50 protein-coding genes and 4 pseudogenes (2 of these 54 running past the window's edge) are annotated in these 55873 nt (G+C 71.3%); 30 read left to right on the top strand and 24 right to left on the bottom strand.

Features of this window, described 5'->3' with window-relative positions; translation table 11 throughout:
• Positions 1–149: the 3' end of a PucR family transcriptional regulator gene (locus ACQEV8_RS41215; RefSeq protein ID WP_432971687.1), read on the top strand. The gene continues 1072 nt to the left of window position 1, outside the view; 149 of the gene's 1221 nt are visible here — the last part of the coding sequence; its start codon lies off the left edge, out of view; the stop codon is at positions 147–149.
• A 149-nt stretch (positions 150–298) separates the two neighbouring features.
• Positions 299–940: a cutinase family protein gene (locus ACQEV8_RS41210; RefSeq protein WP_432971684.1), complete on the top strand. Its 642-nt coding sequence runs from the start codon at positions 299–301 to the stop codon at positions 938–940.
• Positions 941–999: 59 nt separating this feature from the next.
• Here ACQEV8_RS41210 and ACQEV8_RS41205 read toward each other — a convergent pair whose 3' ends face one another.
• Entirely contained in the window at positions 1000–2721 is a 1722-nt protein-coding gene (locus tag ACQEV8_RS41205; RefSeq protein WP_432971681.1) for a hypothetical protein, read from the bottom strand.
• Positions 2722–2914: 193 nt separating this feature from the next.
• Here ACQEV8_RS41205 and ACQEV8_RS41200 point away from each other — a divergent pair, with 193 nt between their 5' ends.
• The gene (locus ACQEV8_RS41200) at positions 2915–3151 is read left to right on the top strand and encodes a hypothetical protein (RefSeq protein WP_432971678.1); all 237 of its coding nucleotides are present in this window, start codon (positions 2915–2917) and stop codon (positions 3149–3151) included.
• Between the two features lie 230 nt (positions 3152–3381).
• Here ACQEV8_RS41200 and ACQEV8_RS41195 read toward each other — a convergent pair whose 3' ends face one another.
• Positions 3382–4242 (bottom strand): aldo/keto reductase, encoded by an 861-nt coding sequence (locus ACQEV8_RS41195; RefSeq protein WP_432971675.1) that lies wholly within the window; start codon positions 4240–4242, stop codon positions 3382–3384.
• A gap of 186 nt (positions 4243–4428) precedes the next feature.
• On the opposite strand from ACQEV8_RS41195, the gene ACQEV8_RS41190 reads away from it, so the two are divergent.
• From ACQEV8_RS41190 to ACQEV8_RS41180, 3 genes are all read left to right on the top strand, one after another.
• On the top strand, positions 4429–4842 hold the full coding sequence (locus tag ACQEV8_RS41190; RefSeq protein WP_432971672.1) for a VOC family protein: 414 nt from the start codon (positions 4429–4431) through the stop codon (positions 4840–4842).
• A 318-nt stretch (positions 4843–5160) separates the two neighbouring features.
• Positions 5161–6165, top strand: a complete 1005-nt coding sequence (locus ACQEV8_RS41185; RefSeq protein ID WP_432971669.1) for a substrate-binding domain-containing protein — start codon at positions 5161–5163, stop codon at positions 6163–6165.
• A 119-nt stretch (positions 6166–6284) separates the two neighbouring features.
• Positions 6285–7247: an IS481 family transposase gene (locus ACQEV8_RS41180; protein WP_432971666.1), complete on the top strand. Its 963-nt coding sequence runs from the start codon at positions 6285–6287 to the stop codon at positions 7245–7247.
• Between the two features lie 49 nt (positions 7248–7296).
• On the opposite strand, the gene ACQEV8_RS41175 is transcribed toward ACQEV8_RS41180, so the two are convergent.
• A complete protein-coding gene (locus tag ACQEV8_RS41175; RefSeq protein WP_432971663.1) occupies positions 7297–8292 on the bottom strand; it encodes a LacI family DNA-binding transcriptional regulator in 996 nt (331 codons plus the stop codon).
• A gap of 294 nt (positions 8293–8586) precedes the next feature.
• Here ACQEV8_RS41175 and ACQEV8_RS41170 point away from each other — a divergent pair.
• The 4 genes and pseudogenes from ACQEV8_RS41170 to ACQEV8_RS41155 all read left to right on the top strand — a co-directional run.
• Positions 8587–8913: pseudogene (locus ACQEV8_RS41170) on the top strand (2-keto-myo-inositol dehydratase); the annotation flags it as partial.
• Positions 8914–8922: 9 nt separating this feature from the next.
• On the top strand, positions 8923–10371 hold the full coding sequence (locus ACQEV8_RS41165) for a sugar porter family MFS transporter (RefSeq protein WP_432971660.1): 1449 nt from the start codon (positions 8923–8925) through the stop codon (positions 10369–10371).
• 20 nt (positions 10372–10391) lie between these two features.
• Positions 10392–11414: a Gfo/Idh/MocA family protein gene (locus ACQEV8_RS41160; protein ID WP_432971657.1), complete on the top strand. Its 1023-nt coding sequence runs from the start codon at positions 10392–10394 to the stop codon at positions 11412–11414.
• Positions 11411–12277 carry a sugar phosphate isomerase/epimerase family protein gene (locus ACQEV8_RS41155; protein WP_432971654.1) on the top strand — a complete coding sequence of 289 codons (867 nt, stop codon included), beginning with the start codon at positions 11411–11413 and terminating at the stop codon, positions 12275–12277. Before ACQEV8_RS41160 ends, ACQEV8_RS41155 begins: the two co-directional genes overlap by 4 nt.
• Here ACQEV8_RS41155 and helR read toward each other — a convergent pair.
• Positions 12240–14453: an RNA polymerase recycling motor ATPase HelR gene (gene helR / locus ACQEV8_RS41150; RefSeq protein WP_432971651.1), complete on the bottom strand. Its 2214-nt coding sequence runs from the start codon at positions 14451–14453 to the stop codon at positions 12240–12242. The genes ACQEV8_RS41155 and helR overlap by 38 nt on opposite strands.
• 204 nt (positions 14454–14657) lie before the next feature.
• Here helR and ACQEV8_RS41145 point away from each other — a divergent pair, with 204 nt between their 5' ends.
• The gene (locus ACQEV8_RS41145; protein WP_432971648.1) at positions 14658–15542 is read left to right on the top strand and encodes a Gfo/Idh/MocA family protein; all 885 of its coding nucleotides are present in this window, start codon (positions 14658–14660) and stop codon (positions 15540–15542) included.
• A 24-nt stretch (positions 15543–15566) separates the two neighbouring features.
• On the opposite strand, the gene ACQEV8_RS41140 is transcribed toward ACQEV8_RS41145, so the two are convergent.
• Positions 15567–16454, bottom strand: a complete 888-nt coding sequence (locus tag ACQEV8_RS41140) for a GNAT family N-acetyltransferase (protein WP_432971645.1) — start codon at positions 16452–16454, stop codon at positions 15567–15569.
• Between the two features lie 296 nt (positions 16455–16750).
• Here ACQEV8_RS41140 and ACQEV8_RS41135 point away from each other — a divergent pair, with 296 nt between their 5' ends.
• Positions 16751–17869, top strand: coding sequence for a PP2C family protein-serine/threonine phosphatase (locus ACQEV8_RS41135; RefSeq protein ID WP_432971642.1), 1119 nt, complete (start codon positions 16751–16753; stop codon positions 17867–17869).
• 64 nt (positions 17870–17933) lie between these two features.
• On the opposite strand, the gene ACQEV8_RS41130 is transcribed toward ACQEV8_RS41135, so the two are convergent.
• Complete coding sequence (locus ACQEV8_RS41130; RefSeq protein WP_399028604.1) at positions 17934–18170, bottom strand: chaplin; 237 nt, start codon at positions 18168–18170, stop codon at positions 17934–17936.
• Between the two features lie 219 nt (positions 18171–18389).
• Here ACQEV8_RS41130 and ACQEV8_RS41125 point away from each other — a divergent pair, with 219 nt between their 5' ends.
• Positions 18390–18596, top strand: a complete 207-nt coding sequence (locus ACQEV8_RS41125; RefSeq protein ID WP_432971638.1) for a hypothetical protein — start codon at positions 18390–18392, stop codon at positions 18594–18596.
• Positions 18597–18649: 53 nt separating this feature from the next.
• On the opposite strand, the gene ACQEV8_RS41120 is transcribed toward ACQEV8_RS41125, so the two are convergent.
• The 4 genes and pseudogenes from ACQEV8_RS41120 to ACQEV8_RS41105 form a co-directional block, all read right to left on the bottom strand.
• Positions 18650–19141, bottom strand: coding sequence for a DUF5709 domain-containing protein (locus tag ACQEV8_RS41120; RefSeq protein WP_432973367.1), 492 nt, complete (start codon positions 19139–19141; stop codon positions 18650–18652).
• Positions 19142–19284: 143 nt separating this feature from the next.
• Positions 19285–20777, bottom strand: a pseudogene (locus ACQEV8_RS41115) (hypothetical protein).
• A 111-nt stretch (positions 20778–20888) separates the two neighbouring features.
• Entirely contained in the window at positions 20889–23252 is a 2364-nt protein-coding gene (locus ACQEV8_RS41110; protein ID WP_432971635.1) for a glycoside hydrolase family 65 protein, read from the bottom strand.
• Positions 23249–23986 (bottom strand): HAD family hydrolase, encoded by a 738-nt coding sequence (locus ACQEV8_RS41105; RefSeq protein WP_432971632.1) that lies wholly within the window; start codon positions 23984–23986, stop codon positions 23249–23251. The genes ACQEV8_RS41110 and ACQEV8_RS41105 overlap by 4 nt, the downstream gene beginning before the upstream one ends.
• A 96-nt stretch (positions 23987–24082) precedes the next feature.
• Between ACQEV8_RS41105 and ACQEV8_RS41100 the strand changes: the two genes are divergently transcribed.
• Positions 24083–24739, top strand: a complete 657-nt coding sequence (locus ACQEV8_RS41100) for a nucleoside/nucleotide kinase family protein (protein ID WP_432973364.1) — start codon at positions 24083–24085, stop codon at positions 24737–24739.
• A gap of 2 nt (positions 24740–24741) precedes the next feature.
• The gene (locus ACQEV8_RS41095; protein WP_432971629.1) at positions 24742–25341 is read left to right on the top strand and encodes a hypothetical protein; all 600 of its coding nucleotides are present in this window, start codon (positions 24742–24744) and stop codon (positions 25339–25341) included.
• Between the two features lie 24 nt (positions 25342–25365).
• Here the strand turns inward: ACQEV8_RS41095 and ACQEV8_RS41090 are convergent, their stop codons facing one another.
• The 5 genes from ACQEV8_RS41090 to ACQEV8_RS41070 form a co-directional block, all read right to left on the bottom strand.
• A complete protein-coding gene (locus ACQEV8_RS41090) occupies positions 25366–27084 on the bottom strand; it encodes a hypothetical protein (RefSeq protein WP_432971626.1) in 1719 nt (572 codons plus the stop codon).
• Between the two features lie 2 nt (positions 27085–27086).
• Positions 27087–27989 (bottom strand): carbohydrate ABC transporter permease, encoded by a 903-nt coding sequence (locus tag ACQEV8_RS41085; protein WP_432971623.1) that lies wholly within the window; start codon positions 27987–27989, stop codon positions 27087–27089.
• Positions 27986–28897 (bottom strand): carbohydrate ABC transporter permease, encoded by a 912-nt coding sequence (locus ACQEV8_RS41080; protein ID WP_432971620.1) that lies wholly within the window; start codon positions 28895–28897, stop codon positions 27986–27988. Before ACQEV8_RS41080 ends, ACQEV8_RS41085 begins: the two co-directional genes overlap by 4 nt.
• 125 nt (positions 28898–29022) lie before the next feature.
• A complete protein-coding gene (locus ACQEV8_RS41075) occupies positions 29023–30345 on the bottom strand; it encodes an extracellular solute-binding protein (RefSeq protein ID WP_432971617.1) in 1323 nt (440 codons plus the stop codon).
• A 274-nt stretch (positions 30346–30619) separates the two neighbouring features.
• The gene (locus ACQEV8_RS41070) at positions 30620–31741 is read right to left on the bottom strand and encodes an ROK family protein (protein WP_432971614.1); all 1122 of its coding nucleotides are present in this window, start codon (positions 31739–31741) and stop codon (positions 30620–30622) included.
• Positions 31742–31979: 238 nt separating this feature from the next.
• Here ACQEV8_RS41070 and ACQEV8_RS41065 point away from each other — a divergent pair, with 238 nt between their 5' ends.
• The 3 genes from ACQEV8_RS41065 to ACQEV8_RS41055 all read left to right on the top strand — a co-directional run bounded on the left by ACQEV8_RS41065 (position 31980) and on the right by ACQEV8_RS41055 (position 36710).
• Positions 31980–32879, top strand: coding sequence for an N-acetylglucosamine kinase (locus tag ACQEV8_RS41065; protein ID WP_432971611.1), 900 nt, complete (start codon positions 31980–31982; stop codon positions 32877–32879).
• 201 nt (positions 32880–33080) lie between these two features.
• Positions 33081–34997 (top strand): phosphatase PAP2 family protein, encoded by a 1917-nt coding sequence (locus ACQEV8_RS41060; RefSeq protein ID WP_432971608.1) that lies wholly within the window; start codon positions 33081–33083, stop codon positions 34995–34997.
• A gap of 36 nt (positions 34998–35033) precedes the next feature.
• Positions 35034–36710, top strand: coding sequence for an ArnT family glycosyltransferase (locus tag ACQEV8_RS41055; protein ID WP_432971605.1), 1677 nt, complete (start codon positions 35034–35036; stop codon positions 36708–36710).
• Positions 36711–36717: 7 nt separating this feature from the next.
• Here ACQEV8_RS41055 and ACQEV8_RS41050 read toward each other — a convergent pair whose 3' ends face one another.
• Entirely contained in the window at positions 36718–37119 is a 402-nt protein-coding gene (locus tag ACQEV8_RS41050; protein ID WP_432971602.1) for a DUF3662 domain-containing protein, read from the bottom strand.
• A 59-nt stretch (positions 37120–37178) separates the two neighbouring features.
• Positions 37179–37340: a hypothetical protein gene (locus ACQEV8_RS41045; protein WP_432971599.1), complete on the bottom strand. Its 162-nt coding sequence runs from the start codon at positions 37338–37340 to the stop codon at positions 37179–37181.
• Between the two features lie 157 nt (positions 37341–37497).
• On the opposite strand from ACQEV8_RS41045, the gene ACQEV8_RS41040 reads away from it, so the two are divergent.
• The 4 genes from ACQEV8_RS41040 to ACQEV8_RS41025 all read left to right on the top strand — a co-directional run bounded on the left by ACQEV8_RS41040 (position 37498) and on the right by ACQEV8_RS41025 (position 42185).
• Positions 37498–38415, top strand: coding sequence for a MurR/RpiR family transcriptional regulator (locus tag ACQEV8_RS41040; protein WP_382484612.1), 918 nt, complete (start codon positions 37498–37500; stop codon positions 38413–38415).
• 272 nt (positions 38416–38687) lie between these two features.
• Positions 38688–39068: a hypothetical protein gene (locus ACQEV8_RS41035; RefSeq protein WP_391106566.1), complete on the top strand. Its 381-nt coding sequence runs from the start codon at positions 38688–38690 to the stop codon at positions 39066–39068.
• A 42-nt stretch (positions 39069–39110) separates the two neighbouring features.
• A complete protein-coding gene (locus ACQEV8_RS41030) occupies positions 39111–39677 on the top strand; it encodes an antibiotic biosynthesis monooxygenase (protein ID WP_432971595.1) in 567 nt (188 codons plus the stop codon).
• 105 nt (positions 39678–39782) lie between these two features.
• Entirely contained in the window at positions 39783–42185 is a 2403-nt protein-coding gene (locus ACQEV8_RS41025; protein ID WP_432971592.1) for a SpoIIE family protein phosphatase, read from the top strand.
• A gap of 123 nt (positions 42186–42308) precedes the next feature.
• Here ACQEV8_RS41025 and ACQEV8_RS41020 read toward each other — a convergent pair whose 3' ends face one another.
• A complete protein-coding gene (locus ACQEV8_RS41020; protein WP_432971589.1) occupies positions 42309–42788 on the bottom strand; it encodes a flavin reductase family protein in 480 nt (159 codons plus the stop codon).
• Between the two features lie 140 nt (positions 42789–42928).
• Complete coding sequence (locus ACQEV8_RS41015; protein ID WP_432971586.1) at positions 42929–43621, bottom strand: peptidoglycan-binding domain-containing protein; 693 nt, start codon at positions 43619–43621, stop codon at positions 42929–42931.
• Positions 43622–43822: 201 nt separating this feature from the next.
• Here ACQEV8_RS41015 and ACQEV8_RS41010 point away from each other — a divergent pair, with 201 nt between their 5' ends.
• Complete coding sequence (locus ACQEV8_RS41010; protein WP_432973361.1) at positions 43823–44491, top strand: TetR family transcriptional regulator; 669 nt, start codon at positions 43823–43825, stop codon at positions 44489–44491.
• Positions 44492–44644: 153 nt separating this feature from the next.
• Positions 44645–45058 (top strand): Zn-ribbon domain-containing OB-fold protein, encoded by a 414-nt coding sequence (locus ACQEV8_RS41005; protein ID WP_432971583.1) that lies wholly within the window; start codon positions 44645–44647, stop codon positions 45056–45058.
• Positions 45059–45580: 522 nt separating this feature from the next.
• Here ACQEV8_RS41005 and ACQEV8_RS41000 read toward each other — a convergent pair.
• Positions 45581–45967: a PPOX class F420-dependent oxidoreductase gene (locus tag ACQEV8_RS41000; protein WP_432971580.1), complete on the bottom strand. Its 387-nt coding sequence runs from the start codon at positions 45965–45967 to the stop codon at positions 45581–45583.
• 44 nt (positions 45968–46011) lie between these two features.
• Positions 46012–47190, bottom strand: a complete 1179-nt coding sequence (locus ACQEV8_RS40995; RefSeq protein WP_432971577.1) for a MalY/PatB family protein — start codon at positions 47188–47190, stop codon at positions 46012–46014.
• A gap of 24 nt (positions 47191–47214) precedes the next feature.
• Here ACQEV8_RS40995 and ACQEV8_RS40990 point away from each other — a divergent pair.
• Together ACQEV8_RS40990 and ACQEV8_RS40985 are read left to right on the top strand one after the other, a co-directional pair.
• Positions 47215–48235, top strand: a pseudogene (locus ACQEV8_RS40990) (hypothetical protein).
• Between the two features lie 117 nt (positions 48236–48352).
• Entirely contained in the window at positions 48353–49690 is a 1338-nt protein-coding gene (locus ACQEV8_RS40985) for a S1 family peptidase (protein WP_432971574.1), read from the top strand.
• A gap of 38 nt (positions 49691–49728) precedes the next feature.
• Here the strand turns inward: ACQEV8_RS40985 and ACQEV8_RS40980 are convergent, their stop codons facing one another.
• The 3 genes from ACQEV8_RS40980 to ACQEV8_RS40970 all read right to left on the bottom strand — a co-directional run bounded on the left by ACQEV8_RS40980 (position 49729) and on the right by ACQEV8_RS40970 (position 52055).
• Positions 49729–50592 carry an EamA family transporter gene (locus ACQEV8_RS40980; RefSeq protein WP_432973358.1) on the bottom strand — a complete coding sequence of 288 codons (864 nt, stop codon included), beginning with the start codon at positions 50590–50592 and terminating at the stop codon, positions 49729–49731.
• 16 nt (positions 50593–50608) lie between these two features.
• Positions 50609–50794, bottom strand: coding sequence for a hypothetical protein (locus ACQEV8_RS40975; RefSeq protein ID WP_432971571.1), 186 nt, complete (start codon positions 50792–50794; stop codon positions 50609–50611).
• A gap of 100 nt (positions 50795–50894) precedes the next feature.
• Positions 50895–52055 carry an ROK family protein gene (locus tag ACQEV8_RS40970; RefSeq protein WP_432971568.1) on the bottom strand — a complete coding sequence of 387 codons (1161 nt, stop codon included), beginning with the start codon at positions 52053–52055 and terminating at the stop codon, positions 50895–50897.
• Positions 52056–52226: 171 nt separating this feature from the next.
• Between ACQEV8_RS40970 and ACQEV8_RS40965 the strand changes: the two genes are divergently transcribed.
• The 4 genes and pseudogenes from ACQEV8_RS40965 to ACQEV8_RS40950 all read left to right on the top strand — a co-directional run.
• On the top strand, positions 52227–53192 hold the full coding sequence (locus ACQEV8_RS40965; RefSeq protein ID WP_432971565.1) for a carbohydrate ABC transporter permease: 966 nt from the start codon (positions 52227–52229) through the stop codon (positions 53190–53192).
• Between the two features lie 18 nt (positions 53193–53210).
• Positions 53211–54140: a carbohydrate ABC transporter permease gene (locus ACQEV8_RS40960; RefSeq protein ID WP_432971562.1), complete on the top strand. Its 930-nt coding sequence runs from the start codon at positions 53211–53213 to the stop codon at positions 54138–54140.
• 10 nt (positions 54141–54150) lie between these two features.
• Complete coding sequence (locus ACQEV8_RS40955; RefSeq protein ID WP_432971559.1) at positions 54151–55500, top strand: ABC transporter substrate-binding protein; 1350 nt, start codon at positions 54151–54153, stop codon at positions 55498–55500.
• 29 nt (positions 55501–55529) lie between these two features.
• Positions 55530–55873: pseudogene (locus tag ACQEV8_RS40950) on the top strand (Gfo/Idh/MocA family protein); it runs 855 nt beyond the window's last position.

Here is a 55873-nt window from a genome sequence, read left to right as displayed (position 1 = left end):
CCGCACGGCTGCACATCCACCCGCAGACGGTCCGCTACCGCCTGCGCCAGCTGGAGAAGCTCTTCGGGGACGCCCTGCACGACCCGGGCACCCGCCTCGATCTCATTCTCGCGTTGCGCGCGGAATCCCTGCACACCCGGCAGGACTGACACCCGCATACAGCGGCGTACTCAATCGGCGACAAAAAACGGCGGGGATTCCATAATCCCGTCCATAACTCCCGGTGAGCGAAAGCGAATACGTTCGGGCCGTCCTTTTTCGCAGGCGCTCCACGCGCCTCACACGCGGAGGATCCCCCATGCGTATCCGTTTGTGTCTCGCCGCGCTCTCGCTGGTCGGCGGGGCCGGGCTCGCCACCCTCTCGGCTCCCCCGGCCTCGGCCGCGGCCTGCTCCGACGTGGAACTCGTCTCGGCACGCGGCACCTTCGAGCCCGGGACTCTCGGCTTCATCGTCGGCGACCCGGTGCTTTCCGCGCTGCAGAAGAAAGCAGCGGGCAAAAGCGTGGCCGGCTACAAGGTGAACTATCCCGCCGACCTCTCCCCGACCTCGGCGGCGCAGGGCAATCTGGACCTGGTGAACCATGTGAAGAGCCAGGCCGCGGCCTGCCCGAACCAGAAGTTCGTTCTCGTCGGCTATTCGCAGGGCGCGAACGTCGTCGACAACTCGATCGGCATCAGCAGCGCGGGCGCGGTGGTCGGCAGTCCCATCGTGGCCACGCTGCCCGCCGCGGTCGAGCCGAAGGTCGCAGCGGTGCTGCTGTTCGGCAACCCGATCCGGGCTCTCGGCAAGAGCGTCACCGGCACCTACCAGAGCCGCACCCTGGACCTCTGTGCCCAGGGCGACCCCGTTTGCGAGAACGGCGGGGGCGACGTCGGGGCGCATCTGAGCTACCGCGACGACGCCGACGCGGCCGCCACGTTCGCCGCGGGCAGGCTCTGAGCTTCGCCGGCACACCAAGGGGCCCGGGAGGATCTCCTCCCGGGCCCCGTTCGCGGTGTCTAGCGGGGTGACCGGGCGAACCCGGCGAGGCTGGTGGAGACGACCTCGGGCCCGCCGTCGTTCTGCGCGGGCGCGGCGGTCAGCACGTCGAGGTGCTGGTAGCCGTCGGCGACCACGGGATGCAGCTCGGGCGGCACCCGGCCGGCCAGCAGCCCCTCACCGGCGAGGACGGTGAGCACCGGGTTGGCGGTGAGCCCGCCCGGATGGACGACGAGCTTCTTCACCTGCGGCGAGGTGCCCAGCTGGATGTCCGTGACCAGCTTGGTCGGGAAGTACTGCTCGGTGAAGTCCAGCGGCTGCTCGGCCAGGCTGCGGGCCAGTTGCCGGATGTCGGTGACCTCCTCGCCCGCACCGGTGAACGGGGTGCCGTCGGCCGACCGGTGGCCGGGGTCGTCGGGGTCGCCGACGCGGTCGTAGTTGCGCCAGGTGTAGAGCGGGCCCTGCGGCCGGTCCGGGATGGCCTTGTACGCGGTGCCGTACAGACCGGCCTGCTGCGCACCGCCGTTGGCCGCTGGGAAGCTCTTGTCGACGATGGGCCCGCCGTCGAAGAAGCCGACGCTGGTCTGCAGGAACGCCAGCGGTACGGAGTTGTCGTCCAGCAGTGCCCCGAGCACCGCCCCGTTGGTGAGCCGGAAGTCCTTCACCGACGGCGAGCCGCTGAGGAAGGCGGCGGTGTCCTTGGCGAACAGGAAGCGGTTGGTGGCCTCGACGTTGAGGTTGGAGGGCAGATAGCGGGGCAGGTCGGCCTCACCCTCCAGATCCTTCAGGGCGCCGAGGCCCGCGATACCGAGCAGGGTCATGGTCTCGGGGTTGAGCAGCACCGGCGCGGACAGCGTGCGCGACAACAGTCCACTGTCCAGCCCGGCCTGGACCACGCCGTAACCGAGTCCGATGTCGGGCAGGTTGGTGTCGTCGGGCAGGTTCCCGCTGAGGTCGGCGAGCGAGGTGGAGACGGTCGTGTCGAGGGCGAAGTAGCCGGCGCACTGGTTGTACCCGGCGTCCCCCGTGGTGGCCCGGTTTCCGTCGAAGTCGGCGGCGGCGAAGTACCCGGTGACGACTCCGCCCAGCGAGTGCCCGCCGCACAGCACCTTCCGCTTGCGCTGCGTCTGGTCGGGCACCTCGGCGGTGAGCAGGTCGTACTGGTCCCGTACGGTCTGCTCGATCCCGAGCTTCGCCATCCAGCCGAGCTGTCCGTTGCCGGCGTAGCCGTCGAAGGTCCGGCCGTCGACCTGCTTGCCGCGGTAGTAGTAGTCGACGGCGCTGTGCTGGTCACCGGAGGCGATGCCGGTGCGGTCCTCCAGGCAGTTGGAGCGCCGGTCCAGCGCCCAGAACTCGATGTGCGCGCCCTGCTCGGCGGCCCTGGTGACGGTGTTGCGGGCGACGCTGTCGAACGCCCCGGCTCCTTCCAGGATGCCGGGCTGGGCGATGAGGATCCGGTCCGCGCCGGCCGACTCGGCGGGCCCGTCGGCCGAGCGGTAGCGCAGATACGACAGCCAGTCGCACGCGGCCGGACGAGGCCCGGCCGACTCCGGCAGCGGTACCTTCACCCGTACGACCGACTCGGTCACCCCGGTGACGGGGGACGTCGACGCGACGGGCGTCTCGGTCCGCGCCCCGTCGGCCCGGGCCCCCGGGGCGGCGGCCGTGAGTGTCCCGGCGGTCAGCAGTACCGCGAGCGCGGCACCGCGCCACTTCCCTCTGCTCCTGCGGTTCATGTCCATGCCACGGACGCTAGGGCGGTGGCGGGAGGGCCCTCAGGGGGTGCTGACGAGAATTCAGTTTCCTGGTCGCGCCTTGTCACCGGCGCACAGCGCATCCGGCGCCGGGGGCCCGGGCCCCGGGACCGTACCGGTTCGTCCCACGAACGGTCCAGGCCGAGCTGCGAAACGGCGTTCTCGGGGGCATGGTGGGGCTATGGACGGTCAACCCCCCGTGGTCGTGCAGCCGCCCGCGTCGGACGGCGGACGGCTGGTGACCATCCACGGCGAGCGCATGGGCGTCGCCTACAGCCTGTTCGACGTGCTGGACCTCCTGCACCGCGAGGGCCTGCCCACTCATGACACGGCCGTCGACGACACCGAGCTGATCGAGTGGCGCGGCGGGGGCCCGTACGACTGGAACAACGGGGAGTCCGGGTCCGACGAGGCGTGAGCTCCGGTGCGGCGCCATAAGGTCTTGCTCCGGTGCGTGGTCTTGCTCCGGTGCGGTGCCTGAAGGTCTTGCTGCGGTCCGCTCCCTGTCCGGCCCCTGCCCCTCAGGCATCCGGCGAGGCCCGCGGTCTCACGTGCGACGCCCCGGGGCCCGGCCCGAGCCCGCCCCCTCCCGGACGCGACTCCTGCCCGCGCGGCGCGCGTCCTTCCCCGCGACGCCCAGGCCTCCGCCTACTCCGGCCCTGATTCCGCACCCGCCCCCTCGGCCAGCCGGTCGAGGCGGCCGCGCTGGGCGGGCGTCAGGGTGAGGTCCGCCGCGGCGAGGTTCTCCTCCAGGTGCTCGATCCGGGCCGTACCGGGGATCGGCAGGACGACCGGCGCACGGTCGAGGAGCCAGGCGAGCGCGACCTGCGTGGGTGTGGCCCCGAGGTCGGCCGCCACCGCGGCGATCGTGGCCTCGGCCCCCGCCCTCCCCCACGCCACGGGCCGCCACGGCAGGAAGGCGATACCGGCCGCCGCACACGCCGCGAGAACGGGCTCGTGCTCCCGGTCGAGGAGGTTGTAGCGGTTCTGCACGCTCACGACGTCGACGATCTCCCGGGCCTCGGCCAGCTCGGCGACGGTGACCTCCGACAGCCCGATCCGCCCGACCAGGCCCTCGGTCTGAAGCTCCCGCAGCGTGCCGAGCTGGTCGGCGAGCGGCGTGTCGGGATCGATGCGGTGCAGCTGGAGCAGTTCGATCCGCTCGACCCGCAGCCGGCGCAGGGCCTGCTCGACCTGGTCGCGCAGGATCCCGGGCCGACCGTCGAACTTCCACTCGCCTCCCGGGCCGGTACGCGCGACACCGATCTTGGTGGTGATCAGCAGCCCCTCCGGGTAGGGGTGCAGCGCCTCGGCGAGCAGTTCCTCGTTGGCTCCCTCGCCGTACAGGTGGGCCGTGTCGATCAGGGTGACGCCCAGCTCCACGGCCCGCCGGGCGACCGCGAGGGCGTTCTCCCGGCCGGGACCGGGCTCGGCCGGCAGATGCATCGCTCCGAAGCCGAGCCGGCGTACGTCCAGATCCCCGCCGATGCGGAAGGTGGTCGATGTCATGAGCCGTCTCCGTCCCCCTCTGCTCAAGGGCCAACGCTAGCAAGCCGGTTGGCGTCCGCTCCGGCCTCCGGGCGCCCGCCTCGCACGCCGCTCCCCGCCCCCTGCGCGACGCGCTCGGCGAGCCATTGTCAGTGCACGGCGCTACGCTGCGCGCAAATGACCCTTTTGCCCCTCCGGGAGGTTCACATGGTCACGCGCCTCAATCCGTACCTCACCTTCAACGGCGAAGCCCGGCAGGCGATGGAGTTCTACAAGGAGGTCTTCGGCGGCAACCTCACCCTCAACAGCTACGGCGACTTCGGCCAGGCGGACGCCCCGAACGCCGACAAGATCATGCACGGCATGCTGCAGACCACCAGCGGCTTCACCCTGATGGGCGCCGACAACCCGCCGGGCATGGAGTCCGCGCCGGGCAACCCCTTCTCCGTGAGCCTGAGCGGTGACGACGACGCCGAGCTGCGCGGCTACTGGGAGAAGCTGTCCGAGGGCGGATCGGTGTCGGTGCCGCTGGAGAAGCAGATGTGGGGCGACGAGTTCGGCATGTGCACGGACCGCTTCGGGACCCCGTGGATGGTCAACATCGGCAGACCGGAGAGCTGAGCCTGGACCGACCGGGACAGCCCAGGACCGCCCGGACCCGAGCCGCCCGTGCGCGCCGCCCCAGACCGGCGCGCACGGGCGGCTCCGCTGTGCACCGGGAGTGCGTTCCGGGAGCCGCACCGGCCTGCGCACACCCGCCACCCCGCTTTGTTGGTACGTCCTGACAAAGCTGTTGACATCCCCAGAAGGCGGCCGCATAGTACCTGCCACTAGAGCGCGCTAGTAACGCGCTCCAGCACCGCCCCGGGCGTCCATCCACCACCCGCCTCCCCGGACCGGGCGCGGCGCCCCCTCCCCGCACAGTGAGGTGCATCCGACATGCGCAGACACCACAGACCCGCAGCCCTGACCGCCGCCGCCCTCGTGGGCGCGCTGCTCGCCGCCGGCTGCTCCAGCGGCTCCGGCGGGAAGCAGTCCGAGACCGGGGGCACCGACGCCGCGGCGGGCAAGGCCACCACCCCGCGGATGACCGTCGCCATGGTCACCCACGCGGCGCCCGGCGACACCTTCTGGGACCTGATCCGCAAGGGCGCGCAAGCCGCTGCCGCGAAGGACAACATCAAGCTCGTCTACTCCAGCGACCCGGTCGCCGGCAACCAGGCCAACCTGGTGCAGAACGCCATCGACCAGAAGGTCGACGGCATCGCGCTCACCGCGGCCAAGCCGGACGCCATGAAGGGCGCGGTGGCCAAGGCAAAGGCGGCCGGCATCCCGGTCGTCGGCTTCAACTCCGGCCTGGACGACTGGAAGGAACTCGGCATGCTCGAGTACTTCGGCCAGGACGAGAACCTCGCCGGCCAGGCCTTCGGTGAGCGCCTCGACCAGCTGGGCGCCAAGCACGCCGTCTGCGTGATCCAGGAGCAGGGCCAGGTCGCGCTGGAGGCACGCTGCGCCGGTCTGAAGCAGGGCTTCAAGGGCACCACGGAGAACCTGTACGTCAACGGCACCGACATGCCCTCCGTGAAGTCGACCCTGACCGCCAAGCTCCAGAAGGACACCACCATCGACCAGGTGGTCACGCTCGGCGCCCCGATCGCCCTGGCCGCCGTGCAGTCGGTACGGGACGCGGGCAGCGAGGCCGAGGTCGCCACCTTCGACCTCAACAAGGACCTCGTGGCCTCCGTCCAGAGGGGCGACATCGAGTTCGCCGTCGACCAGCAGCCCTACCTCCAGGGTTATCTCGCCGTCGACGCTCTGTGGCTGTACAGGACGAACGGCAACTTCAGCGGCGGCGGCACGGCTCCCGTACTCACCGGCCCCGCGTTCATCACGAAGGACAACGCCGACACCATCGCGGAGTTCGCGAAGAAGGGGACGCGCTAGATGTGCTGTCCCGGGACGTTGGTGACAGGCGACACGCCTTGAGTGGTCCTTGAACGGAGCGAGGGCCTCTGGGTTCGGTGTGGATTGCGAAGTCTGCACCGATGCCCAGGAGGCCCTCGTTGTTCCACCGTAATGCCCCGCTGACCGCGACCGGCCGGCTGCGTCTGGCCCGGTGTGTCGTCGACGGCGGATGGCCGCTCCGGCGGGCCGCGGAACGCTTCCAGGTCAGCCACACCACCGCGGCACGTTGGGCAAGCCGCTACCGCAAGCACGGCCCCGCCGGGATGCAGGACCGCTCCAGCCGCCCGCACCACCAGCCCCGCCGCACCCCGGACACTGTCGAGGAACAGGTCGTGCGCCTGCGCCGCGAACATCGCATCGGACCGGTCCGGCTGGCCGCCCGCTGCAACATCGCCGCCTCCACCGCCCACCGCATCCTGCAACGGCACCACCTGCCCGCCCTGGCCGCCTGCGACCGGGCCACCGGCGAACCCGTCCGCCGCTACGAACGCGCCCGGCCCGGCGAACTGGTCCACATCGACGTCAAGAAACTCGGCCGCATCCCTGATGGCGGCGGCCACAAGGTACTGGGCCGGGCAGCAGGCAGCCCGAACAAAGACCGCCGCAACGGCGCCGGATACGCCTACCTGCACACCGCCCTGGACGACCACTCCCGCCTGGCCTACACCGAAGACCTGCCCGACGAGAAGGCCGCCACCTGCGCGGCCTTCCTGGGCCGGGCCACCGCCTGGTTCGCCAGCCAGGGCGTCACCGTCGAACGCGTACTGACCGACAACGCCTGGGCCTACACCAAGAACACCTGGCGCGACACCTGCCAAGACCTGGGCATCGGCCCCCGCTGGACCCGCCCCTGGCGGCCCCAGACGAACGGCAAGGTCGAACGCTTCCACCGCACCCTGCTCGACGAGTGGGCCTACCAGCGTCCCTACACCTCAGATGCCGAGCGCCAGGCCGCGTTTCCCGACTGGCTGGACTGGTACAACTACCACCGACCCCACACCGGCATCAGCGGCCAAACACCAGCCAGCCGCGTCACCAACCTGTCCGATCAGCACAGCTAGAGCGGCCCTGGGCGGACCTGAGCCGCTATGGGCGGCTATGGCGACGAAGCTACTCCGCCGGGGCCGGCCCGCTGGTCCCCCGCACCACCAGCTTCGGGTCCAGTACCGCTTCACGCGGCTGCAGTTCCCCGTTCTCCAGACGCTCGACGGCGAAGCGGACGGCGTGCTCGGCCATCAGGACCGCGTCCTGACGGACCGTGGTCAGGCCGATCGGCATCAGGTGCGAGAGGTGGCTGTCGTCGTAGCCGACGACGGACAGATCGCGCGGGACCTCGATGCCCGCCCGGGTGAGGGACATCAGCAGACCCATCGCGCAGCGGTCGTTGCCGGCGAGCACCGCCGTCGGCAACGGCCGCCCGCTGTCGCGCTCGGCCAGGAGCAGCCAGCCGGTCTCGACACCGGACTCCTCGGTGTGATGGCCGGGAATCACCCGCGCCCGGTCCTCCAGCCCGTGGCGGCGCATCGCGGCACGGTAGGCACGCCGCCGCTCCGCCGAACCGGGACCGCGTCCGCCGTCGATGTGCACGATCCGGCGGTGCCCCAGCTCCACGAGATGGTCCATGGCCTGCCGGACGCCCTTGCCCTCGGCGGAATGTACGAAGTCGACATGGGCCTGGGGCACGCGGCGGCTGACCGAGACCGTGACCGTGCGCTGCCCGAGTTCGCCGAGGTAGCCGGGCTGGGCGTCCGGGCCGAGCAGGATCACCGCCTCGCAGCGGTGGCTGAGCAGCGCCTCGACCGCCTTCGCCTCGCTGCGCCCCTGAGTGGAGCCGGAGAGCAGGACGTCGTACCCGAGCCGCTCGGCCTCGGGATAGATGCCGGTGATGAGATCCGTGTGGAAGGTCTGGTGCACGGCGAACATGACGCCGAGCGTGCGACTCCGGCCGCGGGCCAGCAGCCGGGCCGCGCTGTCGGGCCGGTAGCCGATCTCGTCGGCCACGCGCAGGACCCGCTCCCGGGTCTCCCGGCCGGCTCCCGCCTGGTTGCGGAAGATGATCGAGACGAGCGCGCGGGAGACGCCTGCCTTCTCGGCGACGTCCGCCATCGTGGGCCGCTGCCTGCCCGATGCATCCACCTGTGAACCCACCCTCCGACGGCGCCCACCTTACGGGGTGTCCCCCGCGGGGATCCGGTCTCGGTGCCCCGCAATCATCCAGCGACCACCTATTGACATGACATTTGGACAGGGGTCATCGTACTCGACTAGAGCGCGCTAGTAGCGCGCGTCACATCGCTCAGGCACCCTCTCCCTCTCCCCTCAAGGACACTGACCATGGCAACGGCGCCCGTCCCTCTCCGTACCACCGTCGGCAACCTGCGCCTCGGCTCCGCCCCCGGTTCTCGGCCCGAGGCGTGGGACGAGATGCTCGCCTCCGACAGGCGTTACACCCACCTGTGCCTGGACACGGGGCACGTCGCGGCCGAGGATCTGCCCTTCGGTGAGGCCGTGCGGCGCGGGGTGTGCGTGTCGCCGCTCGCCGGGTTGCCGGATCCGGCCGATGTGGTGGGTGAACTGGCAGAACTCGCAGCCGAGTTGTTCGTGATCGTCGAGCAGGACCTGTACCCGTGCGCTCCCGAGGTGCCGCTGCCGATCGAGGTCGGCACCCGTGAGCACCTGGTCGGCTGCGGTCTTCCGGGTACCCGCCGCCCCGCCATCGACAGGTAAGGAGCGGCCATGGACCTCAGGGACGACACGACACCAGCCTCCGACCCGGCCCCGGCTCCGGCTGCCACCGGCGTCGCGGACCAGACCCCGCCGGCGGTCTCCCGGCGGCTGCGAATGATCACCATCATCGCCACGTTCGGTGGTCTGCTCTTCGGCTACGACACGGGCGTCATCAACGGCGCCCTGCCCTATATGACCGACGACCTCGGCCTGACCCCGGTCACCGAGGGCATGGTCACCAGCTCGCTGCTGCTGGGGGCCGCGCTGGGCGCGGTGACCGGCGGCCGGTTGTCGGACGCGCGCGGACGGCGGCGCAACATCCTGCTGCTGGCCGTGCTGTTCTTCGTCGGCGCGCTCGGCTGCACGCTCGCCCCGACGACCGAGGTGATGATCGTGGCACGGTTCGTGCTCGGTCTCGCGGTCGGCGGCGCGTCGGTGACCGTACCGGTGTATCTCGCGGAGGTGTCGCCCGCCGAGCGGCGCGGTGCCCTGGTCACCCGGAACGAGCTGATGATCGTCTCCGGTCAGCTGCTGGCGTTCACGTCCAACGCGATCATCGCGCAGGTCGGCGGCGAGTCCGGCGGCGTGTGGCGCTGGATGCTGGTCATCGCGACGCTGCCGGCGGTGGCGCTCTGGTTCGGCATGCTGGTGATGCCGGAGAGCCCGCGCTGGCTGGCCTCCCAGAGCCGTTTCGGCGAGGCCCTCGAAGTCCTCAGGCAGGTGCGGTCGCGGGCCCGGGCCGAGGCCGAGTTGAAGGAGGTCTCCGCGCTCGCCGTCAAGGACGAGCGGGAGAAGCTCGGCGGCTGGCAGGACATCAAGAGCACGCCGTGGGTGCGCAAGCTGATGTTCGTCGGGTTCGGCATCGCGATCGTGCAGCAGATCACCGGCGTCAACACGATCATGTATTACGGCACGCAGATCCTCACCGACGCCGGTTTCGCCGCCGACAGCGCGCTGACGGCGAACATCGCCAACGGTGTGATCTCGGTGCTGGCCACCTTCGTCGGCATCTGGCTGCTCGGCCGGGTCAACCGCCGGCCGATGCTGATGACCGGCCAGCTCGGCACGACGGTGGCCCTGTTGCTGATCGGCGTGTTCTCTCTGGTGCTGCCGTCCGGTGATCCGCGGGCGTTCGCGGTACTCGCGATGACGGTCACCTTCCTCGCCTTCCAGCAGGGCGCGATCTCGCCGGTGACCTGGCTGATGCTGTCGGAGATCTTCCCTATGCGGATGCGCGGCTTCGGCATGGGTGTCGCGGCCGTGGTGCTGTGGCTGACCAACTTCGTGATCGGTCTTGTCTTCCCGTCCCTGGTCTCCGGGATCGGGATCTCCAACACCTTCTTCCTGTTCGTGGTGGCGGGCCTGCTGTCCCTCACCTTCGTGAAGCTGTACGTCCCCGAGACCAAGGGCCGCACCCTCGAGACGCTCGAGGCGGAGCTCCGGGCGCGCTTTTCCTGACCCCTTCCAAGGAGTTCACCATGACCGTACGTGTAGGCGTCATCGGCGCCGGAATGATCGGCCAGGACCACATCCGGCGGCTCACCGAGGTCGTCACCGGGGCCACTGTCACGGCGGTGGCCGATGTCGACACCGAGCGTGCCGCCGAGGTGGCGGCCCGGGTCGGTGCCACCGCGCTGCCCACCGGCGCGGATCTGGTCGCCTCCCCCGATGTGGACGCCGTCCTCGTCACCTCGTGGGGGCCGACCCATGCCGAGCACGTCCTGAACGCGATCGCGGCCGGCAAGCCGGTGTTCTGCGAGAAGCCGCTGGCCACGACCGCGCAGGACTGTCTGCGGATCGTCGAGGCCGAGCGGGCGCACGGCCGCCGACTGGTGCAGGTCGGCTTCATGCGCCGCTTCGACGCCGGCTACCGCCAGATGAAGGAGGTCCTGTCGACCGGCTCGCTCGGAGCCCCGCTGATCGTGCACTGCGCCCACCGCAACCCGACCGTCCCGGAGTCGTACCACTCCGCGATGGCCGCGCAGGACACGGCCGTGCACGAGATCGACGTGCTGCGCTGGCTGCTCGACGACGAGATCGTCTCCGCCCAGGTGGTCACCCCGCGCGCCACGAGCAAGCGGTTCGGTCACCTCAAGGACCCGCAGATCATGATCTTCGAGACCCGCGAGGGTGTCCGTATCGACCTGGAGGTCTTCGTCAACTGCCAGTACGGCTACGACATCCAGTGCGAGGTCGTGGGCGAGGACGGCCTGGTCCGGCTGCCCGACCCGGCGGCCGTCGGGATCCGCACCGCGGCCCGGCACGGCACAGGTGTGCCGCAGGACTGGAGGGACCGGTTCGCGGAGGCCTTCGACACGGAGTTCCGCGAGTGGGTCGCCGGCGTGGCGGCCGGCACCGAGCCCAGCGGGCCGTCCGCCTGGGACGGTTACGCAGCCACCGTCATCTCCGACGCCGCCGTCCGGTCCCAGGAGGCCGGCGGCGGAGAGACCGTCACCGTCGACATCAAGCCCCGCCCCGCGTTCTACGGAGGCACCGCGTGAAGATCGCCCTCGACCCGTACATGTTCCGTGCCCTGCCGATCGACGAGATGGTGCGCACGGTCGCCGAACTCGGCTACGAACACATCGAGTTGTCGCCCCGCGAGGACTTCATGCCGTTCTTCCTGCACCCGCGGGCCGACGACGCGCGGGTGGCGGAGCTGAAGGAGTCACTGCGCCGCCACGGTGTGCGGCTGTCCTCGGTGCTGCCGCTGTACAGGTGGTCCTCACCGGACGAGACCGAGCGGCAGACGGCCGTCCGCTACTGGAAGCGGATGATCGAGATCACCGTGGATCTCGAATGTCCCCTGATGAACTCGGAGTTCAACGGCCGGCCCGAGCGCGCCGCCGAGAGCGAGTCCGCCTTCTGGCGTTCGCTGGAGGAGTTGCTGCCGGTCTTCGAGCGGGAGGGCCTCGCCCTGAACCTGGAGGCCCACCCGGACGACTTCTGCGAGGAGAACACCCCGGCCGTCGATCTCGTCCGCGCGATCAACAAGCCGTGGGTGAACTACCTGTACTGCGCCCCGCACACCTTCCATCTCTCGGGCTCCGACCCGACGGCTGACATCGCGGCGATGATGCGCTACGCCGGTGACAAGCTCCAGCACGTGCATGTCGCGGACTCCTTCAACCACAAGGGGTCCAGCGGTCTGCGGTACATCCTCAACCCGCCGGGCACACCGGCCCGGATCCATCAGCACCTCGACATCGGTCAGGGCGAGGTCGACTGGGACATCTTCTTCGGCACGCTGCGCGAACTGGGCTTCGACGGTGTCGCCACGGCCTGTGTCTTCGCCTGGGAGGAGCGGGCCCGGGAGTCGTCGGCGTTCATGCTGGACCGTCTCCGGAAGGAGTTCGCCGCGTAGGGACCGGGCTCGTGAGGACGACGAGCTGCCGGGTCGCCCGGGTCATCGCGACATAGCGGTCGACCGCTCCCTCGATGCCGGTGCCGAAGTCCTCCGGGTCGACGAGGACGACCAGGTCGAATTCCAGCCCCTTAGACAGCTCCGGGGTCAGCGACCGGACGCGGGGGGAGGAGGGCCGGAAGGTGGGATCGCCGATGACACAGGCGATCCCCTCGGCATGGTCGGCCAGCCAGCTGTCGAGGATCGAACTCAGCTCCGCGACGGCCCCGTGGACGACCGGGACGCCGCCGCTGCGGATGGAGACCGGCACGTTGGCGTCCGGGAGCACCGTCCGGATGACCGGTTCGGCCTCCGTCATGATCTCTTCCGGCGTGCGGTAGTTGATGCTCAGCGAGGCGAGGTCGATCCGGCCGAACCCGACCCGTTCGAGCCGTTCCCGCCACGACTCCGTGAAGCCGTGCCGGGCCTGGGCGCGGTCCCCGACGATGGTGAAGCTCCGGGACGGGCAGCGCAGCAGCAGCATCTGCCATTCCGCGTCGGTCAGTTCCTGGGCCTCGTCCACGACGATGTGGGCGAAGGGACCGGCGAGCACGTCCGGCTCGGCGGTGGCCAGTTCGGCCTCGTTGACCAAGCTGACCTGGGCGTCCTCGCCGCGCAGCATGGACACCAGGCCTTCGCCTTCGTCACCGTCGGCGCCCGAGTTGGCCGTGGCCTCGATCAGGGTGTCGACGACCCGCGCCATGTGCTCGCGCTGGCCGGCGAGGACGGCCTTGTTCCGGCGTTTGCGCCGGGCCGCTTCCGGGTCGCCGAGCCGCTGCCGTGCGGCGTCCAGGATCGGCAGATCGGACACGGTCCAGGCCCGGGCGTCCGCGCGCTGCAGTGTCCGGACCTCGTCCCGGCTGAGCCAGGGCGCGCACATCCGCAGATAGGCAGGCACCGACCACAGGTCCGACACGAGATCGGTCGCTTCGAGCAGCGGCCACGCACGATTGAAGACCGTGAGCAGCTCCCTGTTCTGCCGCAGCGATCTGCGCAGGAGGGCCGCCGGCACGTCGCCGTCGTGCTTGTCCTCGATGATCGTGAGCAGTTCCTCCCAGACCTGGTCGCGCGCCTCATTGTGCGGAGTGCCGGGCTCCGCCGCTGCGAAGGCCACGGCCCAGTCACGGGCGCCGAGGTGGACGTCGGACCAGTGGGTCGTGACCGTCAGCGCCTCGGTGGGCGGCTCCTCGTAGAACCCGACGGCCTTCTCGATGGCCCTGACCATGTCCGCGGACGACTTCAGGCGTGCCACGTCCGGGTCGGCCTCGGTCCCCGCCGCGGCTCCCTCGTCGACGAGGTCCCGCAGGACGCAGGTCTGCACGCCCTGCTCACCGAGGCCGGGCAGGACGTCGGAGACGTAGGACAGGTAGGGCCGGTGCGGGCCGACGAAGAGCACGCCGCTCCGGCGGTGCTGCCCGAGGCGGGGGTCGGAGTAGAGGAGGTAGGCGGAGCGGTGCAGGGCGACGACGGTCTTGCCGGTGCCGGGGCCGCCGTCGACAACGAGGGCGCCTCGGGAGCCCGCGCGGATGATGGCGTCCTGGTCGGCCTGGATGGTGCCGAGCACGTCCCGCATCCGGGGCGAGCGGTCGGTGCCCAGGCTGGCGATGAAGGCGGACTGGTCGTCGAGCGCGGCGTGCCCGGAGATGCCGTCCGCGGTGAACACCTCGTCCCAGTAGTCGCTGATCCGGCCGCCGGTCCAGCGGTACCTGCGGCGGCTCGCCAAACCCATCGGGTCGGCGTGGGTCGCTCCGAAGAACGGCTCGGCCGCGGGGGAACGCCAGTCGACCAGGAGCCGGCGCCCCTCGCTGTCCGTGAGGCCGAGCCGTCCCACGTACACGGGCTCGGAGCCGTCGGCACCGGCCATGTGCCCGAGGCACAGGTCCAGTCCGAAGCGGCGCAGTGCGCGCAGGCGGCCGGTCAGCCGGTGGATCTCCGCGTCCCGGTCCATCGCCTGGCGGCCCATGCCGCCGGGCGCCCTGCGCTCGGCCTCCAGCCGGTCGGACAGTTCGGCGATCGACTGCTCCAGGCACTCGGCGATGGCGGCGAACTGCCGCTCGTCCCCGGCGATCAGTGCGGGGTCGGTCTTGTGGGAGAGGCGGTCGGGAAGATCGAACGCGCTCGTGGTCAAGGGGGTCACGTCATGCTCCCGTTTCCGCAGGTCCTGGGCTCAGGCCGGACAGTTTGCGGCACGATGGGGGCCTTGCCGCAAGACCCCCTGTGCGCTATAAGTTGAGAGTGGCAAGGAGACAGCTCCTTGCCTTTCTTGTTGTGCGGCCCTCCCGGTCGCCGGTCCCTTTCGTGTGGCACTCTCTTCGTTCAGGCACCGTGGAGAGGCGGCGGCATGCGGATAGGACTGCTGGGCACCGGACCGTGGGCGCAGATGGCACACGCACCCGCACTGAGCCGGCACGAGAAGCTGGACTTCGCCGGGGTGTGGGGCCGCCGCCCCGAGGCGGCGAAGGAGTTGGCCGAGCGGCACGGCGTGCCAGTGTACGACGATGTCGACGAACTGTTCGCCGACGTGGACGCGGTCGCCGTGGCCCTGCCTCCCCAGGTGCAGGCGGAGCTGGCCGCTCGTGCCGCCCGGGCCGGGTGCCATCTGCTGCTCGACAAGCCTCTCGCGCCGACGGTGGAGCAGGGGCGGGCCGTGGTCGAGGCCGTCGAGGAGGCGGGGGTCGCCTCGGTCGTGTTCTTCACGACCCGCTTCCAGCCGGAGCCTCAGGCGTGGATCGCCGAGCAGGCGGGAGTGCCGGGCTGGTTCACGGGGCGGGCGCAGTGGCTCGGGGCGGTGTTCACCAGCGAGAGTCCCTTCGCGACGCCGTGGCGGCGGGAGAAGGGCGCCCTGTGGGACGTCGGGCCGCACGCCCTGTCCGTGCTGCTGCCGGTGCTCGGCGACGCGCGGCGCGTGACGGCGGCGGCGTACGGTCCCGGGGACACGGTGCATGTCGTGCTCGACCACGCCGGCGGCGCGTCGAGCACGCTCACTCTGAGCCTGACGGCACCGCCCGCGGCGGCCGGTGCCGCTCTGGAGTTGAGGGGAGAGGCCGGGGTCGCGGTCCTGCCGGAGAGCACCGACGGAGCCGTCCCCGCCCTGATGCGCGCCGCGGACGCTCTGCTCACCGCGGCCCGCACCGGCCGTCCGCACGCGTGCGACGCGGCGTTCGGCCTCCGTGTCACGGAGATCCTCACGGCGGCCGACGATCTGCTGAACGGCGGCGCACGCTAGTCCGCGTCGCCGCCGGGCAGCCGCCTACACCGGGTGGAAGTTGAGCCGTTCCCTGACCACCGGGAATCCGGCCCTGGCGAAGTTCGTGGCCATGGGGAAGTTGCCCTGGTCGGTGGCGGCGGCGACGAACTCCGCGCCCTGTTCGACCAGGAAGCGGGTGCACTCGACCAGGAGGTCGTAGGCGTAGCCGTGGCCCCGCTGGTCCGGCAGGACCCCGATGAACCCGATGCACGGGCCCGACGGGTTGTGGGCCGGGATGTGGATGCCGGCCGGCTCGCCCTCCGGTGTGCAGGCGACCTGCCACCACTCGCGTGGCGAGGGGCACCAGTGGAAGAAGTCGAGTTCCTCCTGGGCCGCCCGGTCGAGTCCGCCTTCCTCGATCGCCTTCAGCGCGTGGGCGTCCAGGGTGACGGAGTGGATGCGGCGCAGCGCGTCGAAGAACACGGCGTCGTCCGGTTCGGCCCGGAAGACGAGGCGCCCGGGTCGCTCGGGCAGGCCGTTCTCGGGGGTCCACCGGTACACCAGGCGTTCGACCAGGAGGTCGTAGCCGGCCTTCCGGGCGGCGGTGAAGCAGGTCTCGGCGGCCGTGCGCAGGGCCGGGGTGTCGCGCCAGCCGGCGGGCAGGTTCAGTTCGAGTTCCACCTGCCAGGGCGCGGAGCGCAGGAGTGCGGCGCCTGCCTCCTCTTCGCCCTCCGCGACGTCGAACCAGTTGAGGGTGACGGGCTCGGTGTCGTCGGGGCCGCCCCACCAGGCGCCGCGTGCGACGACCTTGCCGTCGCGCAGGGCCACCCGTTTCCATTCGGGGCGGTGCAGGGTCCGCTTGTGGCCCTCACGGGCGCCCAGCGGGTCGGGCAGGGTGTCGAAGAGATCGGCGGCGCTCGCGTCGAGCGCGCGGATGACCACGTCGGTCATGGACTTCCTCCGGGAAGCGTGCTGCGAGGGAGCGCTCCCGGTCAGGTCGGTCGAGACACGCCGGGGACGAGGAGCAGGGAGCGCTGGAACGGTGTGAACTGCACGGCTCTGCCCTCCTTCCACGGGTCTCGGGGCGTGGCGCGACACAGGCTACGGGACCGCCGAGGGGCGGTCCATCGAATTCCCGGCCCGGCTCAAGTGGCCATCCGGCCCGACCGGCCACTGCGCCCGGCCGGCCCGGGGCACTCACGCGGGCCCGGCGTGCGGCGCCCGGTCGGGCGTAGCAGCGTGGTGGTGTGAGCAGTGTGCGCGGCCGGCTGCCGCGCCGGGACCGGGACAGGGACCGGCGCGGCTGGCTGCGCGGCGCGCCCCCGCCTGGCTGGGCGCGGGTGCTGCCGTCCGCGCTGCTGGCTGGGGTGTGCGCGGCGGAGCTGATCAGCCCGGAGCCGCTCGACATCGGCTTCCTGCTGGGTGCCATCCCTCCCCTGGCCGTGCTCGCGCACGGGCCGTTGGCGACGGCGGTGCTGGGCGGGCTGGTGGTGGTCGTGCTGACCATTCCGGTCTTCAGCCTGGACGACCCCGGCAGCACCGATCTGCTGACCGTGTGCTTCGTGGCGGCGCTGAGCGTGCTGCTGTCGTTCGTCCGCAGCCGGCGTGACGCCCAGCTGGTCACCGAGCGGGCTGTCGCCGAGGCCGCGCAGCGGGCCGTCGTGCCGCCGCTGCGGGAGCGGGTCGGGCTGGTGCGGTGCGCGGGGCTGTACCGGGCGGCGCAGCGCGGGACGCTGGTCGGGGGCGACTTCTTCGACGTACGGGCGGGTCCCTACGGGGTACGGGCGGTCATGGGCGATGTCCAGGGACACGGTCTCTCCGCCGTCGCCACGGTCGCGTCGCTGCTGGGGGCCTTCCGGGAGGCGGTCCTGGATCAGCCGGATCCGGCGGCGGTGGCGGCCCGGCTCGACCGGAGGCTGGTGGTGGACTCGGCGGGAGTGCCGCACGCCGAGCTGTTCGCGACGGCGGTGCTGCTCGGTTTCTCCGCCGACGCCCGTGTGGTGCGGATCGTCGCGTGCGGGCAGTCCGGGCCGTTGCTGCTGCGCGACGGGCGGGCCGTCGAGCTGGACATCGAGCCGTGCACACCGCTCGGTCTGGGCCTCGCCGACGCGGCTGCGCCCCGGGTCGTCTCGGTGCGGCTGCGCGCCGGTGACCTGCTCTTCCTCGCGTCCGACGGGGTCACCGAGGCCAGGGACACCGAAGGGGTCTTCTACCCGCTGGCCGAGCGGCTGCCGGGCTTCGCCGGGGAGGAGCCGGCCGGCCTGGCCGAGCGGGTGTGGGCCGACCTCGTCCGGCACTGCCCGGACGTACGGGACGACGTCACGATGCTCGTGCTCGCGCCCCGTCCGCAGGGGAGCGAGCCCTGACAGCGGTCGGCGGCGGCCCGCGATGTTTCGCGGGCCGCCGCCGGCGGGCCGTACGACCGGTGGTTCAGTCCTTGATCGAGCACTTGTTGCCGATGGCGGGGTTGAACGCGCCGATGAAGTTGACCGAGTTGCCGCAGATATTGGCATCGATGTCGATGGGGATCTGTACGACGTTGCCGGAAAGGACGCCGGGGTTGCCGATGGAGATGGCTTCGGCCTCCGCGTCGGCGCTGGCCGTGCCGGCACAGGCCAGCAGGGCGGCGCAGGCCAGGCCGAACGCGGCGGTCACACGTGTGCGCATGGAAGGGCTCCTGTCAGTCGGAGGGGGACACGTGTCTCCACCGTGGCCCGGGGTGCGGCGAGGCGATATCCGTGAGCGTCCGAACGGGGGGACGGGGTCTCCCCGGGCCGGATCCGCGCCCTCCGGATGCACGCCGCGCTCCCGCGGGGAATGGTGATAGCGGACCCGTTTTTCAGCACCGGGGCCGCCCCAGCGATCCGGACCCTAGGAGCAGAGAACATGTCGACGTCACAGCCCCACGCGTCCCTGCCGCCCGAGGACCGCGCCACCCCGGACCACCTGCTCCACGCCCGCACCGGCACCGACGTGTCGCCGGAGGACCTTGTCCTTGCCTCGGGCAAGGACCTCACCCCGCACAATCTCGAATGGGCCAGGCGCAAGCTGGCCGCCGAGGGGCCCGCCGCGCTCGAGAAGCTGCTGCCGTAGCCGACGGCCCCTCGGCGTCCGCCGAGGGGGCCGGCCTTCCGGCCGCGGCCGGTTCACTCCCTGTCGTCGTCCCCGGGCAGGGTGCCGTCGTCGTCCACCACGTGTACGGCGGCCTCCTCCGCTCCGGCCGCTCCGCCGTCGATGCCGATGTCGGTCGCGACGGTCTCCTTCGTGGTGTTCGCGTGGGCGCCCTCGTCCGGGGCGACCAGGCGGCCGGCGCGGGCGGTTCCCGCCTCCGGGTCCACCGGTTCGCCGTCGCTGTCGGGGCTGTCGCCCACGCCGTCCCCGGCCGGTTCGGCCGACACGTCGGGGACCTCCTGGGACAGCCGCTCGTCGAGGGTCTCGCCCTCGTGCTGCTCGGCGGCGGTGGTGCCGCTCTTGGTGACGCCGAGCGGCTTCTCCGGCGGGGAGTAGCCCTCGTCGAGGGTGTCGTCGTAGGTCCGTTCGTCGACGGCGTCCTGCAGATCCAGCGGTGCGGCGTCCGCCTGCTCCTCGTTGGTCCCGGTGGGCTGGTACGCGTCGTCCGCCATCGGTTTGGGGCGCATCGGTTCCGTGCCCATCACTTCTGCCTCCCTGTCGCGCTCTGCGGCGACTCGTCGGTCTCAGGTGCCCGTTCCGCGTTTCCCGTTACGCGGGCTCTAACCTCGGCGGAGGTCTCCGGGCGGGCTCACGGGAAACGCGAGTCGCGTCAGGGGCGGTCCCGCCGCGGCTGCGGTGCGACACGGACGTCCAGGTCCGAGATCCGGTGGACGGGCCAGCCGCGGGCGTAGCGGGGCGGGGTGCCGCCGGCCGGTGCGAGGTGGGCGACCGGGAGGCGGTGCGCGGTGCGCAGGACGGCACCCGGGGTGGTGTTCTCGTTGTTGCCGGATGTCGCGCCCGAGGAGCAGCCGGTGTAGTAGCCGATCGGGATGGCCTCGTGGCCGGTGAGCAGACAGGGCGGGCCGACTCCTAGACGGTGCAGGGTGTCGGCGGTGCGGGCCCAGTCGCGGCGGTTCTCGGTGTTGCGGGACACCGCGCCGTCCAGGACGGCGAGCTGCGCCACCAGGTGTCCGGCCAGCCCGAGCGCGACCAGCGGGGCGGCCACCGGCCGCCATGTCTTGCGCGGGGTCCTGGCCAGGTGCCACAGGGCGTCGGCGACCGGGATCGCGAGCAGCGCGTAGGTGGGGGTGAGGAAGCGGGGCGCCGCGTACCCGATCATGAAAAGGTACGGCAGGGCGGCCGTGGCGGCGCAGGCCAGTGGGACGAGGGTCCGTCCCATGCGCCGGGCCCGTGCCGCGACGAGCAGTCCGAGGCCGGCCAGTACGGGCAGGACGAACCACCAGATGACGACCAGGGGGTTGGGCATCGCCCCGGTGCACGGCCGGCACAGGGCCCGGCCGCCCAGGCTGCGCAGCTGGTCGTCGACGGCGATGTGCCAGCCGAGACCTCCCTGGATGCGGGAGGCTTCCGCCAGGCGCTCCCCCAGGCCGCCGTGGCCGACGTAGGCCTCGATCACCCACGGGACGGCGCCCGCGGCGAGGCCCGCCGCGAGCACGAAGAGCAGGCGCCAGTGGCGGCGCACCAGCGCGAGGACGAGCAGCGGCACGGTCACGTAGACCGCGTCGGTGGGCCGCATCCACGCCATGAGCGCGGCGCCGGCGGCGACGCCCCACAGCGCGGCACGGGCGGAACGTTCCTGCCGGGCTCGCAGGAAGCAGCCCGCGCAGATCAGGGCGCCGATCGCGACCCAGTAGTTGGGCATGGCCTGCGGACCGTAGAAGAGGGTGACCCACAAGGAGGCGAAGAGGGCGCCGCCGACGACCAGGACACGGGTCGGGAACAGGCCCCGCCAGGCGCGCAGGGCCAGGTAGAGGGCGAGGCCGGACAGCACGGCGAGATAGACGCGCAGCAGCGGGACGGATGTCGACCAGGACGCCACGGGCGCCACGAGCAGCGAGACACCCCGGGAGCGCGGGGCGCTGAAGAAGGCCGCGGGAGTGTGGGGGGTAACCTGGCTGACGTAGACGATCTCGTCCCAGCCGAGGCCCAGGACGGGCCGGACCAGGGCGAGTTGGGCCAGCGCGAAGACGGCCGCCAGCGCGGCGAGCGCCCGGTCCCCCCGGGCTCCGGGGGCACGCCCGGCCCGGCCGTCTGTTCGCGTCTTCGCCTGCGAACCAGGATGGCGTTCGAGCCGTCGGTCATGTTCCGCCCCTTGTCCCCGTGTTTCAAAAATTGACAAACACGGACAAACTAACCCGCGGGGTGGAGGAGCGCAGGGCGGAATACGGCCAAGTGCCTGACGCGAAATGAGCGTCAGCGGGCGTTCGGGGCGCGATGCGGGGGCTGGCCCGGGGCCGGGCGCGGTGTCAGCGGAGGGACGGTCCTGGTCACCGGGGCGTCTTCACTCACCGTCAGCTCGGTGCCGTGGTGATGGAGCGTCAAGGGCGGGCCGGAGCTCAGGGTGTAGGTGGTGCGGTCGGCGGCCAGCTCCACGCGCAGGCACCGGCCGAGGAACCCCACCGTGAAGGCCAGCCGGCTGAACCTCTCCGGCAGACGCGGCGCGAACCGCAGGGTGCCGTCGGCGCACCGCATGCCGCCGAACCCGGCGACCAGCGCCGTCCAGGTACCGGCCAGCGAGGCGACGTGCAGTCCGTCGCGGGTGTTGTGCTCCAGGTCCCCCAGGTCCATCAGCGCGGCCTCGGCCGTGTAGTCGTAGGCCAGGTCCAGATGGCCCGCCCGGGCGGCCATGACGGCCTGGGCACACGCCGACAGGGAGGAGTCCCGCACGGTCAGCGGCTCGTAGTAGGCGAAGTCGCGGGCGATCTGCTCCTCGGCGTGGCTGTCGAAGGACTCCTCGAAGTAACTGCCGCAGGTGTACATCGCCAGCACCAGGTCCGCCTGCTTGATCACCTGCTTGCGGTACAGGTCGAAGTAGGGGAAGTGGAGCATCAGCGGGTACTGGTCCGGGCCCGTACGCGAGAAGTCCCAGCGCTGGTATCGGGTGAAGCCGGCGTGCTGCTCGTGCACGCCGAGTTCGTCGTTGTAGGGGACGTGCATGGCCTCGGCGGCGTCCCTCCAGGCGGCGCTCTCCTCCTCGTCCACGCCGAGCCGGGCCGCCTCGTCGGGGTGGCGTTTGCAGGCGTCCGCGGCGGCCAGCAGGTTCGCCCGGGCCATGAGGTTGGTGTACGTGTTGTCGTCGGCGATCGCGCTGTACTCGTCCGGTCCGGTGACGCCGTCGATGTGGAAGGCGCCCCGGTCGTCGTGGTGGCCGAGGGAGCGCCACAGCCGGGCTGTCTCCACCAGCAGCTCCACCCCGACCTCGCGTTCGAACCTCTCGTCCCCGGTGACCGCCACGTACCGGACGACGGCGTCCGCGATGTCGGCGCCCACATGGAAGGCGGCCGTGCCGGCCGGCCAGTAGGCGGAGCCTTCTGACCCTTCGATGGTGCGCCAGGGGAACGCGGCGCCGCTCAGGCCGAGTTGGGCCGCGCGTTCGCGGGCGGCCGGCAGGGTGTCGAGGCGCCAGCGCAGTTCCTCGGCGGCGGCCCTCGGCGCGGTGTGGGTCAGCAGGGGCAGGACGAACGCCTCGGTGTCCCAGAAGGCGTGGCCGTCGTAGCCGGAGCCGGTGAGCCCCTTGGCGGGGATGGCGCGCTGTTCGGCGCGGGCGCCCGCCTGGAGGACGTGGAACAGGGCGAAGCGGACGGCCTGCTGGATCTCCTCGTCGCCGTCGATCTCGACGTCGGCGCGGCCCCAGAAGTCGTCGAGGTACGACCGCTGGTCCTTCAGCAGCCCCCACCAGCCGCTCTGCGCGGCAGCCGCCAGCGCCGCCTCGACCTGGTCGCTCATCGCGGGCCGGGAGCGGACGCCGGACCAGCCGTGCGCGACCAGCTTCTCCACGCGCAGCCGCTCCCCCGGCTCCAGCACGGAGGTGACGGTCAGCCGGGCCACATCCACGTTGCTCTCACTGCTCGTCGTGGTGCGTTCGGGGCCGGTGACGACATGGTCGGCGGCCACGGCGACCCTGAGGCCGCTGCGCCGGGTGCGGTGGACCAGGCGCAGCCGGCTGCCCGAGGCGAGGTCCTCCTCGGGTTGGAGCGGCGACTTCAGCGCCTTGGCGGCGCGCGGGTCGCCGTCGGGCTCGGGCAGGCTCTCGTTGGTGACCAGCTCCGACTGGACGACGACACGGGTACGGCTGTCGACGGGCTCCACCTCGTACGCCACGGCGGCGATCGCCCGCTGGGTGAGGGACACCAGCCGCGTGGAGCGCACACGGACGGTCGAGCCGGCCGGGGAGGTCCACTCGCAGACCCGTTCCAGCACGCCCCGCCTGAGGTCCAGGGTCCGTTCATGGGTGACGAGCCGTCCGTAACGCAGATCGAACGGCTCGTCGTCGACCAGCAGGCGCAGCACCTTGCCGTTGGTGACGTTGATCGACGTCTGGCCGGACTCGGGATAGCCGTAGCCGGCCTCGGCGTAGGGCAGCGGGTGCAGTTCGTGGACGCCGTTGAGATAGGAGCCGGGCAGACCGTGCGGTTCGCCCTCGTCCAGGTTGCCGCGCCAGCCGATGTGGCCGTTGGACAGGGCGAACACGGACTCGCTCTGGGCCAGTACGTCGAGGTTGAGTTCCGTCTCGCGCACGGTCCACGGCTCAACGGCGTACGCCCGCTGCTCGATCACTTCCGGCCTCCCAGCTCGTCGAGGTCCTTCACGACGACGTCGGCGCCGTGCTCGTACAGCGCGTCGGTCTGTCCGACGCGGTCGACGCCGACGACGTACCCGAAGCGGCCCGCGCGGCCCGCGTCCATGCCGGCCAGGGCGTCCTCGAAGACGGCGGCCGCGGCCGGTTCGATGCCCAGGTCCCCGGCGGCGGCCAGGAACGTGTCGGGGCGTGGCTTGCCCGGCAGTTCGCGCTCTGCCGCGACCACACCGTCGATCCGTACGTCGAAGAAGTGCTCGGCACCGATCGACCGCAGCACGTCCCGGCAGTTGGCGCTGGAGGAGACGAGGGCGGTGCTCAACCCATGGGCACGGACGGCCTCCAGATAGCGCAGGGTGCCGTCGTAGGCCTCGACTCCGTCGGTGCGGATCTTCGCCAGGACCAGTTCGTTCTTGCGGTTGCCCAGCCCGTGCACGGTCCGCGCGCCCGGTGGGTCGTCCGGGTCTCCGTCGGGCAGGTCGATGTCCCGGGAGGCGAGGAACGTGCGTACGCCGTCGGCGCGTGGCAGGCCGTCGACGTACTCGTCGTAGTCGGACGCGTCGAACGGCCGGTAGTCCTCACCGTCGCGCTCGCGCAGAAAGGCGTCGAACATCTCCTTCCAGGCGGCCGCGTGCACGACGGCCGTCTTGGTGACGACACCGTCGAGGTCGAAGAGGCAGGCGTGGATGTCGTCGGGAAGTCCGAGCTGCGTCATACAGGGACCGGTTCCCCTCAGGGAGATGTCCACTGAGTGGCGCACGCCACATTCGCGCCCCGGACGGCCCGGGCGCCGGGTGACACACTCTGCGGTGTGCCGCTCACCTTCGACGACCTCGTCCACCGCGCCCGCGCCCTCTCCCGGGGCGGCCGGCGCGCGATCCTCGGCATCGCCGGCAGCCCCGGCGCGGGCAAGTCGACCCTCTCCGAGCACCTGGTGCGGGAACTGAACGGATCCGGTCGACCCTGGGTCGCGCACGTCCCCATGGACGGCTTCCACCTCGCCGACGCGGAACTGGAGCGGCTCGGCCGCAGGGACCGCAAGGGCGCCCCCGACACGTTCGACGCGGCCGGGTACGCGGCCCTTCTGGGGCGGCTGCGGGAGGAGACGGACGACGAGGTGGTGTACGCACCCGGCTTCGAGCGCGTCCTGGAGCAGCCGCTCGCGGGGGCGGTCCCGGTGCCGCCGACGGCCCGGCTCGTCGTCACCGAGGGCAATTACCTGCTCCTGGACACCGGCGCCTGGGCCCGGGTCCGCCACCGGCTCGACGAGGTGTGGTTCTGCGAACTCCCCGAGCGGGAGCGCGTCCACCGGCTCGTGGCCCGTCACGAGCAGTTCGGCAAGACCTACGAGGAGGCGATCGCGTGGGTGTCGCGCTCGGACCAGCCCAACGCCGAGCTGGTCGCCACGACCCGGGGACGGGCCGACCTCGTCGTGCCGGCGTCGGCGCTGCCGCGTGTGGAGACCTGACCATGGGCTTGGACATCACGGTGCTGGCGGTCGACTGGGAGCGGCTCCAGCGGGCGCCGTCCGGGGAGCGGTACACCCTCCTCGAGGATGCCGCGCTGCCGGAGGACGAGCTCGACTGGGGCGCGGAGCCGCAGCGGGGATGGGTGTGGCCCGCCGCGTCGCATGTCCCGTGGTGCGGCCGGTACGAATTCCACAGCACCCCCGGCTCCTACAAGCCCCACTTCTGGGCGGGGCAGGCCTGGGACGACGTACGGGAGTATGCCGCCCCGGGAACGCGCGAGCACCTGGACGCGTTCCTGCGGGACCTGATCTGGGACACCGAGGACATCTCCGTCCCGGGGCTGTTCCCCACGGACACCGACCCCTGGCACTCCCGGCTGCTCCTCGCCTGCCCGCCCGCGACCGTGTCCGCACTGGCCGGGCACTGGGCACGCGCCGAGCCCCTGCTGGAGGGCCTGCGCGTGCCCTACGGCACGCATGCCGCGTGCCCGGGGCGGTGGATCGAGGACTTCGACGAGTTCTCGGTGCTGCTGCGGGAGTGGGGCGTGGTGGTGACCGAGACCGGACGACGCGGGTGGGGCCTGGTCGGCCTGCCCTTGTGATGCCCGGGCCGGCTCACGCAGGAGTCACCCGCCAGGTGCGGGCCGGCGGGCGCGCAGTGTGAGGGTCAGGGTGTGCGGGCCGAGTCCACCGATGTAGACGCGGTTCCCGGTCGTCGCGTCGGTGCCGCCCACCACGGTGTAGTCCTGCCCCGGGTCGTACCGCAGTACGTCGCTCCGGTCCGGCCCGGCCAGCGGTTCGCCCGCCTCGACGTCGGCCTCGACCCGGATCTCGTCGTCACCGGCCCGGTAGGTCATCGGCCCGGTCGTCAGGCACCAGCGTCCGTCGCCGACCGGTACGGCGCCCTCCGGCACTCCACCCGGCCGGAAGGTCAGTTCGAGAGCCCAGGGCACCCGCGGTCCGCTGATGTCGATCCGCAGGTCGGCACCGTCGTCCCTCAGGTCCACCTCGACGCGGGTCGTGTGGGAGACCTCGTCCCGGGGCCGGTCAGGGAAGGCCATCGAGGCCGAGAAGCGTCCGTCGTCCACCAGCCGGTAGACGCCGTCGTCCCGCCTCTCGCCCTTCTGGAGCGGCTGGTAGTAGGCGGCGGTGAGGGTTTCGGTGAGCCGGTACCGGTTGTCGGCGAGCTGCTCCACGCCGGCGGCGCGGAACGGGCCCAGGTCGAAGAACCCCCGGGAGAGACGGACCGCGTCGAGGACCGCGTCACCGGCGAACAGGCGCAGGAAGGTGGGATCGCAGGCGAGGCCCGAGCGGATGCGCCGGTGCTCGGGCACGTCGGAGCCGCCGTACACCACCGTGTGCGCGGTGGCCGAGGCGCGTGCGGCGAGGCGCGCGGTGGCGATGTACCGAGCACGCGGGAGTGTCTCCGCCACCGGTGCCGGCAGGGCGCGGCACAGATCCGGGGTGAGGAGGGTCTCGGCCAGGAGGTCGGGGTCGTCGATGCCTCCGGCGGCCGCCAGCCGCGCCGCCCGGCTGAAGTCGCCCCGGCCGGTGCGGATCGCGAGCAGCCGGTAGTGCGGCAGGTAGGGCGCCAGCGGGAACGGGTGCTTCTGGTCCTGCCGTCGCGACAGGACGGTCTCCACCGTGCCGTCCGGCCTGATGAGGTCCAGGGTGGTGGCGAGATTGTGTTCGACGGCGTCCCGCAGGTCGGTGCGGCCGAGTACGTCGGCCAGCAGCAGCAGCGACGGGTTGGACACGTGGGCCGCGTAGTTGGCGCTCCGCTCCGAGTACAGGCCCTCCACGTCGATGTCGACGCCTTCTGAGAGCCACTGCTCGATGCGGGCGAGCAGCCGGTCGTCGGGGAACGAACGGTGCAGCCGGGCCAGCGCCGCGGACAGCTCCCAGCGGTGGTTCGGGGTGTGCACCCCACCGGTCAGGAGACTGTCGGAGGCGGCGCCGGCGATCTCGGCGAGCGCCGCCGTCACCTCGCGCAGTTCCGGCCCCGCGCCCGCGGCGAGGACGTGCGCGTCGCACACGTCGTTGACGGTGAAGGCGGAGTCCGGCGGTGACTGCACGTTGTCACCGCCGGCGAAGAGGCCGGTGGGTGTCTGCGTGGCCCGGAGGGCGCGGAGGTGGGTCATCGCCGCGGCGACGGCCTGTCCGCTGCGGTGCAGTGCCGAGTCCGGGGACCGGTACGCCGCGACGAGGGTCTTCACCCGGCGCGCCAGAGCGCGGTGGGGCAGGCCGGCGGGTTCCTCGTCGGGGTCGGCCGCCAGCGGGACGGCCAGCCGGTCGGCGGCGCCGGCCGCCGACCGGACGAACTCGTGGTCGAGCGGGACGGTCAAGGTCAGTCCTTCAGTCCGGCGTTGATGTCGGCGCCCATGACGTAGCGCTGGAAGACCAGGAAGACGGCGATCAGCGGGATCATGGAGATGACCGATGCGCCGAGCAGGACCGACCAGTTGATGTTCTGCGCGCCGACGATGCTCTGGATACCGATCTGCACGGTGAACTTGTTGGGGTCGTTGAGCATCAGCAGCGGCCAGATGTAGTCGTTCCACCGCCACTGGAAGGACAGGATGGCCAGGGTCAGCATGATGGGCCGGGAGAGCGGCACCATGATCCGCAGGAAGATCGACAGTTCCTTGGCACCGTCGATGCGCGCTGCTTCCACGAGTTCGTCGGGAACCGTCAGGAAGAACTGACGGAACATGAAGCATCCGGTCGCGGTGAGCACGGCCGGGAGGATGATGCCGGCGAACGAGTTGTAGAGGCCGAGGTCGCGGACCACCAGGAACTCCGGGGCGAGCATGACCTCGGACGGCAGCATCGTGGTGGCCAGGATGCAGAGGAAGAAGACCTTGAGCCACTTGTTGTCGTACTTGGCCAGCGCGTACCCGGTACAGCAGCTGACGCCCACCGTGAGGATCGTCGTGATCACGCACACGATGGTCGTGTTGATGAAGTACTGGGAGAAGTTGGCGCTGCTCCACGCTGCCTTGAAACCCGACAGGGTGGGGTTGTGCGGAACCAGCGTCAGCGGATAGGAGAACAGGTCGCTGGCCGGCTTGAGGGAGCTGAGGATGAACCACAGCACCGGCAACCCGTACAGGCACGCCAGGATCCACAGCAGTGTCGTCGCGGACACCGCCTGCCGGAGCCCACCGGTGGCCGCTCCGCGGGGCCGCTTCTTGGAGACGGCCCGTCCGGAACCGGCGTCGGCCGGGCGTGGGATGTCTGTGGTTGTCATCGGTTCTCCACCCGCCGGTTGACGATCAGCTGGATGATCGCGACGGCCATCAGGATGAGCATGAGCACGAACGACGCGGCGCTCGCGTAGCCGATCTGGCCCCGTTTGAAGCCGGTCTCATAGATGTACTGGACCATCAGGTTGTTCGACGTTCCGGGTCCGCCGTTGTTGAGGGCGACGAACACCGGGTATTCCTTCATCGCGTTGATCGTGTTGAGCAGGATGACGATGAACGAGGTGGGCGCGATGCTCGGCAGCGTGATGTGGAAGAACTGACGCCAAGGGCCGGCACCGTCGAGCGAGGCGGCCTCGTAGTACGACACCGGTACGTTCTTGATCGCCGCGATGAACAGCAGCATCGAGAAGCCCGTCCAGGCCCAGGACGCCGCCATCACCACCACCAGCAGCGACAGGTCGGCGTTCGACTGCCAGGGAACGGCGTGCCCGCCGAGCTCGTGGATGAGGTAGTTGACCAGTCCGAAGTTCTCACCGAACAGCCACCGCCACAGGACACCCACGACGATGGGCGACAGCAGCCACGGGATGAAGAAGATGACGCGGGCGACCGAGGCGCCCTTGGCGTGCTTGCTCACCACGACATTGGCGATGAGCAGCGAGAACACGAAGTTCAGCGGGACGAAGAGCACGGCGTACAGCAGCGTCCGGGTCAGCGCGTCGTAGAAGGTGGAGTCCCCGAACAGGTTGCTGTAGTTGTCCAGTCCGACGAACTGGAACACACCTACGCCCGTGTAGTTCGTGAAGGAGTAGACGAGCCCGATCACCGCCGGCCAGACGAAGAACAGCGCGAAGAGCACGACATTGGCCGCGATGAGGACGAGCGGCGCAAGGGTGTACTTACTACGTCTCCTGGGCGGGCTCGCGGACACGTCCGGGGCGCGTTTGGTCATCTTCCTGACTCCGTGCTGGTGGAAATGGGTTCCGGTGGGCTCAGGGCTGTGAGCCCGGCATCACGTGAGGCCCGAGGCCGGGCGGCGGTGTCTCGACCCCGCCGCCCGGGCCTGCCGGCCTGCGCTCAGCCGCCGACCTGCTGGTTGTAGACGTCCACGATGTTCTGCAGGGCCTTGTCGGACGACTGCTGGCCGTTGATCGCCTTGCCGAGCTCCGTCTTGGTCGGGTCCTCGGGGAGGCTCTTGCCCTTCAGCACCCACTTCGTCTGCGCGGTGTTGAAGTAGCCGGAGATCGGGGCGTAGAGCGGGATCGACTCGTTGTAGAGCTTGAACGCCGCCTGCGCCGCCTCGGACTTGAAGGGGTACTTCGGGTTCAGACCGCTCTCGACCGGCAGGAACCCGGACGTCTCGCACAGCGCCTGGTAGTGGGCCGGCTCGTACAGCCAGGACAGGAACTTCTTCGCGGCGTCGGCCGCGGCGGCGTTGTTGTTGAAGCCCACCGTCATGCCGCCGCTGTTGACGTCGCTGGCCTGCACCGGCTGGGCGGGGGTCGGGACGCTCGCCCAGTCGAACTTCTTGATGCTCTCCGCGAAGGCGGGCACCTGCCACACGCCGGACCAGTAGGCGACCACGTCACCGCTCTGGAACATGGCCGACGGGTCGGCGCCGCTGGTCCACACCGACTTCGGCATGGTCTTGTCGTCGTTCCATCCGACGAAGGTCTTCACGGCCTTCTTGGTCGCCGCGTCCACCGAGAACTTGCCGGAGGAGTCCGCGTGGACGTACTTCCCGCCCTTCTCGTACACCATGGCGCGGAGCCGGGAGGGCGACTGGTCGAATGTGAGGGAGTACTTGGCGCCGGTCTTCTCGCGGACCTCGTCCGCCGCCTTGATGAAGTCGGTCCAGGTCCAGGTCTTCTGGGGCGAGGTCGGGAAGGAGACGCCGGCCTTCTTGAAGAGCGTCTTGTTGATGAACATGCCGGACGCGGTGACGTCCGAGGGGATGGACAGCACCTTCCCGGACGAGTCCTTGGCGAGGAAGTTGGCGTTGATCTTGTTGCTCTTCTTGTTGGCGATGGAGCCGAGGTCGATCAGCTTGTTCGCCCAGATCGGGTCCAGCGCCGGCACGGCCGCCACGTCGGGCAGGGAGTTAGCCTGCGCGGCGTTGTGCAGCTTCGTCGGATAGCCGTCGTAGGGGATGTTGACGAGGTTGACCTTGACGCCGGTTTCCTTCTTGTACTGCGCCACCATCTTCTTCCAGCCCGCGTCCTGCCCCGGAACCGTGGAGATCCAGAACGTCAGCGACTTGGAGGTCCCGCCCGAGTCGGACCCCGACCCGCAGGCGGAGAGCAGAAGGGCACCCGCCGTGGCCACGGCAGCGAGGGGAACAACGCGACGTATGCCGCCGCGGCCGAGCCGGCGCGAGCGCCGCACACCCAGACTGGTCATCTTCAATCCCTTTTCGTCGTAGCGGAAGAAGCACGGCGCCAGCCGAGGCGGCACGGGTGCATTTTGCAGGAAATTTCGCTTTCCGGGGGCACGGCCTCGCCCGGCCGCGTCGCCTTGACGGGTGGGGTCCCCGGCCATGACGGCCGACGTCGCACAAGCACGCCCTCGTGCGACTGCCGTACTTCGCGTACGGACGGGAGGCTCACCCGGAGTCGGCGTCCCGGCCGACTCAGAAAGCGCTTGTCCGGACATTGGCAGACCGATGGCGCAGCCGTCAATGCTTCGCCAGCACCGCTCCGGTCACGGTTTGAATTCCATGGGCGACCGCCAGCTTCCCGGCGCCCGCCACCGTGCCGGTGTCCCCCACCACGCTGCTGACCACCTCGGTGGGCCAGCTCAGCCGGGCCAGCTCGGCCCGCACACCGGGCAGGAGCTGCGGATCCGCGCCGGTGGCGCCGCCCAGCACGATCAGTCCGGGGTCCATGACGGCGACGACAGCGGCGGCGAGCCGGCCCACGTCGGCGGCGTGCGCGTCGAGGACGGCGCGGGCCCTGGCATGCCCCTGCCCGGAGAGGGCGAGGAGCCGCTCGGCGGTGCGCGGGCGGGGGCCGTCGGTGTCCTGCCAGGTCTCGGCCGCCCGGCGGAGCAGGGTACGCGAACCCATGCGCTGCTCCAGGCCTTCGTGGTGCGGGGCACGGCTGTCGTCCCAGGGGTAGGGCAGCCGGGCCACCTCGCCGGCTGCGCCGTTCGCACCGCGCAGGACCCGGCCGCCGATGACGACGGCGAGACCGATGCCGACGCCGATGCGCAGATAGCCGAAGGTGTCGCGGCCCACGGCGGCGCCCTCGTGCAGTTCGGCGAGGGCGGCGCAGTTGACGTTGTTCTCCAGGTGGACGGGCACGCCCTCGGGCAGGGCGACGGCCATGGCGTCGAAGACGGGTCCGGCCTTGGCGGTCGCTGGGCGTTCCCCGGCGCCCTCCCCGTCGCGCGTGGTGACGTCACCGACGGCGACGACGACGGCCCGCAGCGGGGCGCCGGCGGGCAGTGCGTCGAGGACCTCGCGGACGGTGCCGGCGGCCTCCGGGCGGGAGCCCGTGCCCTCGGCGAGCAGGGTGCCGTCCAGGGCGCAGCCGCGTACCCGGGTCCTGGCCGGGCCCAGGTCGACGGCCAGCACGGCACCGGCGGCGGGGCCGAGCCGGTAGACGGCGGCGCTGCGGCCGGTGCCGCCGGAGGCCCGCCCGGAGTGGGCGGCGAGCTCGAGGGCCTCGAGCTCGGCCACGGCGGAGGAGACGGTCGGCTTGGAAAGGCCCGCACCTGCCGCCAGCTGGGGGCGGGTGGCCGTGCCCGCCTCGGCCAGTACGTCGAACACCACACGGGCACTCTCACTCAGGTGCATGGTCTCCCCAGGTCGTGCTGCGGCCTTGCCGGCCGTCCGCAGGGTCGCGCGGCATCGGGAAATCCGTGCCTCTTGACGCACCCTACTTCGTTAGTTAACTTCCTAACGAAGTTCACGGTACTCGCCTGCCGTGCTCCGCAGAAGCCCGTCCCGGGGCTTCCGTACCTCTTCAACTGCCGTGGTCCGACGGGTAGTTCGCCTGCGTCCGCCGTGACCGCGCAACGACGAAAGAGGACCCGTGCAGGACTCCACGCCTTACGCGGTCGGTATCGACGTGGGCGGCACCAAGACGCAGCTGCGTGCCCTCTCGGGCGGCGACCGCGTCGTCGACCTCGTCCGCAGCAGTACGGGCTGGCGACCGCACGACCCCGGGGCCGCCGCCGGCCGGCTGGCCGCTCTGATCCACGACGCCCTGCCGGCCGGCGCATCCCCGTCCGCCGTCGCCGTGGGCGGTCACGCCTGCGAGACACCACGCCAGTGCGAAGCGATCCGGGCCGCGCTCCATGAGCGGCTGGGGGTGCCCGTCCTGGTCGTGGGCGATGCCGAGCTGCTCGTCCCCGCCGCGGGACTGGACAAGGGCGTCGGCCTGGTCGCCGGTACCGGTTCGGTCGCGGTGGGGCGGTTGCCCGACGGCGGTCCGGTCCAGGTCGGCGGCTGGGGTGCCGTACTGGGCGACGAGGGCGGCGCGGCCGGGCTCGTCCGCGAGGCCGCACGGGCCGTCTGGGCGGCGCACGACCGCGGTGAGGCACCCGACGCACTGGCCGCCGGGCTGATCACCGCCTTCGAGGTGGCCGAGGTGCCCGCGCTCGGCGCGGCGCTGGAGGCCGCCTCGGACGTCTCCGCCGAGTGGGGCCGGCACTCCCCCGTGGTGTTCGCCGCGGCCGAGGCGGGCTCGCCGCTGGCCCGGGCCGTGATCGCCGAGGGCGGCCGGGCGCTCGCCTCGCTCGTCGTACGGCTCGCCCGGCGCGGGGTCACGGTGGACGACGTGGTGGTGGCGGGCGGCATGGTGCTCGCCCAGCCCGCGCTGTACACGGCGTTCGTCTCCGCGCTCACCGAAGTCCTGCCCGGGGCCCGGCCGCACCCCCTGCGTGTGCCACCGGTCGAGGGCGCCGTGGCGCTGGCCCGTTCACTCCTGTGAGCCGGACGGCCGCCGTTCACGTACCGGACACCGGCCCGTGGCCGTTCCCTCTCCGAAGGGTCACAACACGGCCGTAGATCTTCGCTCGTACGCAACAGGTGCCACAGAAATCGCCAGAGGCACCCCGAGTCGCACAGCCTGCATCCCCTCCCGGCCGCACGGCCGAAGCACCCGTCGCAAAACTCCAGAGAGGCGCACCCCATGCCGTCATCAGCCGGGCACCGCAGCACCGCAACCGTCGACAGACGGGGCTTCCTCAAGACCTCCCTCGGGGCCTCGGCGGGCCTGCTCGCCGCCCCGGCCTTCGCCACGTGGCTCACCGCCGCCGACGCGAAGGCCGCCACCGGCCCCGCCGCGTTCGTCGACGACTACAAGTCGAACGTCACGACGAACCTGACCCCCGAGACCAACGCGGTCGTCCGGATCCTGGGCGGCATGTCGAAGGTGTGGAAGACCGGCGGCGCCTGGGACACCGGCCGGGTTCTGGACCGCGAGGTGCTGCGCGCCAACATGCGCTACTGCGCCCGGATCACGACGGCCCGCACCGAGGCCCAGGCCAAGGAGGCCTTCCTCTACGACCGCCAGCACCAGAGCTACGCCATGATCGCCGGTCTTGGTCCGCTCGCCGAGCTGTACAAGGCGGGCGCCAGGGCCGTCACGTCGATCACCGGCGCCCCGGACGGCACTCCCGCCGGCAAGATCAACGATGCCGTGCCCGCCGACGCCCCGGCCGGATCCGCGCTCGGCGCGGGCTCCTACGACTCGGAGCTCGGCAAGGTGGCAAAGCTGGTCGACACGGTGCGCGGGCCGTTCGCCTCGGGCAACCCGGGCAAGTTCGCCTTCCAGTACCCGCGTCCGTGGCGGATGAACGAGGACAGCGAGGTCGTCGACACCGGGAAGAAGGACGCCCTCGGCTACCCGGTGTACGACTCGGAGGTCGTCGTCGCCACGCAGCTGCTGCGCCAGCGCTCCGAGGACCCCAAAGAGGACGGCGGTTTCCCGAGCGGCCACACCAACGCCTTCCACCTGGCCGGACTGGCCTACGCGTACGCGGTGCCCGAGCGGTTCCAGGAGCTCGTGACGCGTGCCTTCGAGCTGAGCCACACCAGGATCATGTCGGGCATGCACTCCACCGTCGACGTCCTCGGCGGCCGGATCATGGCCACCGCCCTGACCGCCGCGACGCTGGCCGACCCGGCGAACGCGGAGCTCAAGGCGGCGGCCCGCGCCCAGGCCCTCGCCTACTTCACGCAGCAGACGGGCACGACGCCGGACACGCTGTACACCCACGCGCACGCGGACGCCGGTGACGCGTACGCCGACCGCGAGGCCAACGCCCGTGCGGTCGAGCCCCGGTTGACGTACGTCCTGCCGCGCCGCGGCCGCAAGGACCCGCTCACCGTGCCGAAGGGCGCGGAGGTCCTGCTGGAGACGCGGCTGCCCTACCTGGACGCGGCCCAGCGGCGCGAGGTGCTGCGGACGACGGCGCTGCCCTCCGGGTACGTCCTGCTGGACGGCTTCGAGCAGTGGGGGCGGCTGAACCTGTTCGCCGCGGCGGACGGGTACGGCTCCTTCGACCGCGACGTCACCGTGACGCTGGACGCCGCCGCCGGCGGTTTCCACGCGGCCGACAGCTGGCGCAACGACATCGAGGGCGACGGCGGGCTGACCAAGCGCGGCACCGGCACGCTCACCCTCACGGGCCACAACCGCTACCACGGCGGGACGGTCGTCGAGAACGGCGTGCTGGTCGCCGCGTCCCCCAACGCCCTCGGCGAGGGCGATGTCCGGGTCACCGGCGGCACGCTCCGCGCTGACAAGGTGCTGCGGGTGCGCGGCTCCTACGTCCAGGAGGGCGAGTCGACGCTGGAGCTGCTGCTCCGCAAGAACCACGGCCCGGCGCTCACGGTGAGCCGGCGGGTCCTGCTGGGCCGGGGCAGCGTGCTGTCGCTGCGGCTCGACACCGAGCGCCCGCCGGCCGCGGGGACGACCGTCCCGGTGCTGTCCGCTCCAGGACTGCGCGGCGGGTTCGCCCGCGTCGAGCTGGTCTCCGACACGCTGCGGGCCGTACCCGTGCACACGTCGGAGGGCCTGTCGGTACGACTCGTGCGGCGGTGACACCGTGCGCGGCGGGGGCTGATGCAGAGTGGGTCCATGAGGGACCTCCGGATCGCTCCCGCCGTTCCCCGGCCGGTGTCGCTCTCTCCCCCGGCACCGGCGGGGGCCGCGCGGCGGCCCGGCCGCCGGTGGTGGGTGCCGCTCCTGGTGGTCGTGCTGCTCGCGCAGATGGCCTTCGCGATGGTCACGACCGCCGTGCGGCAGACCCCGGCCATCGACGAACCGGTGTACGTGGGCACGGCCGCCGAGTACACGCACGAGCACCGGCTGCGCCACAACCCCGAGCATCCGCCACTCGGCAAGCTGGTCATCGGCGTCGGGGTGGCCCTCGCGGATCCGCACATCGACCCCTCCTTCACCGAAGACCAGGGCAGGCTGGGACGGCACCTGCTCTACGAGTCGGGCAACGACCCGTGGCGGCTGATGCTGTGGGCCCGTCTCCCCGTGATCGCGCTGACGCTGCTGTTCGGCCTGGTCGTGTTCGCCTTCGCCCGTGAAGTGGCCGGGACGGCAGGGGCGTCGACCGCCCTCGCGTTGTACTGCTTCTCCCCCGACGTCATCGCCCACGGCTCACTCGCCACGCTCGACGTGCCGGCCGCGGGGTTCGTGCTGACGTCGGCGTGGCTGCTGTGGCGGGCCCGCCGCGGACCCCGGCTGTACGTACCGCTCGCCGGGATGGCGCTGGGGGCGGCCCTGGCGACGAAGATAAGCACGCTCCCTGCCGTGCCGGTACTGATGGCGCTGGGCGCCGTATCGGTGTGGCACGCGTCGGCGGGCGGCCGGGCCCGGCTTCTGCCGCGGGCGGTGGCGGGCGCGGCTGTGGTGGCCCTGGCCGCGGTCGCGGTCGTGTGGGCCACGTATCTGATGGTCGATCCGCGACTGCGGTGGGCTCCCGAGCAGCATGTGCCGCACGTGCGGGGGCTGCGGGGGCTGCTGGTCGATCTGCTGCCGTTCCCGGAGGCGTACCGGGACGGGATGCGGATCCAGTTCGGCCTGGAGAACCGGCCGTGGCAGGGCTTTCTGTTCGGCCGGCTGTACTCGGGCTCGCTCTGGTACTACCTGCCGGCCGCGCTGCTGGTGAAGACGCCGCTGGGGATGCTCGCGCTGTGGCTCGCCGGGTCCGTCGTCGTGGTCGCGGTACGCCGGCTGCGGCCGGCCGCGCCGTATGTACTGGCCGCGCCTGTGGTGCTGCTGGCTGCGGCCACCCAGGGGGCACGGGATCTCGGTACGCGGTACGCCGTGTTCCTGCCGCTGTTTCTCGCCGTGGCCGCCGGGGGCCTTCTGCTGGTGCGGCGGCGGTGGGTTGCCGGTGTCGTGGGGGTGCTGGTGGTGTTCGTCGCCGTCAGTTCGCTGCGTACGTACCCCTATTACCTGCCGTACTCCAACGAGGCGTTCGGGGGGCCGGGCCGGACCCGGGAGCGGTTGCACGACTCCAACGTGGACTGGGGGCAGGACCTCGGGCGGCTCGCCGAGCGGTTGCGGGAGCGGTATCCGGATGAGCGGGTGTGGCTGGTGTACAAGGGCAGCGGGGTGCCGGCTGCGTACGGCATCGAGGCCGAGGATCCGCGTGGGGTGCGCGGCGGTGATGTGCGGGGGCTGCTGGTGGTGTCGGACTCGGCAGCCGCGAAGGCGACGGGGCGGCTGGCCGGGTTGATCGGCAGCAGCCGCCCCGTTGACGACGTCGGGCACTCGATCACGATCTATCGCCGTTGAGCGCTGCTCAATGGGTCGCGTGGAAGAAACCGTCCACGCTCACGTGCTCCATGACTCGACTCGCCACGCGGTAGCGGCCGTTGGGGACTTCGGGGCACCTGGCGACGTGGACCGCGAGGGGGCCCGCGAACTCGTAGCCCCTGCGTTCCGCGTGGCGGGCCAGGGCGTCGGTGAGGGCCTGGCACACATGGGTGCTGTGGCTCGCCAGGCGGTCGTGTATGTCGTCGACGAGTTCCACGTCGTAGGCGTTGGGGACCATGACACGGCCCTCCCGGCACACCACGGCCTTGTCGTCGCACTCGCGTCGCAGGGCGTCGACGACCTCGACCGGGTCCTTGTCGCGGACCCGGGCCCACAGGGCGTCAAATCGGTTCTCCAGGGTTTCTTCCAGCGCACTCAGCGCGCCCATACGGTGTCACCTGCCGGAACGTCGTCGGTTCGGTCGGGGTGGAGGGGACGGGGTGCCCGCTACCGCTCGTCGAAGTCGTCGGGCCGCACCTCGGCCTCCTCCAGGGCCTCGCGGAGCGTACGGCCGGTGGCGCCCGGCGGTCGGGACCGGGGATCGTCCTGGTGCTCCAGGACCTCGGCCGTGGTCTCCGTCTTCGGCCGGTTCTCCTCGGGGACGGTCATGACGGTGGCTCCTTTCGGGATCATCTGCGGCGGCGGGTTCCCGCCCGGCGTCCGGGTATCCCCGCGCCGGGCACCTCATGTGCTGTCCGAGGAAGCCCTGGTCACCTCGGTGCGTGAGCTATGTTGAACGTTCGTGGGAGACGAAGGAGGCGCACCGGTGCCATCGCCGCAGCAGGCACGCGCACAGGCATCCGCGATCACCTCGGGGAAGGCCGCACCCGAAGCGGAGGTCTCCCCGTCCTCCCAGCTGCGAACACTCTTCGACCGGCCTCGGCTGTCCCCGGGCCAGCGGCGCATCGCCCAGTACCTGATCGAGCACATCACCGAGGCGGCGTTCCTGTCGATCACGGATCTCGCCGACCGGGTGGGCGTGAGCCAGCCGTCGGTGACGCGGTTCGCCTCGGCGGTGGGCTTCAGCGGGTACCCGGCGCTGCGGGAGAAGCTCCAGTCGATCGCGCTCGGCACCCTCGCGGGCGGCCCGGCCGAGGAGATCCGGGGCAACGAACTGCAGGCGGCGGTCGACGCCGAGATCGAGAACCTGGAGAACCTGCGGCGGGACCTCGCCGATCCGAACCTGGTGATCGACATCGGCCGCAAACTGTCGTCGTCGACCCCGCTGACCGTCCTCGGCCTGCGCATCTCCGTCTCGCTCGCCGAGTACTTCGCCTACGCCGCCCGGCGGATCCACCCGGACGTCAGGCTCGTGACCCGGGGTGGCAGCGTCGCGTACGACGCGCTGCTGCAGTCGCGTGAGGCGGGCGGCACCTGGGTGCTGGCGTTCTCCATGCCCCGGCACGCGCAGGAGACCCTGACGGCCGTGCGCGTGGCACGCGGTGCCGGGCTCAAGGTCGCCCTGATCACCGACCTGGCGCTCGGGCCGCTCGCGGACGAGGCCGACGTCGCCTTCGCCACCGGCACCGGATCGCGCCTCGTGTTCGACTCCTACGCGGCCCCGGGCGTGATGTGCTCGGCGCTGCTGCAGGCCATGACGGACGCGGACCCGGAGCGGACGCAGGCCCGGCTCGAGGAGTACGAACAGGTCGCCGACCAGCACCATTTCTTCCTCAGGGACTGAGGCACGGCCGGCCGGACCGGTCACCGGAGCAGACAAAGGGATCATCCACAACAAAGCGCGCATGAATGTTTTCATGCTCCTTGCAAACCGGATGGCATATATAAATACTGCTCACGGATCGCGACCCGGCCCTACCGGATCCGTTCCCACCCGAGAAGGCCGGGTCCTACCCACTCCGGCGTCCCGGGTGTCCGTGGCGGCCCCGGCCATCCCCTAGGCCGGGGCCGCCCCGACCCGTCGTCCACCCTCACGACGCCGCACACCCGGAAGCGATGATCATGCCCCTGACGACCACGCGCATCAGCCCGGACTGGCCCTGCCAGGTCAAGACCCCCGGGAGCTACGACTGGGAGCGCTCGGCGGCCAAGTGGCTGCGCGAGCTGGTGCCCACGCGCTACGGCGGCTACCCCGTGTTCATCCGCCACCCCGTCCTCCTCGCCCGGCACGCCCAGATCCAGGTCCAGCAGGAGATCCGGGTCGCCCGCACCGCCCTGCAGACCGCCCGCGCCGACCTGCCCGGTCTCGGCCTGCACGAAGGCGTCATCGAGCACACGATCAAGCTGTACGCCGCCGAGGTCATGCAGTTGCAGCACATCGCGCGCAGCGTCCGGGCGGTCACCCAGGCGCTGGTGGAGGCGAACCGCCAGCCGTGACCCGGGGGCATGACCGGCGCCGTGCGTGGCACACGTGAGGGAATGAGCACCACCGAAGTCCGGCGCGCAGAGCCGGTGACCACGGTCCTGACCTGGCAGGTGCGCCCCGGTCATGAGCAGGAGTTCGAGGAATGGACACGCGGCATCGCCCGCTGCGCCAGTGAGTTCCCGGGCAACGAGGGCGTCTCCTGGCTGACGCCGGAGGACGGCAACCGCTTCCACGCGGTGCTGCGCTGGTCCGACCAGCACCGGCTCGCGGCCTGGCTGGAGTCCGAGGAGCGGGCGCACTGGCACCGGAAGATCGAGGACATCGCCACCGAGGTCAGCAGCGAGCGCCAGTCGACCACCGGCATGGAGACGTGGTTCAGCCTGCCGGGCACGACGGTGCAGGCCCCGCCCCGGTGGAAGATGGTCCTCACGACGTTCCTCGGCGCCTATCCGTTCACCCTGCTCATCCAGTGGCTGGTGACGCCGCAGACGGCCGGCTGGCCGCTGCCGCTGAGGGCCGCCGTGTTTCCCCTGGTGCTGCTGCCGGTGCTGACCTATCTGGTGATGCCGCGGCTCAGCCGGCTGCTGCGGCTGTGGTTGTATCCGCGCGACGGCCACTGACCAGCGCGGGAAGCCGGACCTGACGGGCAGGGCGTGGCGAATCCCGGGGCGATCAGTGCGCACAAGGCAGTCTTCGAACGGGCCCGGGTGTGCCATGCTCGACGCGTGACAAGCGAGCCTGTGACGCCGGCGCAGCCCGGTGCCGCACCGGACCTGGTCGAACTGGCCAAGATCGTCGCCCGGCAGCGCGCCGAGCTGGACCGGCTGCGCGACCAGGCGGCGATGTCAGCTGTCGTGGAGCGGGCCACGGGCGCGGAGATGGCGTTGACCGGGTGTTCCGCGGACGCGGCCGGCGAACAGTTGCTCCAGCGGGCCAAGGCGGCCCGTCACACCCTGCTGGAGGAGTGCTGGATCACGCTCGGGCGTCTGGCGCCGGCCCCGCCCGACCCGGGCGAGGCGACCGAGCGCGCCGGCGCCGGCACCGGCACCTCAGGTCCCGGGCCCGGCTCCCTGGAGGAGACGGTCACGCCGGACGACGTCGCCGCCGCCCTGGCCCGTATCGGCCAGGCCCTCGTCCGGGTGGCGACACCGCAGGACCTCGCGCGGTGTCTGCTGGAGCATCTCGCTCCGGACATGGCCGCGGACGCGATCATGCTCTACGCCCGCAGGCCCGACGGCGGCCTCGAACTGATCGGGCACGCCGGCATCGAGGACGAGCTGGCCACCCAGTGGAGCCAGGTGCCGCCGCTGAGCGGGATCGCGGCGCTGGACGCGCTGCGGGCGGGTGAGCCGCGCTGGCTGGAGGACTTCCCCTCGGACGCCCGGCGGTACCTGCTGATCGGGGAGCCTCCCGAGCGGTGGCGGTCGCGTGCCTGGCTGCCGGTGCTCACGGCCGGCTCGGCCGAGGTCTGCATCGGCGTGCTGCGCGGCCGGGACAAGCCGTTCACGCCCCGCGACCGCGCTCACCTGCGGGGCGTCACCGGGCTGTGCGCCGGCCGGCTGCGTGCCTTCGACGCACCGCCGGAGCGGTCCGCCGACGCCGCCACGGACGCGGTGCAGGAACTGTTCGACGCGTTGCCGCTCGCGGCGATGCTGCTCACCCCGCTGAGCGCCGCCTCGGGTGAGACCGAGGACTTCCGGGTGGAGGCGGCGACCGCCCAGGCGGGCGATCTGCTGGGCCGTCCCGGTGAGGAGCTGGCCGGCCGGCGGCTGCTGGAGTTCCGGCCCGCCCTGGCGGGCGAGCCGCTGTGGTGGGGGTGCGCTCACACCCTGGCCACCGGGGAGCCGTACGAGAGCGAGCCGTTCGCGCACGAGGAGGTCCTGGCGGGCATCGCCGCGCTGTCCACATACACGGCGCGGGTGGCGCCGCTGCGCGACGCGCTGGTCGTCAGCTGGGTCCGGCACGGCTCCTCCGACCGGCAGGAGCAGCGGCTGGCGGATCTGCAGCGGCTGGGCAACCTCGGCTGGGCGAACTGGAACCTGGCCACGCTGGAGGCCTCCTGGTCGACCCAGGTGTTCGCCATCTTCGGCCGGGACCCCGCGGACGGCCCGGTGGGTCTCGCCGGCCTTGCGGAGCTCGCGCTGCCCGAGGACACGCCCGCGCTGACCCGAGCCGTCCGCGCACTCGTCGATGACGGCCGGGCTTTCGACCTGCCGTTCCGCATCAGGACGTCCGGGCTCATCCGGCATCTGCGCCTGGTGGCCGAGACCGTGGCCGACATGCACGGCACGCCCGTCGAAGTGCACGGTGTCGTCCAGGACATGACCGCCCGCAGGCAGGCGGAACTGGCTCTGGTCGAGAGCGAGCAGGCGATCCTCACGCAGAACGACGTGCTGCGGGCCGAGCGGACCCTGGCCTCCCGGCTGCAGCACGCGCTGCTGCCGATGGCGAACCGGCCGGTGCAACTGGCGGGACTGCGCGTCGAGGTCGCCTATCTGCCCGCCCAGTCGGGTGTGCACGTCGGCGGCGACTGGTTCAGCGCCGTGGAACTGCCCGACGACGGGGCGCTGCTGGTGGTCGGCGATGTCGCCGGGCACGGCGTCGGCGCCGTCGCCACCATGGCCCAGCTCCGCTTCACCGCGAAGGGCATGGTCATCACCGGCTCGTCGCTGACCGGCGCGCTCGCCCGGCTGAACACGCTGCTGCTGCACTCCCGCGACTCCCATGCGACGGCCACGATGGTGCTGGCCCGCTACAACCCCCGGCAGCGGCGCCTGGTCTGGGCCCAGGCCGGGCATCCCCCGCCCCTGCTGCTGCGGGACGGCGAGGCGCGGTACCTGCACCGGCCCCGCGGCATGGTGCTCGGGGCGACCTCCACGCCGGTCTACGAAGAGGCGGAGTGCCGCCTCGAACCGGGCGACCGGCTCATCCTCTTCACCGACGGCCTGGTCGAGCACCCTCCGGAGAGCATCGACCGAGGGCTGGAGCGGCTCGCCGAGGCGGTGGCGGCTCCGCACACCGACGGGCCCGGGTCGCTCGGGCCGTTGCTCGCGCGGATGCTGCCGGACGAGCGGCGGGACGACGTGTGTGTTGTGGACGTCCGGGTTCCGAGGGTGCGGGTGCGGTAGGGCAGACCGCGCCCCGGGGCAGGAATCACCACGGTGCCGCCGGTACCACCACAGGCCCACGAGCAGGGCCGGCAGGAACAGGGTGGGCAGCACCGGTACCGGTGAGACAGACGGGACGCGAGATCAGTCGACCGGGTGACCGGGCGCGATGGCGTGGGCGTCGGACAGGCGCAGCAGGGGACCCTCGTACTCCTCCCGTCCGCCCCATTCGACCGGGTCGAGAACGAAGCCGATGTGGTCTCCGCCGCCGGCACGCGTCACGATCCGGCCGACGAACCAGGCCGGCACGTCCTCCAGGACGACGGCCCCGCCGTACGCCTCCCGTAGCGGCAGCCCCTGGAACTTGTCCGTCCGGTCGCCGGTCCGCCCGCCGAACAGCTCGGCGAGGCCGCGCTGTTCACGGTCGAGCAGGTGCACGGCCAGCACGTCGGCGTTCCGGGCCACCCGGAAGGTGTGGTTGAGCTCGGACAGCCACACCACGAACCGCACGGGCCGGATCGAGCACTGCGAGGCGAACCCGACCAGACAGCCCGCCCGTTCACCCCCCGCGACCGCCGTGACCACGCACATGTCGGGATCCAGCAGACCGGCGAACGCGTCCATGCCCACACCACTACTCCTCCACCACGGTGGCTGACGCCCCTCGGTATCACCTCACCATGCCGGGGTGGGCATGCCATCCCGGGGAACACGTGCCGCCGTGGGGGCCGAAGCCACCCGACGGCAGGGAGAGGCGATGCCCGTCAGCTCGCGTTCGGTGCTGTGCGGGACTCCAGGGCCGTGCGGGTGTCGTTGCCGTAGACGCCTGTTTCGTCGCCGCGGATGCCGTACCAGAGCTGGAAGCGGGCGACCGCCGCGGTCAGGGTGGGGTCGTAGCTGCCCCTGGTGGAGCCGTCGCGGTAGACGTCCGGGATGCGCAGGAGGCGTTCCTGGAGTTCCGTCACCTCGGGGCCCGTGGCTCCCTCGCGGAGGGTGCCGGGGCCGTCGGGGTCGGCCGGAGCCGCGGCGGGTGGGGTGGGTGTCGGTGTGGAGGCGGGGGCGGACGCGGTCGGGCGGGGGGCGGGAGCCGCGGTGTCCTCGGTCTTCTCGCCGCGGAGCAGCAGCGCACCGCCGAAGCCGATCACCGCCGCCGCGACGACCGCCACCGCGACGGCGGCGCGGCGCAGTCCCGATCCGGGGCGTACGGCATGGCCGTCACCGCGGGCACGGGCCACCGGCGGGATTTCCTGCGTCATGGCCTCGGAGCCGGGCGGCGGTCCCGGCAGAGCGACGGATTCGTAGCCGCCGGACTCAGGTCCACCGGATGCGGAGGCGTTCTGTTCCCGGTACTCCCGCATCAGTTCGGCCAGCCCGTCGGTGCGGCGGGGCCGCAGGACGCGGATGGGTTCGAGGGCCGGGCCGTCGTGCGGCTGCCGGGACTCGGACGGTGTCGACACGTTGCTCTCCTTCCGTCCGGGCTCGGAGGCGCCCGTCTTCGAGGATCGTTCCGCCGCTAGATACGCGGCTTCCGGGCCAGGAGTTCAGAGAGCACTCAGTTCCTCCCTGTGACTGCACTGAGTGCCATCAGCGGCCTTCCGGGTGCTACGTTCCAGCCCATGAGCTCCGAGAAATCCGACCTCGGGAACGGAAAGCCGCCCATGCGGGACGCCCTGGTGGCGGCGGCCTTCCAGCTGTTCCTCGAGCGGGGTTACGAGCAGACCACCGTCGACGACATCGTGGCGCTCGCCGGCGTCGGACGGCGCTCGTTCTTCCGCTACTTCCCCTCCAAGGAGGACGTGGTCTTCCCGGACCACGAGCGGTGCCTGGCCGATATGACGGCCTTCCTGGCGGAGGGCTCGGACGACGACGAGCCGGTGCGGCGGGTCTGCGACGCGGCCCGGCTCGTGCTGCGGATGTACGCCGAGAACCCGACGTTCTCCGTGCAGCGCTACCGCCTGACCAAGCAGGTCCCCGGGCTGCGCGCCTACGAACTGTCGGTGGTGTGGCGCTACGAGCGCGCCCTCGCCGAGTATCTGCGCCGGCGTTTCGCGGCCCGCCGGGACGGGACCCTGCAGGCCGACGTGATCGCGGCGGCCGTGGTCGCGGCACACAACAACGCGCTGCGCTCCTGGCTGCGTTCGGACGGACAGGACGAGGCCGGCGCCACCGTGGACCACGCGCTGGCGTACGTGCAGTCGGCCTTCAGCAGCACGCCGGCACCCGTGGCGGACCCGCAGGCGGAGGACGTGGTGGTCGTCGTCTCGCGGCGCGGAGCGCCTCTGTGGCGGGTCGTGCAGGAGATCGAGTCGACGCTGGGGCGGAGCTGAAGGTCCGCGCATTCGAGGGTACGGAGTGCCTTTACGAGTGGCACTGAGTGCCATACGCTGTGCTGCGTGCACGGTGGCACGGCGAACCGGGCACGCGTGTGCGCGGGGGACCGCGCACCCGGGATTCCGCCCGAGTGCAGGGAGTTGACCAGCGTGTACCACCACTCAGGAAGCGTCACCCAGCAGGCAGCCGGGTCGTCGACGGGTCTCCTCGACCCGAGGGCCCAGAACACGGATGCCATCCTCTTCCAGCGCTGCACCTGGTGCGGCACCGCCATGTTCCACCGCCTGCTGTGTCCGGTCTGCCGGGGCAGCGACCTGCGGACGGAGCGCAGCGAGGGCACGGGCACGGTGCGCCACTCCACGGTGGTGCACCGCAACACGCCCGCGGCGCGCAATGTGTCCATGGTCGAGATGGCCGAGGGATTCGTCGTGCGCGGCCGGGTGATGGGCCCGCCGATCGGCATCCACAGCGGCGACCGGGTGCGGCTCTCCACGGCCAAGGACCCGGTACGGAGCGAGCCGGTCTTCCAGCTGCTGGACGAGCCGTACCGGGCTTGGAGCTGACCGCCCTTCAGCCTGAGAGGAGTGCGTCGGTGGGCACGGCCCGCCCCGTCTCGAATCTCCGGTTGGCCGCCGGCCCGACCGCCGGCGCCTGTCCTCGTGCAGGGCAGTGCACCGTTCCTGTGGACTGAGTAGAAGTGGGTCCTGCTCAGCCGCACGCCCCGAACGGTCTTGGGCGCACTGGTTACCGGCGTACTCAACCCCGGGGCAGCGACACGCATCCGGTGCGTGGTCCGATCCCGGGAGGCCGGCTCCCTCACGACCTGGCCATATGGGTACAGCCAAAGGTGACGGGGAGGCCCCGAGCCATCTCGCTGGTGGAGCGGGGGCCCCGCACACCGGCGCCGTACCCGGCGTCCCAGATCGCACGGTCACCGTAGCCCGAACGGCCCATCACGCCGCAAAGCACAGAAGCCGACCTTCACACGATCGAGCTAAAGCGACGATATGCACGCTCCAGAGCGAGCAGCTGACAACCCCTCGCCGGAGAAAGGCGCTGCCGAATCCCGGGGGCTCAGGGAGACCTCAGGGAGCCGGCACGATCCGCAGACCCACGGTGCCGTCCGATCCCCGGCGCAGCCGGCTGCCGAGCAGGGTGAGCCGGCCCGTGAGGCCGTACTTGCGGGCGATCAGCTTCCGGTAGCGCGCGGTGGTGGCGGGGTCGCTGATCTCCGCCGTCGCGGGCACCGGCTCGCCGGTGGGGTTTCCGCGCAGGTCACAGGGGCCGACCAGGATGTCGGCGCGGTTGCGGATCCGCTTCACCTTCCAGGAGTCGGCCACCGTCCAGACGCCGAGCGCGTCCCCGTCGCGTACCACCCAGACGGGGGTGGCGACCGGCGTACCGTTCCTGCGGTAGCTGGTGATCAGCAGGTACTTGCCCGCGCCCAGATCGGCCAGCGCTCTGTCGTCCATGGCGGGCAGTGTACGAGCGTGACCCGCGCGGCGCGCCCCGGGGCTCAGCGCAGCGCGGCGGCCATTCTGCGCACCGCTTCCGTGATCACCTCGGGCGAGGCCGCCAGGTTGAGGCGGACGTGCCCGGCGCCGCCGGTGCCGAACGGCAGGCCGGAGTTGAGGGCCACGCGGCCGCGGTGCAGGAAGACGTCCGCCGGGTCGTCGCCGAGGCCGAGCGCGCGGCAGTCAAGCCAGGCGAGGTAGGTGGCGTCGCCCGGGCGGTAGCGGATGGTGGGCAGGTGCTCGGCCAGCAGGTCCGCCAGCAGCTGCCGGTTGGCGTCGAGGCCGGTCAGCAGGGCGTCCAGCCAGGGGCCGCCGTCGCGCAGGGCGGCGGTGTGGGCGATGACGCCGACGTGGCTCGGGCCGTGCCCGACCTCCTCGGGCATCCGCGCCAGGTCGGCGCCGGCCCCGGGACCGGCGATCGCGAGAGCTGCCTTGAGCCCGGCGAGGTTCCATCCCTTCGAGGCCGACATCAGCGACAGGCCGCGCTCGGCGCCCGGCAGGCTCAGGTACGGCACGAAGTCCGTGCCGCCGACCACCAGCGGCGCGTGGATCTCGTCGGCGACCACACGCACGCCGTACCGCTCGGCGAGCACGGCGACGGCGGACAGTTCCTGCGCCGTGTGGACGACGCCGGTCGGGTTGTGCGGGCTGCACAGCAGATAGGCGGCCCGGCCCCCGTCCGCGACCGCCGCCCGGAAGGTTTCCTCCAGGACACCGAGGTCGATGCGCCCGTCCGCCCCGAGCGGGGCCTCCTCCACACGCCGGTCCATGTGCGCGATGAACTGGTAGAACGGCGGATACACCGGCGGGTTCACGACCACCGCGTCTCCGTTCCCGGTGACCAGTTTGAGCATCTCGACGACGCCCAGCATGACGTCGGGCACGATCGCGGTGCGGTCCACGGCGAGCCCGTCCCAGTTCCACCGCTTCTCGGCGAAGGCGGCCAGCGTCTCCGCATAGGCCGTACCGGCGGGGTAGCCGGTGTCGCCCAGGTCGAGCGCGTCGGTGACGGCCCGCACGACGGGCTCGGCCGGCGGCACGTCCATCTCAGCCACCCACAGAGGCAGCACGTCCTCGGGGTAGGTGCGCCACTTCATGCTCGTGCGGCGGCGGAGGCGGTCGAGTGTGAGGGCTCGCAGAGGATTCGGTTCACCGGACGTCTCGTGCGGAATCCTGGTCATGGGCACACGATAGGGGGCTGTGCGGTGAGCGGGAATCTCGCGGACGGGGTCCGGGGCGGGGCGGGCGGCCCGTTCCTGGAGATCACCTGCGGACGAATCGGGGTCGGACGGCGAGAACCTCACCGGCGGGAACACGGACGTGTTTCGCGCACGCCAGTGTCTCGCTGTCCGTGGCGTCGGCCGCGGCGGTCGTACGGGAGATCCGGGCCCGGATCCGGTCGCCCGCGGAGGAGTACAAGGCGAACCACCTGCTGCGGGAGAAGCACCGCGCGGTGCTGGAGTGGCTGCTGGTGCCGGAGGGGCCGGTGCACGGGCAGGCTCGGGTGCATCTCATGGAGAAGTCGTTCTTCGTGGTGGACCGCACGGTCGGCCTGCTGCTGGGCGACCCGGCCGCGGCCGTCGTCCTGTTCCGCGAGGGACGCCGGACCTTCGGGGAGGAGAGCCGGCGGATGTTCCTGGAGGCGGCCGACCAGCTGCTGCGGGTCCGCGACAACAGAGAGCCGGGCGCCCCCGTCGAGGGGTTCTGCGACACGGTCGACGCCCTGCGGAGGCGCACCCGTGTACCGGCGCGGGAAGGGTCCTGGCCCGGCTCGGGACGACCCGGTCCCGCGCGGTGTCCTGTCGGGCGGACTTCCTGGACGGACCGCCCCTGATCCCGGTGCTCAACCCGCTGCTCCCGGCGATCGTGCGGACGGCCGCCCTCTGGAGCGGGGACGGGCGGGTGGTCCGTCTGGTGCACGACCGGCAGAACATGCTGACGCCCGACCGCATCGCGTGGATCGAGGAGGCGGCCCGCCGCGCGGGGGTCGGACCGGCCGGGCTGCGGCTCATCGTCGCGCGCGAGGACGCGCGGGTGCGGGTGCGGGTGGCGGGCATCCTGGCCGGGATCGCCCGCAAGATCGCCTCCGCCGAGCTGAACGGACGCGGGGACCCCGCGCTCACCGCCCTGCTGCGGCCCTGCTTCGATCCGGCCTCGGTGTGGGGCGGCCCCCGGAGCCTGGTCCTGCTCGTGGCCCGGCCGCTCCGGTCACCGGCCCGGCGGTGAAGAGATCACGCGCGCGCTGAACACCGCGCGGCTCCGCTCCGTATGGAGAACAGGGCGCTCAACTCAATGAGGGCCCCGCGGTGTTCGCACCGCGATGTTCGGGTTCGGGAGCCATGCATGAGGCACGCACGACGACGGGTCGTCCGGCGAGTGACACAGCTGGCGGCCGTCGGCGGACTCCTCCTCGGAGGAACGATGGTCACCAGCGCTGTGGCGAGCGAGCCCCCCGGCTCAACCGTCGGCGTGCCCTATTCGGCGAAGCCGGGCACGGGCATGGGCACCGATCTCGTATCCCGGCTCGGGACCTCCCGCACGGCGGGCAGCTGGGTCGACTCGTCCGGGCGGCCGGTCGTCGCGGTGACCGACGAGAAGGCGGCCGCCGATGTCGAGCGCGCCGGAGCCAAGGCGAAGATGGTGCGCCACAGCATGAGCGCCCTCAAGTCCGCCACGTCGACGCTGCGTTCGGCACCGCGGGTGGCCGGGACCTCCTGGGCCCTGGACTACCAGAACAACCAGGTCGTGGTCCGGGGCGACAGCACGGTCTCCTCGTCCGACTGGTCCCGGCTGACCGAGGTCGCGGACGGCATCGGCGGCTTTGTGCGCATGGAGCGCACCGAAGGCACGTTCACGACGCGGATCAACGGCGCGGAGCCGATCCTGTCGACCGCCGGACGCTGTTCGGCGGGCTTCAACGTGACCGACGGGACGACCGACTACATCCTCACGGCGGGGCACTGCGGACCCGACGGTTCCGTCTGGTTCTCCGACGATCGCGGCCGCGACCAGGTCGGCACGTCGCTGAAGGGGAGCTTTCCCGGCGACGACTACTCCCTGGTGAAGTACGACAGCGGCAAGGCGGGCAAGGGCGCGGAGGTCGTGGCGGTCGGCGAGGGCGAGGGTGTGCGGATCACGGGTGTGGCCGATGCCGAGGTCGGGGAGAAGATCTTCCGCAGCGGCAGCACCAGCGGGCTGCGCGAGGGCGAGGTGACCGCGCTGAACGCGACGGTCAACTACCCCGAGGGCACGGTCACCGGGCTGATCGAGACGAACGTGTGCGCCGAACCGGGCGACAGCGGTGGCCCGATGTTCGCCGACGGGATCGCGCTCGGCGTGACCTCGGGCGGCAGCGGGGACTGCAAGGCGGGCGGTACGACGTTCTTCCAGCCGGTGACGAAGGCGCTGACCGAGCTGGGAGTCAAGCTGATCGTGGCCAAGCAGGCCGGGGGTGCCGCGCCCGCGCCGTCGGCCTCGGGTGCCGCTTCGCCCGGCTCGTCGGCACCGGTGACGGGCGAGGACGTGGCGGGCCTGCTGACCCGCCTCACCGACCCGCGCAACGTCGGCCCCGGCCTGCTGGTCATCGCGGGCAGCCTCCTCGCCCTGGTGGCGACCCGCTGGATCCGCACGGAGCAGGACCGCAAGGCGTATCGGCAGTACTACTCGGCCACTTGGGGGTGACCCCGGTCCGCGGGGGTGGGCGTCGGCGGGTGTCGCCCTCAGCCCAGGGTGAGCAGCACGGTCGCGACTCCCGCCCCCAGCAGCCCCATCACCTGACGGTGGCTGATCCGCTCGTGCAGGAGCGCGAGGCCGAGGACGACGGGCAGGGCCGGGTAGAGGGAGGCGAGGACGACGGCGACGGCCAGCAACTGCTGCTGGGCGGCGAGCAGATACAGCACGAGGCCGAGTGCGGCACCGGCGCCGATGAGGAGGGCCTGGACGCGGCGGGCCGATGGCAGCTTCAGCCGGCGGACATGGCGGGCGGCGTCCGGCAGGAGGACGAGGACAGCGGCGACACGGCCCGCGGCGACGGGCCACAGTCCGCTTTCAGGCCCGGCCTGGCCGAGGGCGAGGTACTGCACGGCCACGCCCGCGCTGGCGAGCAGTCCGTCCGCCGTTCCCTTTCCCGCACCGGCCCTGCCTCCGGACACGAACCACAACGAGGGCACCGTCACGGCGATGCCGAACCAGGCCAGGGTGCCCGGACGGTCGCCGAGGACGAGCACTCCGCACAGCACCGACAGCGCGACGCCGGTGACGGCGCTCACGGGCACCACGACCGTCATCGCACCGCGGCTCAGCCCTCGGTTGAGGAACCGCATGGCGAAGGCGCTGCCCACGCCGGACAGCGCTCCCCACAGCAGGTCGGCCGTGTGGACGGCGTCGGCGGGCATGAGGAGCGCGGCGGCGCAGGCGAGCAACAGCCCGCCCAGCTGGCCGAAGAAGGTGACGGCGGTGTGATGGATGTGCCGGGACAGCAGGCCGCCGGCGAAGTCGACGATGCCGTAGACGTCGGCCGAGGAAAGTACGAGAAGGGCACCCGTTGGATCAGGGTGCCCCGGAACGAGGGTCCGATACGTCAGCGGACCTGGCTGACGCTCAGGCCGCCGGCACGGACTGCGGGGCCGCGGCGGCCCACTCCAGGACGAGCCGCTGGTACTCCTCGCGCTGCTCGACGCTCAGTGTCCCGCCCGACCGGCGCCACAGGGCCCGGATCTCCTCGTTGACCTCGTCAGCCGATCGCTCGGAAGAGGATTCAACAGTGGTGGACATGATGTGAAGCATACGATCCCGGACGTGAAGGCGATGTGAGTAATCACGAGCCAATCGGGCATTACGGACAGTGTTACTGATCACGTCCATCTCCCGGTAAACGTGAGGCTGTTCACGCTTCGGCTGATCCCAGGACCAGCACCTTGATAGCCAACACGGCGGCGCCGCGCGCCCAGTCGTGAAAATCGGACACCTTCGTCTCGAGGTCGACCGGTGCGGCGAGGGGATGCCGGTTGTCGCGGATGGCCTCCTCGACCCTCTCGCCCGCCACATCCATCAGCCCGACCCCCTCCCCCGCCAGCAGGATCTTCTGCGGCATCACGAAGTTGGAGATCTGGGCGACGAGGGTGCCCAGCGCGCGTGCGGCCTCGCCGATGACCCGGGCGGACATCGGGTCCCCGCCGGCGGCCAGCGCGAGGATCTCCTCGTAGGTCCGGTCGCGGCCGGTGGCGGCCTGGACCTGATAGCGGATGTTGGGGATGGTCAGCAGCGAGACGGCGCTGCCGCGCCGGCCGTCGGGGGTGAGCGGGCCATTGGGGTCGACGATCCAGTGACGGCCGAAGCCGCGGTCCTCCTCGGCACAGGACACCCGCTCGCCGCCCAGGACGAGCCCGTAGCCGATGCCGGCGCCGATGGTGAGGACGGCGAAGCGGTCCAGGCCGCGTCCGGCGCCGAACCAGGTCTCGGCCTCGACCAGCGCGGCGACGTCGTTCTCGACGACCACGGGCAGCCCGGTGCGCTCCTCGACGAGTTCGGCGAGGGGGACGTCCCGCCACAGCAGGAAGGGGGACTCACCGACCACGGCACGGTCCCGGACGAAACCGCCGACCCCGATGCCGATCCCGGCGAGCCGGGGGTGCTCGGCGGCCAGTTCGGCGGTCATCGCGCCGAGCACGTCGGCGACCTCGGCGGGGTCGTGGGTGGTGAGCGGACGGTCGTGGCGGGCGACGATCTGGCTGCGGAGCGTGGTGACGACGCAGTAGACCGTGTCCTCGGTGATCTTGAAGCCGAGGAAGGAACCGGAGTCGGCGACGACGTCCAGCGGCTGCGAGGGGCGGCCCTGGCGGGTCTCCACCGGCGCTCCGGCCTCGGCCGCCTCGATCAGCAGGTTCGACTCGATCAGCGGCTTGGTCAGCCGGGTGAGGCTGCCGGGCGAAAGCCCCAGCCTTCGGGCGAGCTCGGTCCGGGACAACGGGCCGTGGACGAGCACTTCGATCGCCACGGAGCGCTCCCCCGCGCTCAGCGGCAGCCAGCCGGCGGTGCCTGCGGTCATGTACGTCCGACTCCCCTCAGCCTTTTTTTCACACCGAAACCAACATGACCACTCTAAGGCGATGATGGTTCCTGGGAAAAGATGTTTGCGCACCCCTTGACGCAGCAATTGTTTCGCACCAAAAGTAAGTCCCGCCAGAGGACGAGCCGCCGTATGCGAGGGAGTCGCCCGATGACCATCGCCTCCAGCAGTCCTCCGTCACGTCTGCCCGCGGGCGGCGCCACGGAGGCACGCAGCAAACCCAGGACACGAAGGACCGGGGTCGGGGACAACCGGGGAGACGGACGGCTGGCCGCGGTGTTCATCGCGCCGGCGATGCTCGGCTTCCTGGTCTTCCTGCTCTGGCCGACGCTCCGGGGCATCTATCTGAGCTTCACCCGCTTCAACCTGCTGACGCCGGCGGAGTGGGTCGGCCTGGACAACTACGTCCGCATGGTCAACGACCCCATCTTCTGGGACTCCCTGTGGGTCACCGTCGAGTACGTCGTGATCAACATCGGCGTGCAGACGGTCGCGGCGCTCGCCATGGCCGTCCTGCTCCAGCGGCTGACCCAGTCGGCGATGCTGCGCGGGATCGTCCTCACGCCGTACCTGATGTCGAACGTCGTGGCCGGCCTCGTCTGGCTCTGGATCCTCGACACCCAGCTCGGCATCGGCAACGAGATCATCAGCGCTCTCGGCGCCGACCGCATCCCGTTCCTCGCCGACGAGACCTGGGCGATACCGACGATCGCGCTCATCAACGTGTGGCGGCACGTCGGATACACCGCCCTCCTGCTGTTCGCCGGTCTCCAGGCCATCCCGAACGACATGTACGAGGCGGCCAGGGTGGACGGCGCGAGCGAGTGGCGGATGTTCTGGCGGATCACCATGCCGCTGCTGCGGCCGGTGCTCGCGGTCGTGCTGATCATGACCGTGATCGGGTCGTTCCAGGTGTTCGACACCGTCGCGGTGACCACCGCGGGCGGCCCGGCGAACGCGACCAACGTGCTCCAGTTCTACATCTACGGCTCCGCCTTCGGGCGCTTCCAGTTCGGCTACGCCTCGGCCATGTCCGTCGCCCTGCTGGTCGTGCTGAGCGCGATCACCATCCTCCAGTACCGGCTCACCCGGGCCGGCCGGACCGACCTCGGCTGACGGAAGGGAGACAACCGCATGACTGCCGTGACGACCACGACGACGACGCCGACATCCCTGCGACCGGTCCGGCGTAAGTTCCCCTTCGGGCGGGCCGCCGCCTGGACCGTGATGGGATTGATCGTCCTCATCACCCTGCTGCCGTTCTACTGGATCCTGCGCACCGCGCTCTCCACCAACGCCGGCCTGAGCGCCGACCCGACCAACCCGCTGCCGGTGGACCTCACCACGAGCGGATTCGAGCGGGCCCTCGGCATGCAGTCGACCGAGGAGGCCGTCAAACAGGGCGGCGCGGGCGGCGGGCTCGACTTCTGGCGCTACCTGCTCAACTCCGTGCTGGTCTCGACCCTGATCACCGGCTGCCAGATCTTCTTCTCCGCGATGGCCGCGTACGCCTTCTCCCGGCTGCGCTGGCGGGGCCGGGACAAGGTGTTCGGCCTGTTCCTGGCCGGGATGATGGTGCCGGCCATCTTCACCCTGCTGCCGAACTTCGTGCTCATCAAGCAGCTGCACCTGATCGACACGCTCCTCGGTATCGCGCTGCCCACCATGTTCATGACGCCGTTCGCGGTGTTCTTCCTGCGGCAGTTCTTCATGAACATCCCCCACGAGGTCGAGGAGGCCGCGCTGCTCGACGGCGCCGGGAAGATCAAGATCTTCTTCCGGGTGGTGCTGCCGATGGCGTCCACGCCGATCATCACGCTGGGCGTGCTGACGTACATCACCTCCTGGAACGACTACTTCTGGCCGCTGATGGTGTCCTACAGCGACAGCTCGCGCGTGCTGACCGTGGCCCTGGCGGTCTTCCGGGCGCAGACCCCGGCGACGGGCGTCGACTGGTCCGGGCTCATGGCGGCGACGCTGATCGCCGCGCTGCCGATGCTCGTGCTCTTCGCCTGCTTCGCGCGCCGCATCGTCAGCTCCATCGGCTTCACCGGGATCAAGTAAGGGGACTGTGATGCGAATTCGACTTCGTCCGCTCGTCGCGGCGACCGGAGCGCTGGCGCTGTCCCTGGTCAGCGGATGCGCGCAGGGAGGCGCCGCGGGATCCTCCGCGAACACCGTCACGTACTGGCTGTGGGACGCCAACCAGCTGCCCGCCTACCAGGCATGCGCCAAGGGGTTCGAGAAGGAGAACCCCGGGCTGAAGGTGAAGATCACGCAGCTCGGCTGGAGCGACTACTGGACCAAGCTCACCGCCGGGTTCATCGCGGGCACCGCGCCGGACGTGTTCACCGACCACATCCAGAACTTCGGCCAGTTCGCCGATCTGAAGGTCCTCGAACCGCTCGACGACCTCGGTATCCAGAACTCCGACTACCAGCCGGGCCTCGCCGCCAACTGGATCGGCAAGGACGGCCACCGCTACGGCGCCCCCAAGGACTGGGACACCGTCGCGCTGTTCTACAACTCGAAGATGACCGAGGATGCCGGGCTCACCGCCGGACAACTCGGCGACCTCTCCTGGAACCCGAAGGACGGCGGCACCTTCGAGAAGGCCATCGCCCACCTCACGATCGACAAGAAGGGCAAGCGCGGCGACGAACCGGGCTTCGACAAGAACAACGTCAAGGTGTACGGCATGGCCACGGGCGGCGGCGGCTTCGGTGACGGCCAGACGCAGTGGAGCCCCTTCACCGGCTCCGCCGGATGGAACTTCCTGAACAAGCCGCGCTGGGGCACGAAGTACCAGTACGACAGCAAGACCTTCCAGTCGGTCATCAAGTGGTACTTCGGCCTGGCGAAGAAGGGCTACATGCCGCCGCTGTCGGACTACAACATCCAGTCCAACCAGCAGAACACGCAGATCGCGGCAGGGAAGGCGGCCACCGCGTTCGACGGGGCCTGGATGATCTCCACCTACACGGGCTTCAAGGGCCGGGACATCAAGACCACCCGGACACCGGTCGGACCCACCGGGAAACGCGCCACGATGATGAACGGCCTCGCCGACTCCGTCACCAAGGCGTCCAAGAACAAGGCGGGCGCCAAGAAGTGGGTGGCGTATCTGGCCTCGGACAAGTGCCAGACCGTCGTCGGCAAGTACGGCGTCGTCTTCCCCGCCACCGCGGCCGGGACCGAGGCGGCCGTCGCCGCGTACCGGAAGAAGGGCATCGACGTCTCGTCGTTCACCGACCCCGTGGCCGACAAGAAGCGCTTCCGGACCTTCTCGTACCCGATCGCCAGCTACTCCGCCGACATGACGGCGCTCATGCAGCCGGCGATGGAGGACATCTACGGCAACGGAAAGCCCGTCAGCAGCCTCGACCAGACCAACGACCAGATCAACCTGATCCTCTCGCAGTGATCACCCGACCAGTGAAGGGCACGCCTTACATGACGTTCTCCATCGGCATCGTCGGCGCCGGACAGTTCTCGGGCCAGTTCGCCACCCTGTTCCAGGCCCACCCCGGCGTCAGCGACGTCTACGTCACCGACCTGCTGCCCGAGAGGGCCGAACAACTCGCCGCCGCGCAGGGTCACGCCGGCACCTTCCCGTCGTACCAGGCCATGCTGGAGTCGGAGGACGTCGACGCGGTCGCGATCTTCACCCAGCGCTGGACGCACGGCCCGCTGGTGCTCCAGGGCCTCAACGCCGGCAAGCACGTGTACTCCGCGGTCCCCATGGCGATCAGCACGGAGGAGATCGCGGCGATCATCGACACGGTCAAGGCCACCGG

The organism is Streptomyces sp. CA-179760 (genome assembly GCF_050937045.1).
Classification (GTDB): domain Bacteria; phylum Actinomycetota; class Actinomycetes; order Streptomycetales; family Streptomycetaceae; genus Streptomyces.
This window is presented reverse-complemented; position numbering and strand designations above follow the sequence as displayed.

Excerpts from the sequence above, each read along its gene's own strand:
- ACQEV8_RS41210 (WP_432971684.1), top strand. The coding sequence starts at position 299 with ATGCGTATCCGTTTGTGTCTCGCCGCGCTCTCGCTGGTCGGCGGGGCC.
- ACQEV8_RS41205 (WP_432971681.1), bottom strand. The coding sequence starts at position 2,721 with ATGGACATGAACCGCAGGAGCAGAGGGAAGTGGCGCGGTGCCGCGCTC.
- ACQEV8_RS41200 (WP_432971678.1), top strand. The coding sequence starts at position 2,915 with ATGGACGGTCAACCCCCCGTGGTCGTGCAGCCGCCCGCGTCGGACGGC.
- ACQEV8_RS41195 (WP_432971675.1), bottom strand. The coding sequence starts at position 4,242 with ATGACATCGACCACCTTCCGCATCGGCGGGGATCTGGACGTACGCCGG.
- ACQEV8_RS41190 (WP_432971672.1), top strand. The coding sequence starts at position 4,429 with ATGGTCACGCGCCTCAATCCGTACCTCACCTTCAACGGCGAAGCCCGG.
- ACQEV8_RS41185 (WP_432971669.1), top strand. The coding sequence starts at position 5,161 with ATGCGCAGACACCACAGACCCGCAGCCCTGACCGCCGCCGCCCTCGTG.
- ACQEV8_RS41175 (WP_432971663.1), bottom strand. The coding sequence starts at position 8,292 with ATGGCGGACGTCGCCGAGAAGGCAGGCGTCTCCCGCGCGCTCGTCTCG.
- ACQEV8_RS41165 (WP_432971660.1), top strand. The coding sequence starts at position 8,923 with ATGGACCTCAGGGACGACACGACACCAGCCTCCGACCCGGCCCCGGCT.
- ACQEV8_RS41160 (WP_432971657.1), top strand. The coding sequence starts at position 10,392 with ATGACCGTACGTGTAGGCGTCATCGGCGCCGGAATGATCGGCCAGGAC.
- ACQEV8_RS41145 (WP_432971648.1), top strand. The coding sequence starts at position 14,658 with ATGCGGATAGGACTGCTGGGCACCGGACCGTGGGCGCAGATGGCACAC.
- ACQEV8_RS41140 (WP_432971645.1), bottom strand. The coding sequence starts at position 16,454 with ATGACCGACGTGGTCATCCGCGCGCTCGACGCGAGCGCCGCCGATCTC.
- ACQEV8_RS41130 (WP_399028604.1), bottom strand. The coding sequence starts at position 18,170 with ATGCGCACACGTGTGACCGCCGCGTTCGGCCTGGCCTGCGCCGCCCTG.
- ACQEV8_RS41125 (WP_432971638.1), top strand. The coding sequence starts at position 18,390 with ATGTCGACGTCACAGCCCCACGCGTCCCTGCCGCCCGAGGACCGCGCC.
- ACQEV8_RS41120 (WP_432973367.1), bottom strand. The coding sequence starts at position 19,141 with ATGCGCCCCAAACCGATGGCGGACGACGCGTACCAGCCCACCGGGACC.
- ACQEV8_RS41105 (WP_432971632.1), bottom strand. The coding sequence starts at position 23,986 with ATGACGCAGCTCGGACTTCCCGACGACATCCACGCCTGCCTCTTCGAC.
- ACQEV8_RS41095 (WP_432971629.1), top strand. The coding sequence starts at position 24,742 with ATGGGCTTGGACATCACGGTGCTGGCGGTCGACTGGGAGCGGCTCCAG.
- ACQEV8_RS41085 (WP_432971623.1), bottom strand. The coding sequence starts at position 27,989 with ATGACAACCACAGACATCCCACGCCCGGCCGACGCCGGTTCCGGACGG.
- ACQEV8_RS41080 (WP_432971620.1), bottom strand. The coding sequence starts at position 28,897 with ATGACCAAACGCGCCCCGGACGTGTCCGCGAGCCCGCCCAGGAGACGT.
- ACQEV8_RS41075 (WP_432971617.1), bottom strand. The coding sequence starts at position 30,345 with ATGACCAGTCTGGGTGTGCGGCGCTCGCGCCGGCTCGGCCGCGGCGGC.
- ACQEV8_RS41070 (WP_432971614.1), bottom strand. The coding sequence starts at position 31,741 with ATGCACCTGAGTGAGAGTGCCCGTGTGGTGTTCGACGTACTGGCCGAG.
- ACQEV8_RS41060 (WP_432971608.1), top strand. The coding sequence starts at position 33,081 with ATGCCGTCATCAGCCGGGCACCGCAGCACCGCAACCGTCGACAGACGG.
- ACQEV8_RS41055 (WP_432971605.1), top strand. The coding sequence starts at position 35,034 with ATGAGGGACCTCCGGATCGCTCCCGCCGTTCCCCGGCCGGTGTCGCTC.
- ACQEV8_RS41050 (WP_432971602.1), bottom strand. The coding sequence starts at position 37,119 with ATGGGCGCGCTGAGTGCGCTGGAAGAAACCCTGGAGAACCGATTTGAC.
- ACQEV8_RS41045 (WP_432971599.1), bottom strand. The coding sequence starts at position 37,340 with ATGACCGTCCCCGAGGAGAACCGGCCGAAGACGGAGACCACGGCCGAG.
- ACQEV8_RS41035 (WP_391106566.1), top strand. The coding sequence starts at position 38,688 with ATGATCATGCCCCTGACGACCACGCGCATCAGCCCGGACTGGCCCTGC.
- ACQEV8_RS41030 (WP_432971595.1), top strand. The coding sequence starts at position 39,111 with ATGAGCACCACCGAAGTCCGGCGCGCAGAGCCGGTGACCACGGTCCTG.
- ACQEV8_RS41020 (WP_432971589.1), bottom strand. The coding sequence starts at position 42,788 with ATGGACGCGTTCGCCGGTCTGCTGGATCCCGACATGTGCGTGGTCACG.
- ACQEV8_RS41010 (WP_432973361.1), top strand. The coding sequence starts at position 43,823 with ATGCGGGACGCCCTGGTGGCGGCGGCCTTCCAGCTGTTCCTCGAGCGG.
- ACQEV8_RS41000 (WP_432971580.1), bottom strand. The coding sequence starts at position 45,967 with ATGGACGACAGAGCGCTGGCCGATCTGGGCGCGGGCAAGTACCTGCTG.
- ACQEV8_RS40995 (WP_432971577.1), bottom strand. The coding sequence starts at position 47,190 with ATGACCAGGATTCCGCACGAGACGTCCGGTGAACCGAATCCTCTGCGA.
- ACQEV8_RS40985 (WP_432971574.1), top strand. The coding sequence starts at position 48,353 with ATGAGGCACGCACGACGACGGGTCGTCCGGCGAGTGACACAGCTGGCG.
- ACQEV8_RS40975 (WP_432971571.1), bottom strand. The coding sequence starts at position 50,794 with ATGCTTCACATCATGTCCACCACTGTTGAATCCTCTTCCGAGCGATCG.
- ACQEV8_RS40970 (WP_432971568.1), bottom strand. The coding sequence starts at position 52,055 with ATGACCGCAGGCACCGCCGGCTGGCTGCCGCTGAGCGCGGGGGAGCGC.
- ACQEV8_RS40965 (WP_432971565.1), top strand. The coding sequence starts at position 52,227 with ATGACCATCGCCTCCAGCAGTCCTCCGTCACGTCTGCCCGCGGGCGGC.
- ACQEV8_RS40960 (WP_432971562.1), top strand. The coding sequence starts at position 53,211 with ATGACTGCCGTGACGACCACGACGACGACGCCGACATCCCTGCGACCG.
- ACQEV8_RS40955 (WP_432971559.1), top strand. The coding sequence starts at position 54,151 with ATGCGAATTCGACTTCGTCCGCTCGTCGCGGCGACCGGAGCGCTGGCG.